Annotated in this window: 58 protein-coding genes (1 of these 58 running past the window's edge); 27 read left to right on the forward strand and 31 right to left on the reverse strand. The window is 62.2% G+C overall.

From position 1 onward, the window contains the following. The 4 genes from H5P28_RS09490 to H5P28_RS09505 form a co-directional block, all read right to left on the reverse strand. Window positions 1-368 (reverse strand): transposase (locus H5P28_RS09490; protein WP_185675436.1); only part of this gene is annotated, 368 nt, incomplete at its 3' end. Beyond that, window positions 332-799: a transposase gene (locus H5P28_RS09495; protein ID WP_185673748.1), complete on the reverse strand. Its 468-nt coding sequence runs from the start codon at window positions 797-799 to the stop codon at window positions 332-334. The genes H5P28_RS09490 and H5P28_RS09495, both read right to left, overlap by 37 nt. A gap of 179 nt (window positions 800-978) precedes the next feature. Continuing rightward, window positions 979-2,058, reverse strand: coding sequence for an IS630 family transposase (locus H5P28_RS09500; protein WP_185675473.1), 1,080 nt, complete (start codon window positions 2,056-2,058; stop codon window positions 979-981). Window positions 2,059-2,155: 97 nt separating this feature from the next. Next, complete coding sequence (locus H5P28_RS09505; RefSeq protein WP_185675474.1) at window positions 2,156-2,800, reverse strand: LysE family translocator; 645 nt, start codon at window positions 2,798-2,800, stop codon at window positions 2,156-2,158. A 337-nt stretch (window positions 2,801-3,137) separates the two neighbouring features. Here H5P28_RS09505 and H5P28_RS09510 point away from each other — a divergent pair, with 337 nt between their 5' ends. After that, a complete protein-coding gene (locus tag H5P28_RS09510; RefSeq protein WP_246455948.1) occupies window positions 3,138-4,871 on the forward strand; it encodes a hypothetical protein in 1,734 nt (577 codons plus the stop codon). A gap of 57 nt (window positions 4,872-4,928) precedes the next feature. Here the strand turns inward: H5P28_RS09510 and H5P28_RS09515 are convergent, their stop codons facing one another. Further along, entirely contained in the window at window positions 4,929-5,468 is a 540-nt protein-coding gene (locus H5P28_RS09515; RefSeq protein WP_185675476.1) for a hypothetical protein, read from the reverse strand. 135 nt (window positions 5,469-5,603) lie between these two features. On the opposite strand from H5P28_RS09515, the gene H5P28_RS09520 reads away from it, so the two are divergent. From H5P28_RS09520 to sufU, 3 genes are all read left to right on the forward strand, one after another. Beyond that, window positions 5,604-6,365 (forward strand): SDR family oxidoreductase, encoded by a 762-nt coding sequence (locus tag H5P28_RS09520; RefSeq protein WP_185675477.1) that lies wholly within the window; start codon window positions 5,604-5,606, stop codon window positions 6,363-6,365. 211 nt (window positions 6,366-6,576) lie between these two features. After that, the gene (locus H5P28_RS09525; RefSeq protein WP_185675478.1) at window positions 6,577-7,842 is read left to right on the forward strand and encodes a cysteine desulfurase; all 1,266 of its coding nucleotides are present in this window, start codon (window positions 6,577-6,579) and stop codon (window positions 7,840-7,842) included. Between the two features lie 67 nt (window positions 7,843-7,909). Continuing rightward, window positions 7,910-8,341, forward strand: coding sequence for a Fe-S cluster assembly sulfur transfer protein SufU (gene sufU, locus H5P28_RS09530; RefSeq protein ID WP_185675479.1), 432 nt, complete (start codon window positions 7,910-7,912; stop codon window positions 8,339-8,341). Window positions 8,342-8,388: 47 nt separating this feature from the next. Here sufU and H5P28_RS09535 read toward each other — a convergent pair whose 3' ends face one another. The 6 genes from H5P28_RS09535 to H5P28_RS09560 form a co-directional block, all read right to left on the reverse strand. Further along, complete coding sequence (locus tag H5P28_RS09535) at window positions 8,389-8,793, reverse strand: hypothetical protein (RefSeq protein ID WP_185675480.1); 405 nt, start codon at window positions 8,791-8,793, stop codon at window positions 8,389-8,391. Between the two features lie 32 nt (window positions 8,794-8,825). Next, window positions 8,826-9,710: an imidazole glycerol phosphate synthase subunit HisF gene (gene hisF, locus H5P28_RS09540; protein ID WP_185675481.1), complete on the reverse strand. Its 885-nt coding sequence runs from the start codon at window positions 9,708-9,710 to the stop codon at window positions 8,826-8,828. 101 nt (window positions 9,711-9,811) lie between these two features. Further along, a complete protein-coding gene (locus H5P28_RS09545) occupies window positions 9,812-9,991 on the reverse strand; it encodes a hypothetical protein (RefSeq protein WP_185675482.1) in 180 nt (59 codons plus the stop codon). A 38-nt stretch (window positions 9,992-10,029) separates the two neighbouring features. Continuing rightward, window positions 10,030-10,884: an endonuclease/exonuclease/phosphatase family protein gene (locus tag H5P28_RS09550; protein WP_185675483.1), complete on the reverse strand. Its 855-nt coding sequence runs from the start codon at window positions 10,882-10,884 to the stop codon at window positions 10,030-10,032. A gap of 206 nt (window positions 10,885-11,090) precedes the next feature. Next, window positions 11,091-12,338, reverse strand: a complete 1,248-nt coding sequence (locus H5P28_RS09555) for a M48 family metallopeptidase (protein ID WP_185675484.1) — start codon at window positions 12,336-12,338, stop codon at window positions 11,091-11,093. Window positions 12,339-12,379: 41 nt separating this feature from the next. Then, window positions 12,380-12,718, reverse strand: coding sequence for a hypothetical protein (locus tag H5P28_RS09560; RefSeq protein ID WP_185675485.1), 339 nt, complete (start codon window positions 12,716-12,718; stop codon window positions 12,380-12,382). A gap of 156 nt (window positions 12,719-12,874) precedes the next feature. Between H5P28_RS09560 and xseB the strand changes: the two genes are divergently transcribed. Both xseB and dxs read left to right on the forward strand, forming a co-directional pair. Further along, window positions 12,875-13,126 (forward strand): exodeoxyribonuclease VII small subunit, encoded by a 252-nt coding sequence (gene xseB, locus H5P28_RS09565; RefSeq protein ID WP_185675486.1) that lies wholly within the window; start codon window positions 12,875-12,877, stop codon window positions 13,124-13,126. Window positions 13,127-13,187: 61 nt separating this feature from the next. Further along, window positions 13,188-15,131 carry a 1-deoxy-D-xylulose-5-phosphate synthase gene (gene dxs, locus H5P28_RS09570; RefSeq protein ID WP_185675487.1) on the forward strand — a complete coding sequence of 648 codons (1,944 nt, stop codon included), beginning with the start codon at window positions 13,188-13,190 and terminating at the stop codon, window positions 15,129-15,131. 534 nt (window positions 15,132-15,665) lie between these two features. Here the strand turns inward: dxs and H5P28_RS09575 are convergent. Beyond that, window positions 15,666-16,496: a hypothetical protein gene (locus H5P28_RS09575; protein WP_185675488.1), complete on the reverse strand. Its 831-nt coding sequence runs from the start codon at window positions 16,494-16,496 to the stop codon at window positions 15,666-15,668. 484 nt (window positions 16,497-16,980) lie between these two features. Here H5P28_RS09575 and H5P28_RS09580 point away from each other — a divergent pair, with 484 nt between their 5' ends. The 3 genes from H5P28_RS09580 (at window position 16,981) to H5P28_RS09590 (ending at window position 19,174) form a co-directional block, all read left to right on the forward strand. Continuing rightward, on the forward strand, window positions 16,981-17,799 hold the full coding sequence (locus H5P28_RS09580; RefSeq protein WP_185675489.1) for a PFE-CTERM domain-containing protein: 819 nt from the start codon (window positions 16,981-16,983) through the stop codon (window positions 17,797-17,799). 70 nt (window positions 17,800-17,869) lie between these two features. After that, on the forward strand, window positions 17,870-18,628 hold the full coding sequence (hpsJ-A, locus tag H5P28_RS09585) for an HpsJ-like protein, cyanoexosortase A-associated (protein WP_185675490.1): 759 nt from the start codon (window positions 17,870-17,872) through the stop codon (window positions 18,626-18,628). A 108-nt stretch (window positions 18,629-18,736) separates the two neighbouring features. Further along, window positions 18,737-19,174, forward strand: coding sequence for a hypothetical protein (locus tag H5P28_RS09590; RefSeq protein WP_185675491.1), 438 nt, complete (start codon window positions 18,737-18,739; stop codon window positions 19,172-19,174). A 45-nt stretch (window positions 19,175-19,219) separates the two neighbouring features. Here H5P28_RS09590 and H5P28_RS09595 read toward each other — a convergent pair whose 3' ends face one another. After that, a complete protein-coding gene (locus H5P28_RS09595; protein ID WP_185675492.1) occupies window positions 19,220-19,648 on the reverse strand; it encodes an ATP-binding protein in 429 nt (142 codons plus the stop codon). 80 nt (window positions 19,649-19,728) lie between these two features. Next, window positions 19,729-20,931 (reverse strand): SpoIIE family protein phosphatase, encoded by a 1,203-nt coding sequence (locus H5P28_RS19885; RefSeq protein ID WP_185675493.1) that lies wholly within the window; start codon window positions 20,929-20,931, stop codon window positions 19,729-19,731. A 262-nt stretch (window positions 20,932-21,193) separates the two neighbouring features. Between H5P28_RS19885 and rpmB the strand changes: the two genes are divergently transcribed. From rpmB to H5P28_RS09615, 3 genes are all read left to right on the forward strand, one after another. Then, window positions 21,194-21,424, forward strand: a complete 231-nt coding sequence (gene rpmB, locus H5P28_RS09605) for a 50S ribosomal protein L28 (protein ID WP_185675494.1) — start codon at window positions 21,194-21,196, stop codon at window positions 21,422-21,424. Between the two features lie 103 nt (window positions 21,425-21,527). Beyond that, on the forward strand, window positions 21,528-22,484 hold the full coding sequence (locus H5P28_RS09610; RefSeq protein ID WP_185675495.1) for an adenylate/guanylate cyclase domain-containing protein: 957 nt from the start codon (window positions 21,528-21,530) through the stop codon (window positions 22,482-22,484). Next, window positions 22,481-23,083, forward strand: coding sequence for a gluconokinase (locus tag H5P28_RS09615; RefSeq protein ID WP_221773396.1), 603 nt, complete (start codon window positions 22,481-22,483; stop codon window positions 23,081-23,083). The genes H5P28_RS09610 and H5P28_RS09615 overlap by 4 nt, the downstream gene beginning before the upstream one ends. A gap of 27 nt (window positions 23,084-23,110) precedes the next feature. Here H5P28_RS09615 and H5P28_RS09620 read toward each other — a convergent pair whose 3' ends face one another. The 6 genes from H5P28_RS09620 to H5P28_RS09645 form a co-directional block, all read right to left on the reverse strand. After that, window positions 23,111-23,533, reverse strand: coding sequence for a hypothetical protein (locus tag H5P28_RS09620; RefSeq protein ID WP_185675496.1), 423 nt, complete (start codon window positions 23,531-23,533; stop codon window positions 23,111-23,113). Window positions 23,534-23,683: 150 nt separating this feature from the next. Then, window positions 23,684-24,646: an acetylxylan esterase gene (locus tag H5P28_RS09625; protein ID WP_185675497.1), complete on the reverse strand. Its 963-nt coding sequence runs from the start codon at window positions 24,644-24,646 to the stop codon at window positions 23,684-23,686. Window positions 24,647-24,778: 132 nt separating this feature from the next. Continuing rightward, entirely contained in the window at window positions 24,779-25,186 is a 408-nt protein-coding gene (locus H5P28_RS09630; protein ID WP_185675498.1) for a DUF1281 family ferredoxin-like fold protein, read from the reverse strand. Window positions 25,187-25,294: 108 nt separating this feature from the next. Beyond that, on the reverse strand, window positions 25,295-25,717 hold the full coding sequence (locus tag H5P28_RS09635) for a response regulator (RefSeq protein ID WP_185675499.1): 423 nt from the start codon (window positions 25,715-25,717) through the stop codon (window positions 25,295-25,297). 251 nt (window positions 25,718-25,968) lie between these two features. Further along, on the reverse strand, window positions 25,969-26,661 hold the full coding sequence (locus tag H5P28_RS09640; RefSeq protein WP_185675500.1) for a CPBP family glutamic-type intramembrane protease: 693 nt from the start codon (window positions 26,659-26,661) through the stop codon (window positions 25,969-25,971). Between the two features lie 96 nt (window positions 26,662-26,757). Then, window positions 26,758-27,894, reverse strand: a complete 1,137-nt coding sequence (locus tag H5P28_RS09645; protein ID WP_185675501.1) for a calcium:cation antiporter — start codon at window positions 27,892-27,894, stop codon at window positions 26,758-26,760. Between the two features lie 165 nt (window positions 27,895-28,059). Here H5P28_RS09645 and H5P28_RS09650 point away from each other — a divergent pair, with 165 nt between their 5' ends. Beyond that, window positions 28,060-29,730, forward strand: a complete 1,671-nt coding sequence (locus tag H5P28_RS09650) for a glutamine--tRNA ligase/YqeY domain fusion protein (protein ID WP_185675502.1) — start codon at window positions 28,060-28,062, stop codon at window positions 29,728-29,730. A gap of 168 nt (window positions 29,731-29,898) precedes the next feature. Here the strand turns inward: H5P28_RS09650 and H5P28_RS09655 are convergent, their stop codons facing one another. The 11 genes from H5P28_RS09655 to H5P28_RS09705 all read right to left on the reverse strand — a co-directional run bounded on the left by H5P28_RS09655 (window position 29,899) and on the right by H5P28_RS09705 (window position 43,451). Next, window positions 29,899-30,699, reverse strand: a complete 801-nt coding sequence (locus H5P28_RS09655; RefSeq protein WP_185675503.1) for a fumarylacetoacetate hydrolase family protein — start codon at window positions 30,697-30,699, stop codon at window positions 29,899-29,901. A 30-nt stretch (window positions 30,700-30,729) separates the two neighbouring features. Further along, complete coding sequence (gene purS / locus H5P28_RS09660; protein WP_185675504.1) at window positions 30,730-30,972, reverse strand: phosphoribosylformylglycinamidine synthase subunit PurS; 243 nt, start codon at window positions 30,970-30,972, stop codon at window positions 30,730-30,732. Window positions 30,973-31,177: 205 nt separating this feature from the next. Continuing rightward, on the reverse strand, window positions 31,178-32,221 hold the full coding sequence (cheB, locus tag H5P28_RS09665) for a chemotaxis-specific protein-glutamate methyltransferase CheB (protein ID WP_185675505.1): 1,044 nt from the start codon (window positions 32,219-32,221) through the stop codon (window positions 31,178-31,180). Beyond that, entirely contained in the window at window positions 32,218-34,629 is a 2,412-nt protein-coding gene (locus tag H5P28_RS09670) for a hybrid sensor histidine kinase/response regulator (protein ID WP_185675506.1), read from the reverse strand. Before H5P28_RS09670 ends, cheB begins: the two co-directional genes overlap by 4 nt. Before the next feature lie 2 nt (window positions 34,630-34,631). Next, complete coding sequence (locus H5P28_RS09675) at window positions 34,632-35,222, reverse strand: chemotaxis protein CheW (RefSeq protein ID WP_185675507.1); 591 nt, start codon at window positions 35,220-35,222, stop codon at window positions 34,632-34,634. Beyond that, a complete protein-coding gene (locus H5P28_RS09680) occupies window positions 35,215-36,510 on the reverse strand; it encodes a CheR family methyltransferase (protein ID WP_185675508.1) in 1,296 nt (431 codons plus the stop codon). The genes H5P28_RS09675 and H5P28_RS09680 overlap by 8 nt, the downstream gene beginning before the upstream one ends. Further along, a complete protein-coding gene (locus tag H5P28_RS09685; protein ID WP_185675509.1) occupies window positions 36,507-36,968 on the reverse strand; it encodes a chemotaxis protein CheW in 462 nt (153 codons plus the stop codon). The genes H5P28_RS09680 and H5P28_RS09685 overlap by 4 nt, the downstream gene beginning before the upstream one ends. A 12-nt stretch (window positions 36,969-36,980) precedes the next feature. Beyond that, window positions 36,981-39,185, reverse strand: a complete 2,205-nt coding sequence (locus H5P28_RS09690; RefSeq protein ID WP_185675510.1) for a methyl-accepting chemotaxis protein — start codon at window positions 39,183-39,185, stop codon at window positions 36,981-36,983. Next, on the reverse strand, window positions 39,182-41,425 hold the full coding sequence (locus tag H5P28_RS09695) for a methyl-accepting chemotaxis protein (protein WP_185675511.1): 2,244 nt from the start codon (window positions 41,423-41,425) through the stop codon (window positions 39,182-39,184). The genes H5P28_RS09690 and H5P28_RS09695 overlap by 4 nt, the downstream gene beginning before the upstream one ends. Before the next feature lie 176 nt (window positions 41,426-41,601). Then, the gene (locus tag H5P28_RS09700) at window positions 41,602-41,937 is read right to left on the reverse strand and encodes an anti-sigma factor antagonist (protein ID WP_185675512.1); all 336 of its coding nucleotides are present in this window, start codon (window positions 41,935-41,937) and stop codon (window positions 41,602-41,604) included. A 107-nt stretch (window positions 41,938-42,044) separates the two neighbouring features. Next, window positions 42,045-43,451, reverse strand: a complete 1,407-nt coding sequence (locus tag H5P28_RS09705) for an exopolysaccharide biosynthesis polyprenyl glycosylphosphotransferase (protein WP_185675513.1) — start codon at window positions 43,449-43,451, stop codon at window positions 42,045-42,047. Between the two features lie 292 nt (window positions 43,452-43,743). On the opposite strand from H5P28_RS09705, the gene H5P28_RS09710 reads away from it, so the two are divergent. The 14 genes from H5P28_RS09710 to H5P28_RS09775 all read left to right on the forward strand — a co-directional run. Further along, the gene (locus tag H5P28_RS09710; protein WP_185675514.1) at window positions 43,744-44,241 is read left to right on the forward strand and encodes a GbsR/MarR family transcriptional regulator; all 498 of its coding nucleotides are present in this window, start codon (window positions 43,744-43,746) and stop codon (window positions 44,239-44,241) included. Continuing rightward, entirely contained in the window at window positions 44,238-44,789 is a 552-nt protein-coding gene (gene nusG, locus H5P28_RS09715) for a transcription termination/antitermination protein NusG (protein ID WP_185675515.1), read from the forward strand. Before H5P28_RS09710 ends, nusG begins: the two co-directional genes overlap by 4 nt. A gap of 275 nt (window positions 44,790-45,064) precedes the next feature. Continuing rightward, a complete protein-coding gene (locus H5P28_RS09720; protein WP_185675516.1) occupies window positions 45,065-45,934 on the forward strand; it encodes an ABC transporter permease in 870 nt (289 codons plus the stop codon). Between the two features lie 119 nt (window positions 45,935-46,053). After that, on the forward strand, window positions 46,054-47,367 hold the full coding sequence (locus H5P28_RS09725) for an ABC transporter ATP-binding protein (RefSeq protein WP_185675517.1): 1,314 nt from the start codon (window positions 46,054-46,056) through the stop codon (window positions 47,365-47,367). 34 nt (window positions 47,368-47,401) lie between these two features. Then, window positions 47,402-48,070, forward strand: coding sequence for a type B chloramphenicol O-acetyltransferase (gene catB, locus H5P28_RS09730; RefSeq protein ID WP_185675518.1), 669 nt, complete (start codon window positions 47,402-47,404; stop codon window positions 48,068-48,070). Beyond that, a complete protein-coding gene (locus H5P28_RS09735; RefSeq protein ID WP_185675519.1) occupies window positions 48,067-49,425 on the forward strand; it encodes a glycosyltransferase family 4 protein in 1,359 nt (452 codons plus the stop codon). The genes catB and H5P28_RS09735 overlap by 4 nt, the downstream gene beginning before the upstream one ends. Next, window positions 49,422-50,381, forward strand: coding sequence for a glycosyltransferase family 2 protein (locus H5P28_RS09740; protein WP_185675520.1), 960 nt, complete (start codon window positions 49,422-49,424; stop codon window positions 50,379-50,381). The genes H5P28_RS09735 and H5P28_RS09740 overlap by 4 nt, the downstream gene beginning before the upstream one ends. A 40-nt stretch (window positions 50,382-50,421) precedes the next feature. Then, window positions 50,422-51,198, forward strand: a complete 777-nt coding sequence (locus tag H5P28_RS09745; RefSeq protein ID WP_185675521.1) for a WecB/TagA/CpsF family glycosyltransferase — start codon at window positions 50,422-50,424, stop codon at window positions 51,196-51,198. Continuing rightward, window positions 51,195-51,986, forward strand: a complete 792-nt coding sequence (locus H5P28_RS09750) for a glycosyltransferase family 2 protein (RefSeq protein WP_185675522.1) — start codon at window positions 51,195-51,197, stop codon at window positions 51,984-51,986. Before H5P28_RS09745 ends, H5P28_RS09750 begins: the two co-directional genes overlap by 4 nt. Continuing rightward, entirely contained in the window at window positions 51,979-53,022 is a 1,044-nt protein-coding gene (locus tag H5P28_RS09755) for a glycosyltransferase (protein ID WP_185675523.1), read from the forward strand. The genes H5P28_RS09750 and H5P28_RS09755 overlap by 8 nt, the downstream gene beginning before the upstream one ends. 86 nt (window positions 53,023-53,108) lie before the next feature. Further along, window positions 53,109-53,798: a methyltransferase domain-containing protein gene (locus H5P28_RS09760; RefSeq protein ID WP_185675524.1), complete on the forward strand. Its 690-nt coding sequence runs from the start codon at window positions 53,109-53,111 to the stop codon at window positions 53,796-53,798. A 4-nt stretch (window positions 53,799-53,802) separates the two neighbouring features. Beyond that, window positions 53,803-54,660, forward strand: coding sequence for a hypothetical protein (locus tag H5P28_RS09765; protein WP_185675525.1), 858 nt, complete (start codon window positions 53,803-53,805; stop codon window positions 54,658-54,660). Continuing rightward, window positions 54,657-55,493: a glycosyltransferase family 2 protein gene (locus tag H5P28_RS09770; RefSeq protein ID WP_185675526.1), complete on the forward strand. Its 837-nt coding sequence runs from the start codon at window positions 54,657-54,659 to the stop codon at window positions 55,491-55,493. The genes H5P28_RS09765 and H5P28_RS09770 overlap by 4 nt, the downstream gene beginning before the upstream one ends. Next, window positions 55,490-55,949: the 5' portion of a glycosyltransferase family protein gene (locus H5P28_RS09775; protein WP_185675527.1), read on the forward strand. It continues 662 nt past the right edge of the window; 460 of the gene's 1,122 nt are visible here — the first part of the coding sequence; the start codon lies at window positions 55,490-55,492; its stop codon lies beyond the right edge, outside the window. Before H5P28_RS09770 ends, H5P28_RS09775 begins: the two co-directional genes overlap by 4 nt.

A 55,949-nucleotide genomic window follows, 5' to 3' on the forward strand; every position in this document is an offset into this window, starting at 1 on the left:
CTCCACATCATTTCGATGGGATTGAGGTCCGGGGAGTAAGCCGGCAGGAAGCGGACTTGGGCCTTGGCCTGCCGGATCAGATTGAGGGTGTCCTCGTTTTTATGGGCGCGCAAGTTGTCCATGATGACGATGTCTCCGGGACGCAGGGAGGGGACGAGGATCTGGAGCACATAGGCTTGAAAGACCTCGGTGTTAGCCGCGCCCTCAACACTCATGCAGGCGGTGGTGCCGTCCAGGCGCCCGAGGAGATCATCGTGGTGGTGTGCCAGTGTCCATGCGGAGCATGGCAGAGCAGACGTTGGCGCCCGAGGGGCGCGACCCCGTAACCGGGTCAGGTTGGTCTTGGCCGCCGACTCGTCGATGAACACGAGCCGCGCCGGGTCGAGGCCGCCTTGGCTGCGCTTCCAGCGGCGGCGGGCTTGCGCGATATCGGGGCGGTTTTGCTCGGAGGCATGGAGCGTCTTTTTTTATATGTCAGCCCCAGCTTGTCCAGAGCCCAATGGATCGCTCCGACCGTATAGCCTAAGTCCAGACGCTCCTTGATTTCGGCCAAGGTCAAGTCCGGATGCTGCCCCACCAATGCCTTCAGTTCCGGCCCATGATCAGGCAATAAGCGTGCCTTGCGGCCCGAAAACCGATGCCGGGCTTCGATCAGGCCAGTCCGGCGCCGTTGCTGGATCAGCTTCTTCACCATCCCCAACGACACCCGGAAACGCTGAGCCACCTCGGCCTGCGTGCACTTGCCTTCATCGTAGCTCTCCACGAGCCGCCGTCTCAAATCCAACGATAGCGTTTTCATCACTACCCACTACCAGATCCCAGAGAAAATAGCTACAGTTTTATTTGAAACGCTCTAAATGGCTAATTGTTAATTGTTGGATGCGGAACGTAGAAAACAACAATTAGCCATTTTAACCATTTAGCCATTCGGTCTTTTTGTAGCGGCTACGACTTTACTTAAACCGCTCTAGTGTGCGGTTACCGAAGTTTACTGCATAATTGAGCAACTTTAGCGAGGATAGCATCTGCGGAAGCGGTCCAGACGAAGGGCTTTGGATTTTGGTTGTGTTGTTCGATGTATTGGTTGATGGCCCGCTTAAGTTGGTCAAGGGCTCCGAAGGAGCCTCTGCGGATGGCCCGGGAGGTAATGAGGGCGAAGAAGCGTTCGACCTGATTGAGCCAACTGGAGTGAGTGGGGATAAAATGCAGGTGCCAGTGCGGCCGCTTGCTGAGCCACTGGTTGACGGTGTCGGTTTTGTGGGTGGCGTAGTTGTCCAAGACGATGTGGATGTCGAGTCCATCGGGCACGGTGCGTTCGATCTGGCGCAGGAAACTGAGGAACTCACGGCTGCGGTGGCGTGGTTTGAGGCTGCTAATGACCCGTCCAGTGGCCACGTCAAGAGCTGCAAAAAGCGAGGTGGTGCCGTGGCGGTAGTAATCGTGGGTCTGCCGCTCGGGCGCGCCCGGACGCAAGGGCAGGATCGGCTGGCTGCGTTCCAGGGCCTGAATCTGGCTCTTTTCATCCACGCAGAAGACCAGGGCGTTGTCCGGCGGGCTCATGCACAGGCCCACCACGTCGCGCACCTTGTCCACAAAGTAAGGGTCTTTGGAGAGGGTGAAGCTCTCAGTGCGATGCGGTTGCAACTGAAAGGCACGCCAGATGTGCGAGATGGTTTTATTGGACAAACCCGTGCTCTGGGCCATCAAGCGCGTGCTCCAGTGAGTGGACGCCTCCGGCTTCTGCTCCAAAGTCAGACGCACCACTTCGGCCACCTGCTCATCGCTGATCGTACGGGGACGCCCACTGCGAGGCGCTTCGCTCAACGAAGGCAAGCGACCGGCGGCAAAACGCTTTCGCCAGTAGCCCACGGTCTGGGCATGGACGGACAACTCATCCGCAATGGCCCGATTGCTCAGCCCCTGCGAAGCCAGCAAGACCATCTTCGCCCGTTGAACCTCCTGCGCCGGTGCGTTACGCTTACGAATCAACCCATCAAGGGTCGATTGCTCTTCCTCGGATAAGAATATTGGCGTTACCGGCCTGCCCAAACGTGACATCCATACATAATGACATTATCAGATTAAATATCAACTAATTTATACAGTAAACTTCGGTAACCGCACACTAGCCGCACAGGCCGGTTAAGCGCTTTCCTTATCCTCGCGCCAGCAGCGGAAGGAGCGTCATCACCGCCACCAGCAACAGGATGCCTCCTCCCAGCGGGTTAAGCTTGTTAATGGAACGCAGGCTGATCCGCTCCGGTACCCTGCGGCCAAACACGCGCGCCAGCGTCACCATGTAGAGCCACCACACGGCAGTCCCGCAGACCGCCCCGACCACCACCATCAAGGCATGGCCGGGCTGATTGGGCAGGTGGTCTTCCAGCCCCGCCGCGACGCAGAAAGCCATGTATCCGAAAAAGCGCATCGGCATGCCCATCGATACCGCCATCGTACCCCGGAATATCCGGCTGGCCCCGCCGGGCAAGACGGGGCAGTCCAGGGAATCCGCCCGACGCGCCCGGAACATGACCAAGGCCATATAAACCAGTGTCAGAGCGGCCAACACGCGGAAAATCCAGGTCAACTCCGACTGGAGCGGCAGCATCCACAGCACCGCCATCAGCGCGACCGATGTGGTAATCCAGGCTCCCTGCCCCAGCGTGATTCCAAGCGCCGCGGCTAATCCTGCCCTCAGCCCGTAACGCCGGGTGACCTGGACACACCAAACGGTTCCGGGCACCATGATGACGGAAAAGATAAAACCGAGCACGAAGCCCTTGAGCAAGACGACGGTCACAAGCTAAAAAGGGTTGTTGCGACCTATCTGGCACGCGTTTACCCGGCAGCGCAAGGGGGAAAGCGTCTCCCCCCCCTCCGTCCCGGAAAAAACCATCCGGAAAACGCCCGGCCCTCCTCCCCGACCCACCAGTAAACTGCTAGCGCCGTCAGCCACCCACCCGGATGGATGACAAAACCGCAATCTTTCTGCGCTCTGAGCCAATAACCTGTTGACAGGCCCTGCACAAAAATCCACAAAGACGGGTTTCCGCGTCCTGTTCACAGGCCACAAGGCCAACGGATGCTATGCTGTACGAAACCACGCGATGGAGAATTTCGCCGACCAATGTCTTGATATGGCCCAGTCCATCCTGGGTCAGAACCTTAATGCGATCAACGCCGACGGTTCCATAACGCCCGTTGACGGCGAAATGGGCCGTTTTGATGAGCCCGGCCACGCCGCCCTCGCGATTGGAGAGTACCACCGTGCCACCCAGCAGTCGCGCTTCGGCGACTACGATCTGGTGGACCTGGTGGCCCGCACCGTCACTGCGCAAGCCTTCATCGAGGAAGAAGCCGAAAACGGGCTGGCCTACTCGGCCCTCGGGCTGCTGGCCTTTGGCCCCTCGAAGGAGCGCAACCCGGTCTGGGAGCGCCTGCTTGAGCCGACCCGCGAGACGCTCGACCACCGCCTGCTCCAGCGCACCGACTACGACAACCACCTCCAGGCGTTCAACATCGCCAAGGCTGTCACGCGCTTCAGCATGGGCCTGTCCAAGAAGGACGAGACCGGCAAGCTGATCGACCGCTTCGTCGAGCGCATCAAGGTCAACAGCAGCGCCGGCTACTGCGACGACCATCCCGAAGGCTTCGGCGGCTGCTTCGACATTTACGGCGTCCTGAGCTTTGTCTTCATCCGGCAGGCGCTCCAGCTTCACGCCAATATCCACCTGCGCGACCGCAAGCTGCCCAGCCTGCGCACCCACGCCGGCAAGTACATCAAGATGCTGCCCGACATCGTCCGCCAGGACGGCCTCGGCTGGGCCTATGGCCGCGGCATCGGTGCCTACGGCCAGATGCACTGCATCAGCCTGATCCTGCAGGCCATGCGCGACGGCTGGATCGCTGACGAGGAAAAGCCGAAGTACTTCGACATCCTCCGCCGCCTGTTCCAGTTCTTCTTTACCACGTACCTGGACCACGAGCACGGCTTCCTCGTCATCCGCGACGGCGAGCGCACCACCGCTGACACGCACACCACGCGCATGGCTAACTTCGACGCCGCGCGCTACCTGTGCCAGTGGGCCCGTCTGGCCAAGAGCATCGGCGGCAGCATGGACGCCAAACCCGCTCCGGCCAAGCGCTCCGGCCGCTTCGTGGTCTTCGACAAAAGCCACCGCAAGGAAAACGGCCTCTTCAACTACTTTGACCCGGAAAGCAGCCTGCACGTGCAGATCCCGCTCGTGAGTGCCGGTTCCGAGTGCGGCGAAAGCAGCTCCTCGCTCGCCTTCCCGCACTGCCCCGGCATCATCGACTGGCCCGCCAACAAGCAGATCCCGATCCTCCTGCCCGAGCTTACCTTCGGCAAGGAGAAGGTCATCCCGGCCTTCTACGGCAAGAACTGCACCACCGGTCTGGGCCTGCGCAACTCCTTCTTTTTCCGCTACGACCAGCCCGAACTGGTCACGGTGGACGAGCGCTTCCTCACCGGCGTGGGCTCCTGCAAGGTCAACTGGACCTTCCTCGGCGGCAAGATGACCAGCGAGTTCATCTTCACCGTCAAGAACCAGGTCCAGCTCGACAGCATGCGCTACGTCATCGCCATCGGCGCACCGCACACCCGCTACCGCAGCGGCCTGACATACACCATCGGTGAAGGCGGCCTGCGCCCGGTTGTGATCAAGGACGACTTCCAGGCCGTCTGGGGCGAAACCGAGGTCGTGACCGATGACCCTGACTACCGCAGCTACTGGGGCAACATCCACTACCTCCAGCACCTCGTGCGCGATCATCCGCTGATTATGCGTCCGGGCCTGAAGTACCGCCTCGTGGTTGAGTTCGAGCCCGACATCGCCTTCGCCGACGCCTAAGCACGACCAAGGCAACAAAACCAATCTTTTTCATAAACCGGTCCCGTTGGGGCCGGTTTATTTTTGTTTCAAGACAGGCACCGGCGGCTCAGCAGTAAGCACACAGCAACAGCGCCAACAAATCGCCCACGGCACGCGTTTATTGTTCCGGCATTTGGACGCAATCCAGCCCAGCACCCCGGCAATACCGAGGACGGGAAAAATCGGAAGCTCCCTGCGTTCGATAATGACCAGTATGATGCCTACGGTTACGCTGACAATGCCTCCAATCGCCAGAACCGTACCCACTGGAGTAAGCGGCCCTTGTATGGTCTTCTCCTCAACGTAGCATTCACCACCACAACGCGGGCAACTCGCCTTGTGCTTCGAACGAGGCGGTGTCGGCAAGAGTCGCACCCAGGGCGGATTATTACCCGTCTGGCCGACGTGGATGACATAAAGAGGATAGTCAGGGTCGTCATCGAGAATCGCCTGCGCCTGATCCAGACGGACCGGGCGCTGCGGCGGATAGCCAGGAGCGTCCGGATCACGCGTCATGTACCAACTGTCCTGCAACGAATTGACAAACATCCATTCTCTCAGATTGAGTCCAGCCATCGACAATCATTAAAAGGTACAGAGCCATTTCAATCAAGGACGATTCACGTCCCTCCAACGTAAAACCAACGCCGGACAAATCTTCACCCGGAACGGCTTGCAGCCGGGCCTGTCGAAGATTACTGTTACCGCTATATGTCAGATTCCCCCGCACGCATCGCCATCGTGACCGGAGCCAGCTCCGGCATCGGTGAAGCCACCGTCCGCCGCTTTGTAGCCCAGGGCTACGGCGTCATCGGCAACGCCCGCTCCGCCGACAAGCTCGCCGCGCTCGAACAGGAACTGGGCCCCAGATTCAAGGGCGTGGCCGGAAGCGCCGCCGAACAGGCCGTCATCGACTCGCTCTTTACCGCCGCCAAGGACACGTTCGGGCGCGAGGCTGACCTCGTCGTGGCCAACGCCGGGACCGGTCTGGGCGGGTCCGTCCAGAGCGCCGACATCGAAAAGTACGAGACCATCTGGAAGCTCAACGTCGAGGGCGCCCTGCGACTCATGCAGACCGCCGCCAAAAAGCTTGTCGCCAAGCAGGAGAAGGATTACCCGCAATCGGCGGCCGACCTCGTCGTCATCGGCTCGGTCGTGGGCAAGCAGATCTCGCCCTTCAGCGCCGTGTACGGCTCGACCAAGTGGGCCGTCCACTCGCTGACCGAGGGCCTGCGCCGTGAGATAGGCCCCAAGGGCGTGCGCGTCACCATCGTCGCGCCGGGGATCGTCGTGAGCGGCTTCCAGGATGGGGCCGGTTACTCCGACGAAACCGTCAAGCACTTCCATGAGAGCTTTGGCCCGCTGCTGGTCGGCGACGACATCGCTGAGGCCATCGAGCACCTTGTCGGGCTACCCGCCCACATCCACATCAGCGACATCACCGTCCGCCCCACCCGCCAGGATTACCCCTGAGCCGGAGCGTGACGCCAGGAGACTTTTTTTAACAGGAAGGCCGGGAAGGACATAAAGAAGTAGCGAAAACAAGGATTTCCGCTCTGTCCGGCCTTGCTGTTGAATCCTCCCTTTCCCACCAACAGGTAAGAACCGGACCTAGGCCTTGCCGGAGAATTAACCGGCATTTGGCTTGCGGACACATGGTTTTGAGTTAGATTCTCAACTAAGAATGATTCCAAATAAGAGCAATGGAACTGCGCTCGCCGACCATCCCGAAGTGGATGTGGCGGCGTGGCGCAAGGATTTCCCGATACTGGCCCGCGAAGTCAACGGCAAGCCGCTGGTGTATCTCGACAACGCCGCCTCCGCCCAGAAGCCGCTCGCCGTCATCGAGCGTATCGAGCGCTACTACTCACAGGAGCACGCCAACATCCACCGTGGCGTCCACTTCCTGAGCCAGGAGGCGACCGGGGCCTACGAAGCCGCCCGTGAGACGGTGGCCCGGTACTTCAATGCCGCCGAGGCGCGCGAGTGCATTTTCACACGCGGGGCGACCGAGGCCATCAACCTCGTGGCCAGCACCTGGGGCGAGGCCAACCTGCACACTGGAGACGAGATCCTGCTCACCGTGATGGAGCACCACGCGAACATCGTCCCGTGGCAACTGCTCGAAAGTCGCCTCGGAGTGAAGCTCGTGGTCGCGCCCGTCTCGGACGCGGGCGAACTGCTCATCGACGAGTGGGAAAAGCTTATCGGCCCGAGAACGAAACTGGTCGCTCTTTGCCACGCCTCCAATTCCCTCGGCACGATCAACCCGGCCAAAGAACTCATCGCCAAGGCCCACGCCCACGGCATCCCTGTGCTCCTCGACGGTGCCCAGTCTTCCGCCCACCTCAAGATCGACGTGCGCGACCTCGACTGCGACTGGTTCGTGTGCAGCGGGCACAAGCTTTTCGGGCCGACCGGGATCGGCGTCCTCTACGGCAAGGCCGAGCTCCTCGGCGCCATGCCCCCCTATCAGGGCGGTGGCGACATGATCGAGCGGGTCAGCTTCTCCGGCACGACCTTCCGGGGCCTGCCCGAGCTTTTCGAGGCCGGCACGCCCAACATCGCCGGAGCCATCGGACTGGCCGCCGCGCTCGACTACGTGGAGAGCATCGGCCACCCGGCCATCGCCGCGCAGGAGGCCGATCTCCTCGCCTACGCCACCGCGCAGCTTGAGCAAATCGAGGGCCTGACCATTTACGGGCGTGCCGCGCGCAAGGTTGCGCTCATTTCCTTCAACATCGCAGGCATCCACCCCAACGACATCGGCACCATGCTCGACTCCGATGGCATTGCCGTACGCACCGGCCACCATTGCACCATGCCCCTGTGGGAACGCTTTGGACTCACCGGCACCGCCCGAGCCTCCTTCGCGTTTTACAATACCCGCCAGGAAATCGACGCCCTCGTCGCCAGCCTGAACAAGCTCCGCAAGCTGTTTCTCCCGTAGGGCGGGCTAAGCTGCTTCCCCGAAAAAAGCCTTTGCGTCCGGGGTGTTCTTTACGGTTAAAAAAGACATGCCGCTGACACCGGAGCTTTACCAGGAAATCCTGCTCGACCACAGCAAGCATCCGCGTGCGCGCGGCCTGCTCGAAGCCCCCACCCACGGTGCCGAGGCCAAGAACCCCGAGGCCGGTGACGAAGTGGCGCTCACTCTGCGCACCGACCCCAAAGGCAAAATCGTCGCCATCGGCTGGGAGGCCGCCGGAAGTGCCGTGCTGCGTGCTTCGTGTTCGCTCATGAGCGAGCGGGTCAACGGCTTGGACATTGACGAGGCCAAGGCGCTGGCCGGGCGCTTCCGCGCATTTCTGACCGGCCCCGAACCGGCGGAGGCCGAGACGGACTTTTGGGAAGACGCCGCCGCCCTCGGAGGCATCCGCCACCTGCCCCCGCGTGTCAAATGCGCCATGCTTCCCTGGCGGGCACTGCTCGCGGTCGAGGAAGTGTGAGGGAGGAGCGAAAGGGGTATTCGGCGGCCGCCCCGCCCGGAAAGAAGCTACTTCGTAAAAAGCCGGGCGATGGAGGGTTTGTTGAGCACGTAGAGCGCCCAGCCGCAAGCCCCCAGGCCGACCACGGTTGTGATCCAGAAGGAAACGATGAAGCCCATGCTCTGCCCCTGCCCGTAGGGAGGTGCCCACCGGATGAGGGCGATCACCAGCGGCGCCGCCACAAAAATCAGCGTGACAATCGAGATCGTCAGCGTGAACAACCGCCAGTACGGCTTCAGGCGGATCAGGCCAAAGCCCGCCAGCAGCAGGAGCACCATGAAGTTGATATTGGCACCGTTCTGGTTGACGATGGAGATGATGGCCTGCACCAGCGCGAACGCGCCGAGCGCCATCAGGACCCCCGCGAGGATGGTCAGTTCCTTAGGAAGGTCGCCTGCTTTGGGGAATTTCATAGTTATTTAAATAAGCTCTGATACGGACGGGCTCAAGCTTCGAGTGGCAGGCGCACGGGCAACCCGGCTCCGGCCAGTTTCTGCTTCGCCTCCAGGATCGAGTACGTGCCGAAGTGGAAAATCGACGCCGCCAGCACGGCGCTGGCTTTGCCGTCGCGGAGCACATCCACGAGGTGGTCAAGCGTGCCCGCCCCGCCCGAAGCGATAACCGGCACCTCCACCGCTTCGCTCACGGCGCGGGTCAGTTCGATGTCATACCCGGCCTTGGTGCCGTCGGAGTCCATACTGGTCAGGAGGATTTCCCCCGCGCCCAGCCGCACGACTTCGCGAGCCCAGTCGATCACGTCCCATTCGGTTTCCTTGCGTCCCCCGTGCGTAAAAACTTTCCAGGTCAGCTTCGGCTCTTCCCCCGAGGATTCACCACCGTCCCCCTGGGGGGAGGAGCCTTTCTGGCTCCGTAGGGGGCTTGCCTCCTCAGTGTCCGCGGGCGCAACCCGCTTAGCGTCGATGGCGACGACGATACACTGATTGCCGAAAATCTCGGATGCCTCGCGAATAAGGTCCGGGTTCTGGACGGCGGCGGTGTTGAGCGAAACCTTGTCGGCCCCGGCATTGAGCATGGCACGGATGTCGTCCACCGTGCGCAGGCCGCCCCCGACCGTCACCGGCATGAAGCACTCCGAGGCCGTGCGCTCGACCACATCCCGCATGATCGCCCGCTCGTCACTGGAGGCCGTGATGTCGAGAAACACCAACTCGTCCGCCCCCTGAGCCTCGTAGGCTTTGGCCTGCTCGACCGGGTCGCCCGCGTCGATCAGATTGACGAAATTGACCCCCTTGACTACACGCCCGGCGTGGACATCGAGGCAGGGAATAATACGGACACTGACTTGCCCGGAGTTTGCCGTCTCTTTCACGCGGGCAACTCTCACCACCTCCCCCCTCCAGCGCAAGCCGTTTATGTGCGTGCCCGCACTGGACAATGAGGGGCTGCGCCCCTACGGAGCCAGAAAGGCTCCTACCCCATGCGCGGCCTAACTCTTAGGCGGGGCGGCGGAGTCTCCTCCAGAAAGCTACACCACTCCACCGCCTTCAGGCCAAACACACGCAGTTCGTTTGAGTCGGCGTCAACCGCCGTTGCCCATGCCGCCGCGTTGGCGGCGGCATCACGGTACGCAGTACCGAGGGTGCAGGGCATGCCGTGCCGCAGTAGCGAGGGCGGAGTGCAGGCCCTGCCTAGAAAGCCAGTTCGACGCAGACGGGGCGGTGGTCGCTGGCGGTGCGGGTAGCGGGCTGGATGTCGATGATGCGGGCCGAACCTTCGACCACGCGCCGGGCCAGCGCGGGGGATACCAGCAGGAAGTCCACCCGCTCGTAGAGGTCGCGCTTGTGGTAATGAAACGTCCAGACCTCGCCCCGCGAATCCTGCGCCTCGATGAATTGCGCCAACTCGCGCTTGCCCACGCTGAGAAAACGCCGCAGAGGCGTGCTTTCGCGGGAGTCGTTAAAATCGCCCGCAATGAGGTAGTTGGCCGTGTCGGGGTCGGGGTAGTTGGCGCGGATCAGGTCGCGGGTCGCCTGAGCCTCACCGGCCCGCTGCTTCGCGGCCAGCGGGTCGGAGTCGCGAATCGTCCAGCGGCTTTTCAGATGAACGACAAACAAGGCCCACGGCACACCGGCGGTTTCAAACTGTACCTCCAGCAAGCCCCGGCGGACCTGCTCGCGTTGGCCGTCGAAGGTGAACCCCAACCGGTCGTGCTGAAGCACGCGCGCGAAGGGCAGGCATGAGAGCACGGCGGTGCGGCGCTCGTCGTCCGGCCCCATCATGACGGCGGCGTACGGGTAGTCGAGCCCCTCGGCCCGCAGGTCGTGCTGGAGTTCCTCCAGGTAGTCGGGGCCACCGATTTCCTGCACGGCGAGCACATCGGCGGCGACGGCGCGGATAACTTCGCGCAGGGCTTTTTTTTCCGCCTCCGGCTTAGGGTAGTCCGTCCGCCAGTGGCCGTCAGCCATCCGCCCCATCGGCAGGTAGTTTTCCAGATTATAGGTCGCCACCCGGACAGTCTCGGCCCCGCTCAAAGCGAACGGCACTACCCAGAGCAAAATGGATAAAAAGAGAGGATTCAACAGGAAGGCCGGGAAGAACAAAAAGGACAGGCAAGAACGGGGGGCTCCGCCCTTGCCGACCTTTCTGTTAAAAAGGAAACCTCCTGCCGTCACGGTCTCGTTATCACTTCAATTGAGAAACAGAGTTAACACCATCACCACCCTGCTCACGATTTCCCATTCTGCTGGCTTCACCCGCCCTTGAGGGCGGTTTCACGTTCCAGCAGGGTTGGGTGGGAGTAGTGGAAGGCGCTGTAAAAGGGGTGCGGGGTGAGGTTGCCGAGGTTTTTCTCGGTCAGCTTGTGCAGTGAGGCGATGAGCGGCTGCGGGTCATCGCCCATGACCTTGCGGGCAAAGGCGTCGGCCTCGTACTCGTGCTTGCGGGAGAGGCCGTTGAGCAGCGGCGAGAGCCAGAAGCTGAACAACCCGCTCAACAGCATAAACAACAACAGAGCCGGGACCATCCCGTCGGCCAGTTGGAAGCCGAAAGCCTCGTAAAACCACGCCTGTCCGGCCAGCAGCCCGAGCACACCGAAGCCCACCAGGCTGGCCAGCGCGGAGATGATGAGCATCTTCGGCACGTGGCCCTTCTTATAGTGCCCGATCTCGTGCGCGAGCACGCTCTCCAGCTCGATGTCCTCCAGTTGCTCGACCAGCGTATCGTAGAGCACGATGCGGCGGAACTTCCCAAAGCCGGTGAAAAAGGCGTTCGAGTGGGTGGAGCGGCGGCTGCCGTCCATCACATGGATGGTCCGGGCCGAGAAGCCCGTGCGCTCCCCGAGCTTGAGCAGGCGGGAGCGCAGTTCGCCGTCGGGCAGGGGCGAAAGCTTATTAAAGAGCGGCAGGATCAGGCGCGGATAGAGCAGGAGCAAGAGCAGTTGGAAGCCGAAAAACGCCACGAAGGCCCAAAACCACCACGAGTTCGGCAAAATGCGAAAAAACCACAGCAGCAGGCACAGCAGCGGGTAGCCAAGGATGGCCGCCAGGAGCAGGCCCTTGAGCTTGTCGCTGATCCAGGTGCCCAGCGTGGTTTTGTTAAAGCCGTAGCGGGCCTCGATCTTGAACGTGCTGTACAGCTCCAGCGGGACGCCCGGCAGCGAGAGCGCGATCAGGATGACAAACAGCACCAGCCCCTGCCCCCAGAGCCCGTCCCCGACCCACCCGGTCAGCCCGTAAAAGAGCCACGGCAACAGCCCCGAAGCCAGCACCACGGCCAGGACGACGGCATCCCAGGCGGTTTGAATCATCCCGAAATTCGTGTGCGTGAGGGTGTAGGAAACGGATTTTTTGTAGGTTTCCTCGTCCATAATCCCGGCGAAAGCCGCGGGGATGCTGTCGGCGTGGCGGAGGACTTCTCCGCGGTTGAGCCAGTCGAGCACCAGTTCGGCCACCAGTTTCAGGCCGATCAGGACGAGAATTGCGATCAGGAAGGGATGCATAGGGATGCTAGAATGATTAAAAGAAAAGTACGCCGGGCCGGTCAGGCGGCAGGCGCCTCATCATCGGAGTCTTTCTCAGGCAAAGGCTTGAGCTTCTTCAGGTTCTCTTTGAATCCAAACCCCAGCCAATAAACAGGCATAACGATCGGTGCAAAGATTAAACCGAGAACCGTCCACCAGATTTTATCGTCCTGGGTACGACTGGAGTGCCAGAGGTCGATGAGCATGAGAACGGCCCCAACCAGTGCAATATACTTCGGGACATCACCCGCCGTCTCTGCCAGATCCAGCAGACTTTGCAGGCCAAGCCACCCAGCCAAGAGCCTCAAGGGCAGCCAGAAGGCAGCGAAAGTGCAAAAAATGATTTTTAGGGCAGGCACGGGCAGGATGGGAGAAATCTCGTTCGAACTCCCATGCCATAACGCCTGAAGCCCGGTGGCAAGGGCGAATTACACCCCGTTTTCGCCCCTCCGTCCGGGGCCAGAATCAGGCTTGCGTTTGCGCCTGACCGGGGTTTCACTTACCGCTAACCTAATATGCCGAAAACGCAAACGACGGAAGAAGCTGCGTCTTTCGAGGAAGCACTGGAACGACTGGAAAACATCGTTGAGAGCCTCGAAAGCGGAGACATCCCGCTCGCCGACCTGGTCACCAAATACGAAACGGGCACCCGGCTGGCGAAGTTTTGCCAACGCAAACTGGACCAAGCAGAACAAAAAATCGAAAAACTCAGGCAGGAAGACGGACAGGTCAGCCTCGAACCCTTCGACGCGCCCGCCGATTCCTGACTTTATTTTTTCAAGGCGATCACTATTCTCTCACTCGCCTGTTTATCTAAGACTATACGTTATGGCTATACTTCCCTCCATCAAGGGCCCTCAGGACGTTAAAGCGCTCAGCAAGGAAGACCTTCCGCAGCTGGCCAAGGAAATCCGCCAGGAAATCCTCGAGGTGACTTCTGAAAACGGTGGCCACGTCGGCCCGAACCTCGGTGTCGTCGAGCTGACCATCATGCTGCACCGGCACTTCAGCACGCCGCAGGACCGTTTCGTCTTCGACGTGTCGCACCAGGGCTACGTCCACAAGCTGCTCACCGGCCGCCAGGGGGAAAAATTCCGCAAGCTGCGCCACAGCGAGGGTTACAGCGGCTTCCTCATGCGCGACGAGTCCGAGCACGACTGCTTCGGCGCCGGGCACGCCGGTACGGCCCTCTCCGCCGCCGTCGGCATGGCCACCGCCCGCGACCTCAATGAGAGCCCCGAGCACGTCATCGCCGTGATCGGCGACGCCGCCCTGACCTGCGGCATCACGATGGAGGCCCTCAACAACATCAAGGCCAGTTGCAAGAAGCTCATCGTCATCCTCAATGACAACAAGTGGTCGATCGCCCCGAATGTCGGCGCCATCCCCACCTACCTCAACGAGCTCATCACCAACCCGGTTTACAACCGCTTCCACCAGGACGTGGAGAGCTTCCTCAACGCCGTCCCCGGCGGCCAGGCGATCAAGAAATTCGGCAAAAAGGTCAAGCAGGAGACCAAGGACTTCCTCATCGACCAGAACCCCTCCCTTTTCGAGAAGTACGGCCTGCGCTACATTGGCCCCATCGACGGCCACGACATGGAGCTGATGGACCAGTACATGCAGTTCGCCAAGGAGTCGAACGAGCCCGTCATCCTGCATGTGCTCACGACCAAGGGCAAAGGCTTCGACGTCGCCATGGGCGACCCGGAGAAGTGGCACGGCACCAGCCCCTTCTGCCTCACCAGCGGTAAGTCCAAGCCCGGCAAGGCCAGCGCCCCGCCCGCCTACCAGGACGTTTTCGGCAAGGCCCTGGTGGACTTCGCCAAGGCCGACAAGCGCGTCGTCGGCATCACCGGCGCCATGCCCTCGGGCACCGGCCTCAAGCATCTCGCCGACGAGGTTCCCGGCCAGTACTTTGACGTGGGCATCGCCGAGGAGCACGCCGTGCTCTTCGCCGCCGGCCTGGCCACCAGCAACATCAAGCCCGTCGTCGCCATCTACTCAACCTTCCTCCAGCGCGGCATCGACCCGATCATGCACGACGTCGCCCTGCAAAAGCTCGACGTGATGTTCTGCATGGACCGTGCCGGGCTCTCCCCCAACGACGGGCCGACCCACCACGGCCTCTTCGACATCACCTACCTGCGCGGCGTCCCGAACGTCATCATCATGCAGCCCAAGGACGAAGACGAACTGGTGGACATGATGAAAACCGGCCTCGATTTCAAGGGCCCGAGCTTCATCCGCTACCCGCGCGGCTCTGGCGTCGGCGTCCACATGAAGGACGAGCCCGAAGCCCTCGAAATCGGCAAGTCCGAGACCCTGCGCGAAGGCGACGACATCATCATCTGGGCCCTCGGGCCGATGGTGCAGGACGCCTTCAAGCTCGCCAACAAGATTTCCGCCGAACAAGGCCTGAGCGTCGGCGTGGTCAACGCCCGCTTTGCCAAGCCCATCGACACCACGCAGCTTTTCAAGGACGCCAAGCACGCGCGCCTCATCGTCACGATGGAAGACCACATCCGCAAGGGTGGCTTCGGTAGCGCCGTACTCGAAGAGCTTCAGGACGAGGGCATCATGACGCCGGTCGTCCGCATCGGCTGGCCGGACAAGTTCGTCGCCCACGGCAGCAGCAATGCCGACCTGCGCGCCGCCAACGGCCTCAGCCCGCAGGACATGGAGAACGACATCCTCACCCGATTCCGTTCCCTGCCCGCCGCCACCGTCGAAGCCGCCTCCGAAAGCGTCACCTTCCCCAGCGGGAAATAGCGCGCGGCCGGACTGGACCGGGTTACAACCGGTGGCACTGGGGCTTTGCACCTGAGCGTCACAAAGGTTGCTCCCCCCCCAACGATGGGTCCGCACTGCAGGACAATAACGCTCCGTCAAAACACATCTTTCACGCACGGGTCTTCGGGCCCGTGCGTTTTTTTATGCGGGGCGTTATGGCACTCTGAATAATCGCCGTCGCCGTTCCCTCTTCCTCCTTGCGCGCCCCAGTGTTCCTCTTTTCGTACCGCAGAGGCGCAAAGACGTAGAGATGTAGAAATCCCCCCGTGCCTCTGTGCCTCCGTGTGAGCTTTTTCTTATTTAGAGCGGTTTAAGAAATACTGTAGCCACCATCGTTAAATGGTTAAATGGCCAATTGTTAATGATTGGATGCTGAGCGTAGAAAACAACAATTAGCCATTTTAACCATTTAGCCATTCGGCCTTTTTGTGGCGGCTACGACTTTATTTAAACCGCTCTAAAAGTTCGCCCGGAGCCCCGCGAAAAAAGCCTCCCACGTACCATTCACCCGGCTCATTGTTCAACCGACAGCTTCGGCAGGATGCGGGTCACGAGCTTCAGGCCGGCGACCGGCTCCACACATTCGACAAAGATCGTGGCAGAGCCCTCCATCCCGGTACGATTCTCCCCGACCTCGGAAGCCACCGCATAAACATTGAGCGGGACATCCGCCTGGAAAATCAGCGTGTAGCCCGCCGTCTCCACCACGGTCCCGACATTTTCCTCCGACACGGTGATTCCCCCCGCACCCTTGACCAAAGTCGCAAAGATAAAGGCACTGCGCTTCCCCAGACGAACGGCCACTTCATCGACAATCCGGATTTCGCTCCCGGCCTGCCAGAACAGATTCCGGTCCCACTGGGAAATGTCCGGGTCAGCCAGCGTCAGATCCAGATAAGCCTCGCCTCCCTTGTCGCCAATCTTGCGCACGTGCACCGGCATGTCCGCCGTCCCCTTTTGCGGCGAAACAACCTCCCCGCCTGCCATCCGCTCCGAAAGCGGCAGGAGCATATTGTTGCTCAGGACGTTTTGGTCCCCCCGGTTAAGCCCGAACGCACCGGACATGATTCTCACTCCGGTCGCGCCCCCCAACAAGGACAAGACCTCCGCCTCATCCTCCGGCCCTGACACCCAGGCCAGAACGACGGGCACCGCTCCCTTCGGAGCCGGTTCGTCCCGAAACAGCGCCCGGCTAAAACCACCCTCGCCCGCGACATAAATGTACTGGCTGACCGGGCTCGCCGTTGCCCCTTCGGCCGTCCCGGAATCGCCGGAAGCAAGATCGTTCGCGGTGGAGCCGTCTTCGGTGGGTTTACAGGCGCTCAAGCCCAAGAGCAACGACACAGCGAAAAACAACAACAGGCGAGGTATCACGACAGGCAGTGTGCCGGGCCAGGCCTGAAAAGGCAATGGGATAAGCGCCGCGCATCTTCCCCCTCCGTACACGCTGTTCGCAAACAGCAATCGCCCTGCTTCGGCTTCTTTACCCAAGGGAATAAACACCCCCGTCTCTCCTCTCCCAGTATAGATGAATGTGATTGCCAGGGTCCATGCCAGTCCGCACCTTCTGCTGCACGGGCACAGTCAGCACCACGATCCTTTGCTTTTATGTAAAATAAATGCTAAATTGGCGGCAAGTACGCTCATTAGCTGTTTTTCACCTATATCCAAGAGCTACTGGGTAGGGTTTTTGCTTTATTTGGAAAAAATAAAAATATTACACTTAAACCCGACATCAATCTGACGATTAACAAAAAACAGGGGTAAACTCTCGTTTCACCCTTTGGGTATTTATAGGCCAATCAATCTTTCGAGCAAAATAACTGATATGAAATTCAACCTCCTCAAGACCACTTTCGGCCAGGCCGGCGTCGCCGCCGCCGCGATCTTCGGGTTGACCGCTGTTGCCAGCGCTACGCCGGTGTCGTTCACGTTCGATAGCTTTACAAAGTCTTCGACGATCAACACCAACATGGGCAAGCTCTACGTGGGCACCATCAACCTCACCTTTCTGGACGAGTCCAGCACGATGACTCCGATGCAAACGGTCGCCTTCTGCGCCGAGATCGAGCAGGTCATCAGCGTCGGCAGCACCTACACCAATTACCAGACCTACAGCCTGACCGATCCGGCCGGGCTGGCGCTCAGCGAGGCTCAGGCCCGCAATATCGCCATCTTGTACGACAAGTACTACCCGACCAACCAGGATCTCAGCTCCTGGAGCCAGGAGGACGCCGGCGCCTTTCAGCTCGCCTTGTGGGAGCTGATCTACGACGACGACGGTATCTGGGTGAACAACGGACTCTCGGACGGCAACTTCCAGGTCAGCGTTGATGACCAGCCGGCCACGAATGGCCCCCAGCGCGAGCGTAATACCGTCAACCAGGCCAAGAACTACCTCAACTACGTCAATTCCGAAGCCCAGAACGGCAACAACTATCCGTATCCCGATCTGGTTTCCATCGTCAGCCCGACCAATCAGGATCTGATCGTGCTCGGCATCGCCATCCCCGAAGGTGGCGGCGGCTCGCCGGTCGCGGTGCCCTTCGGCGTCAATCCGCTGCCCGGCCTGGCGCTGATCGGATTCTTCGGCTGGCGTCGCCTGCGCAAGCGTATCAACGCCCGCAGCGAATCCGAACAGGCCTGAGCCTCACGCTCAGTAATAAAAGGTTGTAAGTCGTAGGGTTTCCGCCTACCTAGCCAGATAACCGCTAGGAATGAAAGCACTTACCCAACGCCTGAAGCAATTCTACCGCCCGCTGGAGATCCAGGAGGGCGAGCCCAATCCGCTCCCTATCGTGGGAGCGGCCTTGGTTTTATTCGGTCTCTTTCAGTACGCGTACATCATCTACCCGCTTCAGCCGGGAAGCGCCGACTGGGAATTCCTCACGATCAAGGCGCTGGTTGACAACGCCTTCACGCCCATCCTCGGTGTCGCGCTGTTTTTGGCCGGCTACACCATTGAGCTGCCCCTGTGGCGGCTGGCCGGGGCTCGCATCCTGACCTGGTTCAGCCTCGTCATGGCGGTGATCTTCGTCCTGCTCATGCCCCTGGCCGTCAATGACGCCCTGCGCCTGAGCAATGGCATGAACGCCCGCATGGCCACGGCGCAGAACATCTCCGCCACCCAGCAGCAGAAAGTCCGCAAGGCCCTTGACAACGCCACTAGCATGGAGGAACTGGAAATGCTCACCACGGTGCTGAGTCTGACCCCCTCTCTGGAGCAGCGTGCCCGGCAAATGCCTAAAGACTCCTTCGTCGAGCGCCGCGAGTGGCTCTGGGAAACGATCAAGTCCAACCAGAAGCGCATGCTCGATGAGACAAAGTCGCTCTTCAGCGCGAACAAGACCACCCTGCGCAAGGATACGCTCAAGTGCGTCGGCGGGAGCGCCTTCGTCGCCGCGGTTTACTTTTACTTCTTCTTCGCCTTCCGCCGCGTACGTAGGAAGTACCGCCTGATCCAGGACGACGAATAAGTCCGGCCCTCCATATCAAGGCCTATTTACTTTTTAAAACTCCCGCCCATCTTTGAGCGGGAGTTTTTTTATCGCCATCCATCGCGCCCTGCTTTTCGTTCCCACATCATGCCCCTGCCCAATGCACGTATCATGCTGCGCCGCACAAGCGCCTTCCTCGGCGGCTTCGCAGGTTATTTCGTGCTGACGCTGATCCTGATGCTGCTCAGTCTGCTGCCGCACCGGAGCGTGTCCTACGGCGAATTCGGCGAACTCAGCCTCATGCTGCTTTTCCCCTGCGCACTGGGCTACGCGCTCATCCTGTGGATCGGCCCCCGTCTGCCGCGCTGGAGCGTGGTGCCGTTCTCGCTCGGAGCCTATCTCGTCATGCTGCCAGCGGGATTCGTCCTCTACCTGCTGGCCAGCGGGCAGGTGGCCTCAATTCCGTGGCTGCAAGTCACCATCACCCACCATTACGCGACTTACTGGCCGATTTTCGCGACTTATTTGATGCTCGTTTTCGGCACTCGGGTGCGCGCCCCGCGTTGCCCGCGGGACGACGATTAGGCTGCGTGGACAAAATACGGAACGAGCAGCCGCAGGGCGTTGGCCTCAATCCTCCTCCGGCAGAGCGGAGATGTTCGCCTTGCGCATGGTGAATGTATTGGTTTCGTCAATACGCCGGTACTCGATGTGATCCATCAACTGCTTGCAGAAAAAGATGCCCAGCCCGCCGATGGGGCGCTCCTCCAGCGGCGCGTCGATGTCCGGCTCCCTGGCGTCGTGGAGCGGGTCAAAGGCCTTGCCGTGATCGCGAATAACCGCCTCCACCTCGTCGCCGATCAGTTTCATAGAGAGGTAGATATGATGCTGGGCGGGCACCTCGTAGGCGTAGGAGATGATGTTGGTCAGAACTTCGTCCAGGCAAAGGTTGAAGGTGTGGACGAGGGCCGGGTTCAGGTCGTGCGCCTCGCCGAAGCGCTCCAGGTCGGCGGCCAGTTGGTTGAGTTCCTTGACGTCGTTGATGTAGGTAAAGTCCATCGCGGCAGAGAGTATCGGGTCAGGTGAAGATAGTTTTACGAAAATGAGAGAAGGCCGGGGCTCCGGTATGGGGACAGCGTTTATTTGAAAATGATCTCCATGAGGGAGAAATCATCCTCGAAGGGGTCGCGGCCCTGAGCGCGGCGCACCCAGTCAACCATACTGGCGACCTTGCTTTTTCCCTCCTCGGGGGGGAGGCACAGGCCCGCGCCGAACTCCTCCTCGGTCATCATGCCGTGCCCGTCGGCATAATCGACCTCGTACACGCCGTCACTGAAGACATACAGGGTGCTGCCGGACGGCACCTGCGTGCTGTCTGTGGTGAAGGGCGCACCGGGCATCCCGCCAATGACCATCCCCGGCGTGAAGAGGGTTTCAAGGGATTCCTGCGGCCGGGCCGGATCAGTGATGAGGACGGCGGGCGGATGGCCGCCGGAGGAAAACTTCAGGGTGCGCGTGGGGCGATGGAAAACCCCATACCAGAGCGTGAAGTACATCTGGTTGTGCTTGTCCATGTCGAAGGCCTCGTTCAGCCCCGAGAGCACCGCTCCGGGATCGCGAAAATCCACCCCCGGCAGGGACTGCGCGCGCAGCACGTTGATGGCCGAGACCGAGTGCAGGGCCGCGCCGACACCATGTCCGGTCACGTCGAGCAGGTAGATGGCGAAGTGCTCGTCGTCGAGGTCGTGATAGCCGAAGGTGTCCCCGGCCAGGTCGGAGGAGGAGATAAAGACCCAGTCCGTCTTGACCAGGTCGTTCTCCATCGGGTCCGGAAAGAGCGAGCGCACGTAGCGGGCGGCCTCCTCCAGCTCCGCCTGGAGCGCGGCCTCCGCCTTTTTGCGCTGGAGCAGGTTGAGGTAGCCCTTGGAGTGGTAGCGGATGCGGGCGATCACTTCCAGCTTGTCCGGCAGTTTGACCATGTAGTCGTTTGCGCCCAGCTCGAAGGCTTTCTTTTTCGTCTCCGGCTCCTCCTTCGAGGACAGGACAATCATCGGCACCTCGCTAGTTTCGGCCTTGGCCCGGAAGAACTTGACCAGCGTCAGCCCATCAATGTCCGGCATGACCAGATCCTGCAAGATCACGGTCGGCTTGATCTCCAAAGCGGTTTCAATGGCCTTGGCCGGGTCGTTGATCGAGTGAAAGGCGATGTCCGGCTCCCCGGCGAGCATGCGGCGCACGGCCTCGCAGACCATCGCCTGGTCGTCCACCATCAGGACTTTGATGGCCGGCTCCTGGCCGGGGCTGTCGGGCGTATTCAAGGCCTGAGTGAGAGCGTCCTTCATGAGCGCGGATTGAAACGGCCCACACCGTTCACGGCAAGGATAAGAGTTTGAGAGTTTGGGGTTTGAGCGTTTGAGAGTTACGGTGAAAAACGTGAAGACGGGCATGAAAACAGAACTGTTTTGTAAAAAAAGCTGCCCCGCAGCGTAGCAGCCGCCACCTTCAAACTCTCAAACCCCAAACTCTCAAACTAAAAAAACCCTTGCCAAGACGCGCAGAAGGTCTAATTTGCCACGTTTTTCACTCAAGAGGAGAACCAATTCCATGTCACGCATCTGCATAGTCACCGGTAAACGCCCCCAACGCGGCAGCCGTATCCACCGCAAAGGTCAGACCAAGAAAAGCGGCGGTATCGGTACGCACGTCACCAAGGTCGTGAAGCGCACCTTTCGCCCGAACCTGCAGCGCATCCGGGTAAAGCTCCCCAGCGGCCAGGTCAAGCGCGTCTGGGTGTCCGCCAAGGCCATCAAGGCCGGCAAGGTCGAAAAGGCCTAAAACCTTTCGCCAACCCACTTTTTCCCAAACCCGGCCCCGTGCCGGGTTTTTTTGTCGCAATACCGTTGCAAACGCGGGCGAAGGGCCGCTAGGTTAAGGGCTTATGCAAGCGGGACAAGCCGTTACGCGACACTATCCCATCCCCAGAATCGACTTTGCCGATTTCTGGGACATTTGCGGCACCTTCATGCGCATCCACCCCGGGCTCACGCGCATCCGCTACACCATCGAGGGCTCCGAGTCCACCTTGGCCGACCACGAGTACGACGTGGCCCGGATTCTCGACCGGCTCCACCGCCAGCCCCAGGACCTCCTGCTGATGGAGGCCGAGTTCGAGGGGCCGAACACCCGCGAGGGGCACGCCCGCGCCGTTTACCGCCCCGTACCGGTGGACAGCGACCCCGGCGGCCTCACCATCTCGACCCCCAGCCTTTCCAAGCTCCTGCTCTACCAGTTCGAGAGCCTGCTTTACGATAAATACGACCTCGAAGAGCAGCTCCACCCCACGGTCAAATTCGGCAAGCCCTGCGAAGTGCTCGCCTCGATCATCGACCTGCGCGGCTTTTCCCAATTCTGCGAAAAGCCCACCATCGAGTCCCCCTACACCTGCGGGCTCATGCACTCCTTTTACCAGGCCGTGCGCCACGGCTACATCAAGTACCCGCCCGACCTGCTCAAATTCCTCGGCGACGGCGTGCTCGCGCTCTGGGAAACCACGGCCGAGGACCGCGAAGTCGCCATCGAGACCTGCCTCTCCGGCTCGCTCGATATCCACAACCGCTGGCAAGTCGTGCGCCGCAGCCCGCAGTTCACGCACGGGGCGCCCGAGGAGGTCGCCGTCGGCATCTCTTTTGGCCTGGCCAGCCGCCTGCCCGAAGTCGGCGACTACATCGGTCGCCCCGTCAACATCGCCAGCCGCCTCAGCAGCGTCTGCCCCGGTGGCCAACTCTACGTGGACAAATCCGTCCCCGGCATCGGCCCCGAGTATTCCAAGGACGACGCCACCGCCCACATCAAGAGCTTCGGACGCTACTACATCTGGCGCATCCACGCGGTTTGAAGAAATTTGTCATGTGCGTGGTGCTGATGGGCGTCTCCGGCGCGGGCAAAACCCTGATCGGGCAAAAACTGGCGACAGCCATCGGCGGGGAGTTTTTCGATGGAGACGACTCCCACCCCGCTGCCAACGTCGCCAAAATGCGGGCGGGCCTCCCCCTCGACGACGCCGACCGCTTACCCTGGCTGCGGCGGCTGCGCGCACTGATCGAGGAGCGCGAAGACAGGAGGAACGGGGCAAGGAGTGGATCCGGGTTCCAGACCGAGGCCTCAAAAACAGGCAGCGCGGAGGCCGGCGCTTCGGAGGGCTGCGCCCCCGCCATCACCCCGCCGCCGGTCATTCTCGCGTGTTCCGCGCTCAAAGCCAGCTACCGCGAGATTCTGGCCCCGGCAGGCGATCCCCGGGTACGGTTTGTCTACCTGACCGGGAGCTTCGAGCAGATCGCCCAGCGCCTGCGGGAGCGCCGGGGACACTTCATGCCCGAGAGTCTGCTGCGCAGCCAGTTCGAGGCGCTGGAGCCGCCCGCAGAAGCCCTCAGCGTGGACATCGGGCAAAGCCCCGAAGCTATCGTCGCGCAGATACGCCACGCACTGAAGATATAATCGGGTCCGGCAACGACCTAGGTGGTATTAATCAACCCATCGCGTATCGGTCACGGTCTTGACATGCTGATGGTCGTCAAATTCGACCGCCACGCCCCCGCCGGAGAAATCAATAAACCGCCACCCCGGCCTTTTCGTTTCGTAGAGCCAGATGCCGTCTTTTGCAATCCGGTCCGGTTCTCCAAGCATAAGCCTGACCTCGGCCTGGCTTTTATCTTTCAAGACATCTTCAGCCAGCAGCGCATCGACGTAAGTAAACCGGGTTTTCCGGTTCCCGTCCTTCCACGCTTCCGATGAAAAGACCGCCTTATCCGTGTACACTTTCTCATTCACCCATCCGTAGAGCCGCCCGGCAACCATACCGCCAATAACCAGCAGGTAAGGTCCAAGCAGTCCCAGGGCAATCGCAAGAAGCACCAGAACCAGCAGTCGCTTGGGGGCCTTTTTCATACGATTATGCCTGCATGCGCGGGGCCGAGGATAAGCATCCGCGAAGCGAGGCGAAGGGATTTTCACCCTCCCTCACTTCGCGGCTCTTCGCGTGACTTCGCGGGCAGGGATATCCCTGCCCGGTGTGATTGAAAAACGGATGGGAGCCGGTTACAGCCCCATCATGAACTGGAACATCTCCTCCTCCGAGCCGGGCAGGTTTTCGTGGCCGAAGTCCGGGTAGAGCAGGTAGGATTTTTCCGCGCCGATGGCGTTGTAGGCGGCGAACTGCGTCGAGGGCGGGCAGATTTCGTCGCTCTGGGAAATGGCCATAAGCACCTCGCCCTTGATGCGGGGGGCCAGGTGGGTGATGTCGATGTAGCCGAGCTTTTCGAAGATCGCTTCCTCGCGCAGGTGGCGCGGGTCGAAGCGGCGGAAGTAGTCCCGCAGGCCGGTGTAGGCGCGCTGGTCGAGCCCCATTTCCCAGACGCGCTTGTAGTCGCACAGGAAGGGGAACTTGGAAAAGGCGCGCTTGATCCGGGGTTCCAGAGCGGCACAGGCCAACGCCAACGCGCCTCCCTGGCTGCCTCCGCAGGAGCCGACGCGGGTCTCGTCCACCCACTCAAAGCCCATCACGATCCGGGCCAGCAGGGCTGTATCAAGGAAGACATTGCGGTAGTAGAGCTTTTCCGGTTCATCATCAAGGCCCTTGATTATGTGCCCGTGGAGGGTGTTGCCGCGAGTCGGGATGATATCGTCGGAGAGTCCACCCTGCCCCCGGCAATCCAGTCCGGCCACGGTGAATCCCGCCGCCACGTAGGGCAGCATGGCCACCCAGTCCGGGGCCGCCCCTGAGTATCCGTGGAAAAAGAGCAGGGCCGGAGCCGGCTCCTCGGGCAACTGCTTCGGAGTCACCACCCGGGCGTGAACACGGGCGCCGCCGGGACCGGTGAAGTGCATCGACTGGCAGGTCGCGTAGCTGACCGGGAAGTCCACCTCGCGGAAAGTCACTTGCGGGTCGATCGCGTCCAACTCGGACAGCCCCTTGGCCCAGAAGCTGTCAAAATCGGCCGGACACGGGTTCGTGCTGGTGCAGTTTACAAGTTCGTGAAGAGGTTTATCAACGACGGGCATAAGACTTCCTGCTTACAGGATACCCCCGAAAAAGCAAGCTTGCGCAACAAGCTTGGCCAAAAACCGTTATCCGCTCCCGCAGGGCGGAGGCGCACACGGGCGGAAACCGCCAAGAAATCGGCGTTGCTGACCTCAGGAAGCGAAAAGCTTCACGAAGGGCTCGCAGGGCTGCTTCTCCCACTGTTCATAGGAGCAGCCGTAGATTTCATTGAAAACCGCGTCGAAATCGTCGTCCACCAACGAAATCGCCTCCTCGTTGCTCTTGCCCTCGGCTATGGTGGCCTTGCAGATCCAGTGCCGGTTGGTGTAGGCGTCGGCCAGCAGGTTGAACTCCACGCCGGGGTGCTCCTTGGAAAGGGCCTTCAGCTCCTTGAAGGGCGGCTCCCAGTCGGTGTTGAAATTCACCCGGCCATTTTCAGTCCGAACGAAGTTCCAGTTGTCCTGCGCGAGCTTTTCCAGCGCCGCGAAGGCGGCCGCGCGTTGAGCATCGTCACCGCCACTGACAGTGATGAGGTTGTTGATATCCCGTTCTTCAGCCATGATCAGGTAAAAATCCCGGCGTCAGCACGCCGCATAAAAGAGGAAGGCATTAGGGGCTGACTTCGCACGGGTCAACCGCCTTTTTCTCTCCACACTCCACCCGAACGCTCAATCCCCGTCGCCAATCCGGGCTAGAATCGCGCGGACATGCTCGCTGAAGTAACACTCATCGCGAGAGAGTGCCTCAATGGCGCGCTGAAATTCCTCCAGCCCCTCCCCTTTTTCGATAAAGCCGTCCACTTGGCCGTCACGGGCGATACGGACATTTTCCGGGGTAGCCGCTCCCGTGAAGAGAATGACTTTCGAGGCGGGATGCTCACGCTTGATCAGATAGAGCGCCTCCAACCCCGAGATGGCCGGCACACGGATGTCAGCCAGGATCAGGTCCGGTTTTTTCTCATTGATCTCGCGCATGGCGACTGCTCCGTCGCCACAGCTCCCGACGATCTCCATCTGCGTGAAAGAAGATATGAATGTCTGCACTAATTCCCGCAGCAGGGCCTCGTCTTCAATGATGTAAGCCGTTTTCACTTCTATAGATAGAGCCTGATCTGGCAAGCAAACCCCGTCAATCCACAATATGTCCACAAGCATCCAGTCAATACCCCACGAATAAGACTACATAATATTACCTATCCCAGGACCGGGCTGATCCGTGTTCGTCCGCAGCCAGCTAAAGAAGCATTTTCGAGATTCACCTCCGGCCTCCTTTGTTACCGGCATAGAGTCTTACCGACCCAAAGCCAGCATTTCGCCCTAAAAGCGATCAAGAAAATCCAGAACTATCCTCGCGGTACCGCTCCGCCGTAAAAGTACCAGCCCAGCCCGATGAAAAAGAGGAAGTTTCCGTAAAGCGCATGCTCCAGTGTCACCAGGGCGAGCGAGCGCGTCCGCGCATAGGTGCTGGCAAAGATCAGCCCACCAATCAAGCTCAGGGCCGGGGCCACGGGATTGATAAAGAGCACGTGCGCGTAGGCGAAAACGACCGCGCTCGCCGTGACCATCGCCCATCTCGCCGGAAAAAACGTCCGGTAGCGCCGGAAGAAAAACGTGCAGAAAATAAACTCCTGCGGCAGCGCCGAGAGCAACGGATACAGGACAAACAGCAACAGCATGAACCCGAACTTCTCCCGGGGCAGTTGCAGCATTCGGTCCGGATCGTAGAAATACAGAAACGCCGCCATCGCCGCAGCCACCAGCACGAAGCGCGGCAGAATGAGTGAGAGGTTGCGGGTGTTGACCTCGCGCCAGCGCCAGACATCACCCCATCCCCGGAAATACCGCAGCCGGTAAACGATCCCGCAGTACAGGCACGCCGCCCACAGGAACAGGATCATCTCCCCCGCCAGCCGCCCAACGATAATCAGCGTCGGCAAGGCCACGCACAAGAGCGCGAACTCCAGCATCAGCCCGGCCCGGCGCGCCGCTGTCACGCGGACCGCCTGCCCGGCGGGATCTGGGTATGGTTCTGCCATTTTCCCGACAGGGTACGCGCTATCGTTACCGACACAAGCACCGGGCGTATTTCATCGGAAAAGCATTTGCCCAAGCCTATTCCCTTCTCCCATTCATCAGTCGAAAATCAGGACCAGGTAGGCCAGAAAGAGCACGAGGTGAACCGCCCCCTGGATGAGATTCGTCCGGGTGCTGGCGAAGTTCACCACGCACACACCGATGGAAAGCCCCAGCAGGACGATTTCAGTTGGCTCCAGGCCCAACTCGAGCGTCTTGCCCGTGACCAGGCTGACGATCAGTACCGCCGGGATGGTCAGGCCGATGGTCGCCAGCGCCGACCCCAGAGCGATGTTGACCGTGCGCTGGAGCCGGTTCGCAACTGCCGCCCGGAACGCGCCCAGCCCCTCCGGCGAGAGTACGAGGATGGCCACCAGAAAGCCTCCAAGTGCCTGCGGCGCGTGCAGCGCACTCATCCCGTGATCGACCAGATAGGCCATCTTCTTGGACAGGAGTACGATGGGCAACATGCACAGGAACAGGAAAACCGCATGGAAAGCCGTCGAGCGGATAATCAGGTCGCCGTGGTCATCATGGCCGCCGGGAGTATCGGTCTCGACCGGTTGCTGGAAAAAGTTCCGGTGACGCCCGCTCTGCATGAGCAGGAAAATCGCGTACAGCACGATGGACGCCACGGCCAGGAATACCTCCATCGGCCGCGACGGCACTCCGCCCGGCGCCGAGTCGGTGAAGCGCGGCAGAACCAGCCCCAACCCAGCCAGCGGGATGATGACGGCCAGATAGGCGTTCGCGCCCTGGAGGTTGTAGGTCTGCTCACGGTGCTTCCAGCCTCCGGCCAGCAGTGTGACCCCGAGCATGCCGTTGAGCACGATCATGAGCACAGAGAACATCGTATCCCGCGCCAGCGCCGGGTTTTCCCCGCCTGTGAGCATGACCGCCGTGATCATGACCACCTCGATACTGATGACCGAGAGCGTCAGGATGAGCGTGCCATAGGGCTCGCCGAGTTTGACCGCCAGGCAGTCGGCATGCTTGACCACCCCGAAGGCCAGCCAGAGCATGGCCCCGAAGACCCAGGCGAAAAGCAGCCCGTAAAGCAGCGGGCTTTCCACGTTTTTTACCCAGGGGGCTCCCACCGTCATCAGGATCACGGTACTGGCCAGACCGACCCAGAGGGAGAATTCTTCGCGAAAGATACCTGACCGGCGAGCCGGTGCATGAGAGTCGTCAGTCATCGTGTTGCGTAGCGGAAAGTTCGGACCCCGAGCGTGCACGGATCAGGCTCTGAGTCAAACGCGACTTGAACGGGCTTGCCCGATAATCCGCACGGGGGATTTGCCCGGCAGCGGCGGAATGGGTTGGACAAGCACCGCGCTTTCGGTCTCCATGAAAGATTCACCATGAGCGAAGCGACCGACAAGCCGAAGGACTTTATCCGCCAGATGATCGCCGAAGATGTCGCGGCGGGCAAACACGGTGGGCGCGTACACACGCGCTTCCCCCCGGAACCCAACGGCTACCTGCAAATCGGCCACGCCAAGGCCGTGTGCCTGAACTTCGGCATCGCCGAGGAGTTCGGCGGCAAGTGCAACCTGCGCTTCGACGACACCAACCCCGAGAAGGAGAGCCAGGAGTTTGTCAACGCGATCAAGACCGACATCCGCTGGCTCGGCTTCGAGTGGGACCAGGAGTGCTACGCCAGCGACTACTTTGAGCAGCTCTACACCTGGGCCGGGGATTTGATCAAAAAGGGCCTCGCCTACGTGGACGAGCAGAGCCCCGACGACATCCGCCAGAACCGCGGCACCCTGACCGAGCCCGGCGTCAACAGCCCTTACCGCGACCGTCCCGCCGAGGAGAGTCTCGACCTGTTCGCCCGGATGCGGGCGGGCGAGTTCGACGACGGGACCATGGTCCTGCGTGCCAAGATCGACATGGCCGCCCCCAACATGAACCTGCGCGACCCGGTCATGTACCGCATCAAGCGCATGCACCACCACCGCACCGGCGACAAGTGGTGCATCTACCCCAGCTACGACTTCACGCACGGGCAGAGCGACTCCATCGAAAAGATCACCCACTCGCTGTGCTCGCTGGAGTTCGAGGACCACCGCCCGCTCTACGACTGGTTCATCGAAAAGCTCGACATTTTCCCCTCCAAACAGACCGAGTTCGCCCGGCTCAACCTCAACTACACCGTCGTGAGCAAGCGCAAGCTGCGCACGCTGGTCGAGGAAGGCCACGTCACTGGCTGGGACGACCCGCGCATGCCCACCCTCTCCGGCATGCGCCGCCGGGGCATCCCCGCGCCCGCCGTGCGCGCCTTTATCGACAAGGTCGGGCTGACCAAGTTCAACTCCACCAGCGACATCGCCCTGCTGGAGCACGCCGTACGCGACGAACTCAACCGCAGTGCCGCCCGCCGCATGGCCGTGCTCGATCCGGTCGAGGTCGTCATCACCAACTGGCCCGTCGGCCAGACCATCGAGGTGGACGCGGTCAACAACCCCGAGGACGAATCCGCCGGGACGCGCAAGGTGCCCTTCAGCGGCCGCCTCTACATCGAGCGGGAGGACTTCCGCGAGGAGGCCAACCGCAAGTATTTCCGCCTGAAACCCGGGGGCGAAGTCCGCCTGCGCTACGCCTACATCATCAAGGCCGAGTCGGTGGAAAAGGACGCCAGGGGCAACATCACCCGCATCCTCTGCACCGCCGATCTGGACACCCTCGACAAGAACCCCGAGGACCGCAAGGTCAAGGGCGTCATCCACTGGGTCAGCGCCGAACACGCCGCCCAGGCCGAGGTCCGGCTCTTCGACCGGCTCTTTTTGGTGGAAAAGCCCGAGGCCGACAAGGATCGCCCCTTTACGGACTTTGTGAACCCGGACTCGCTCCAGACGATCACGGCCTTTGTCGAACCGGCGCTGGCCACCTCCGAGCCCGGCGCGCACTTCCAGTTCGAGCGGCTCGGGTACTTCACCCCCGACAGCCTGGACCACGTCCCCGGCGAGCGCCCGATCTTCAACCGCACCGTCACCCTCCGCGACTCCTGGGCCAAACAGGAAAGCTGAGCGGACGGCAGGGCCTGCGGTTTATACCGCCTCACGCCCGGTTTTACACCGCTCCAAGAATGAACAGGAAGGCCGGGAAGTAAGGAAAGAGGTACCTCCTCCAGCCCGTTTTCATCACAATCACGCACAAGAGCGGTAAGCCCGTTGCCGTGACCGAGCAAGCGGCGCTTAAACAGACTCTTCGAGGACGGGGTTGGTCAGGCGACCGATGCCGTCGATCTCGATGGTGACCTCGTCGCCGGGGGCGAGCCAGCGGGCCGGTTCGCGGGCCAGACCGACGCCCGAGGGCGTGCCGGTGAGAATGACCGTGCCGGGCAGGAGCGTGGTGCTGCCGCTGAGAAAGGCGATCAACTGCGGCACGGAAAAAATCAGGTCCGAGGTGTTCGAGTCCTGAAGTTTCTCGCCGTTGACAAAGGTGCGCAGGCCGACCGCGTGCGGGTCGGCGAACTCGTCCAGCGTCACCAGGCACGGTCCCAGCGGGCAGAAGGTGTCAAAGGTCTTGCCGCGCACCCATTGGCGGCCGCCACCGTTCTTTTGCCAGTCGCGGGCGCTAACGTCGTTGGCGGCGGTGTAGCCGGCCACGTAGTCCATCGCCTCGACTTCGGGGATGTTTTTCCCCTCTTTCCCGATGACCACGGCCAGTTCGCACTCGAAGTCCACCTGGTCGCTGCGCAGGCCGCGCGGGAGCAGGATCGGCCCGCCGGGGTGCTGGAGCGCCGTCGGGGCTTTCATAAAGACGATCGGATGCGGCGGCAGCTTCGCCCCCTGCTCGTCGGCGTGGGCGCGATAGTTAAGGCCGATGCAGTAGATCGCAGGCGGATTGACCGGAGCCAGAAACGCGGTCGGGACAACTTCCTCGTCCGTCGGCGTGAAGTGGGGGAACTCCCCTTCCAGCCGCAGATAGCGGCCCTCGGCCAGTTGCGCCCAAGAGCGCGTGCCATGCGGGTCTTCGTAGCGGATGATCTTCATGGCGGCTCCTGTTTTTTACTTAAAAACGACTCAGGCGCCGATCTCGTAGCGGAAGTCCTCGATGACGGGATTGCTCAGAAGGTCCTGGCAAAGCTTGTCCAGCGAGGCGCGGAACTCCGGCGTATCCTGCCCTTCCACCTCAAACTCCACGGTCTTGCCCACCCGCACGTTGGCGGCGGAGGTAAAGCCCAGACTGTGCATGGCATGGCCCACGGCCGCGCCCTGAGGGTCGAGAACGTTCTTCTTCGGCGTGACAAAAACGGTGATTTTCACGCGCCCCAGCAAGACAGCCCAAACGCCCGCTGGCAAGCACTCTCGGCAAATTTACTTCACCGATGCGGCCCCGCGCTGGCCCCACACCCCTGGCCTCCCCTACCGTTTCTCAGCAGAATGAAACCGCCTTGATGATGCCGGGGATTTAACAGGAAGGCCGGGAAGAACGCTAAGCAATCGCCTCCCGCACTTTCCCCTCTTCCTGTTAAATCTTTTGGGATGTCTCCAGCAGTGGTTTCAGGCGGGCCTTGACCGCTCCGGCAATAGCCGGGAGCGGCAGCACCTCGCAGGCGGCCTTGAGCGTCACCGCCGCCTTGGGCATACCGTACACCACACTGGTGGACTCGTCTTGCGCGATGGTGTGCCAGCCCTTGTGGCGCAGCGAAAGCATGCCCTCGGCCCCGTCGCGCCCCATACCAGTCAGGAGCACGGCGATCCCGCCGCGCAGCCAGTAATGCGCCGCCGAGTCAAACAGCACGTCCACCGACGGGCGATTAATCAGTTCGTGCGGCTCGGGGCTGTAGGCCAGAAAACCGCCGGGCCGCAGCATCAAGTGCTGGTCGCGTCCGGCGATAAGCACTTCCCCCACCTGGGGGACCTCGTGATTAGCCGCCAGTCGGACAGACAACTCGCAGCGATGATTCAGCCACTCGGCCAGCCCGGCAGCGAAGTCCGGGTCCACGTGCTGCACAATGACGACCGGAGCCGGAAAATCCGCCTCAAAGCCGGACAAAAGCGCGGCCAACGCCTGCGGGCCGCCCGTCGAAGCCCCGACCACGACCAGTGGTGGCTGGGTACCGGAATCCGCCTGCCGGACAGGCGGCAAGGCTCCCACCGCGTTGCGCGGGTGGCTGTGCCCGATGGCGTAGCCCAGATGGGCGATCTTGTCCAGCAGGCTGCGCCCACCCTCTAGTTCGCCCGCCGGACCCAGCGTGGGAGTGACAGCGGCATCAAGAGCCCCGTAGCCCATCGCCTCGTAAACAAGCTCGCCGTGCGTGCTGACCGAGGCCGTCACGATCAGGATCGCGCAGGGGCACTCGGCCATAATCCGGCGGGTGGCCTCCACCCCGTCCATGACCGGCATGACCAGGTCCATTAAAATCAAATCCGGCGTATCCTCCCGGCAGCGGCGCAGGGCCTCCTCGCCGTCGCGGGCCATCCAGGTGACTTCGTGCTCGCCGGAGCTGGAAACCACTCGCCGCAGCGCCTCAATGGCGAGGGCCATATCGTTAACAATGGCGATCCTCACTCGCGCGGCCCTCCGATCAGGTCGTTGATCGCGCCGATGAAGGTCTCGTCCTGAAAGCTGCTCTTGGTCAGGTAATAATCGGCCCCGGCCTCCAGCCCCTTGAGCCGGTCCTCCTCGCGGTCCTTGTAGGAGACGATGATGACCGGCAGGCGTTGCAGGCGGGAGTCCTGCCGGATGCGGGAGACGAACTCGTAGCCGTTGAGCCGTGGCATGTCCACGTCACTGACCACCAGGTCGAACTCGCCCAGGCGCACGGCGTTCCAGCCGTCGGCCCCGTCCACCGCCACCTCGACGGCGTACCCGGCGTTTTCCAATAGCTGGCGCTCGGTCTCGCGCACGGTGATGGAGTCGTCCACCACCAGCACGCGCTTGACGGGGGCTTTTTCCTCCTGCTCGCTGTAGCGCGACTGCATGCTGTCGCCACCGGCCAGGAGCTTGTCCACCGAGTGCACGAGGTCCTCCACATCGAGGATCAGGATCGGCTCGCCCTCCTCCGAGAGCGAGGCGGCGCTGACGCCGGGCACCTTGCCCAGGCGGCGGTCCAGCGGACGCACCACCAGGTCGGTCTCGCCGGTGAGCTTGTCCACCTCGACGCCGTAAAGGTTGTTGCGGTCGTTGACGACCACGACGTTGATGTGGCGCGCGATCATGCTGACCGCCCCGGCCAGCCCGAGGGCCGAGCGCGAAGACACCAGCCCGATATTCTGCCCGTCGAGGTCGAAGTACTGGCGGTTTTCCAGCACCTTTAAGTCGCCGATGTTGAGCAGGAGCGTGCGATTGATACGGCTGAGGGGAAAGGCGTAGGGCTCGCCATCTATCTCGACCAGCAGCGCCCGGATAACCGAGCGGGTGATCGGCAACTGGAGATGGAACGTCGTTCCCTTACCCAGCTCGGTCGAGATGCGAACCTGCCCGCCGACCTCCTGCATGAGCGTCATCACCACGTCGAGGCCGACTCCGCGACCGGAGATTTCCGTCACTTGCCCGGCGGTAGAAAAGCCCGGCAGAAACAGAAACTCCAGCAACTCGTCGTGGTTGAGGCTGCGGGCCATGTCCTCGGTGGCGAGGCCCTTTTCTACAATCTTGGCGCGCAGGCGCTCGACATCGACGCCGCGCCCGTCGTCGCGCACCTCCACGATGAGCATGCCAGCGCTGTGCCGGGCGAGCAGCCGCAGAGAACCGGCCTCAGGTTTACCGGCAGCGGCGCGGTCGGCGGGCAATTCGAGCCCGTGGTCGCAAGCGTTGCGCAGGAGGTGGTTGAGCGGGGCCTCCAGCCGGTCGAGGATGTCGCGGTCCACCGGCGTTTCCTTGCCCTCGATGGAAAAGCGGATCTGCTTGCCCGTGGTCTTGGCCAGGTCCCGGATAAGGCGCGGGAAGCCCTGCACCCCGTCGCCGAAGGGCCGCATACGGCTCTCGAGCACCTCGCGGTAGAGCCGGTCCGAAAGTAATGTGTTGCGCTGGGAAAAGGCGGCGAAAACCTCCAACTGGTTGCGGATCGAGCGCAGATTCTCGTGCGCGGCCAGCCGGATCTGCTCCAGGTGGCGGTTGAAGCTGGCCGGGTTTTCGCCGTTTTCCAGCAACTTGCATCCCTGATCGATGCGGGCGTTCAGCTCGGTCTGCGACTCCTTCAACCGCAGGAGCGTCTCGCGAAAATGCTCAAGCTGGCGCGTCTCCACCAGCGTCTCCGCCGCCAACCCCATGAGGCGGTTCAGGTTGTCCGCCGACACGCGCACGACCTGTTCAGCCCCGTGCGGGGCCGACTTCGATGCGGGTTTGGCAGCGGGGACGGACTTTTTATCGCCGGGGGCGATGGGCACGCTTCCGGTAGAAGCGGGTTGCCCCTCGACTTGCGCGGAGACGGTGACATCTCGCTCCCCGGCAACGGAGGAAGCATCGGCCTCGGAACCAGCCCCACCGGTGGCGGACGACTCGTCTGCATTCGCCGGGGCGGATTCCTTTGCGGTAGCGGAAGTGCCCCCGGCCCGGCAAGTATCCGGCACCGGACCACCCGCGCGGACAGCGTGCAAGGCTTCGGCCAGCACGGCGGAGCGGGGTTTGTTTTCTTCCAGCCAGGCGGGCATGGTGGCAGCGTCGGGGCCGCCCGAGTCCACAAGAAAGTCCACCGTCCGAAGCAGCAGGTCAAAGAAGCCTTCGGGGAAGTCGAGCTTGCCCTCGCCCACGGCGACAAAGACATCCTCCAGCGCGTGGGCGACAGTCGAAACCGGCTCCAGCCCGATGATGCGGGCCGCGCCCTTGAGCGAGTGGGCAGCGCGCATAAGGTTGTTGATCAGCGCGGTGTCGCCGGGTGCGTTTTCCAGCTCCAGCAACCCGTTGTTGAGCGCCGCGCCGTGCGTCTCCACCTCCTGTTGGTAGAGATCCAGCATCGAGAAATCCGGTTCGGCGGCCATGATCAGAGAATCTTGTTGCTGAGGCTGTGGAAGATGAGTTCGTCGTCGAGCCAGCCGATCTGCTGGCCGCGCAGGCTGAAGAGGCCCTTCGTGTAAGTGGCGAGAGCCTTGGCCACCGTCACCGGTACGGCCTGCATCTGCGTCAGTTCGAAGTGCACCACCCCGTAAACCTCCTCCACCCGGAAGGCGAAGGCGTTGTTGTCACGGCCGATGAGGATCATCCGGCGGTAAACGCGGCGGCTGAGGCTGGCGGCCTCGGCCTTGGGGTCGCGCAGCCCGAGCAGCGCCTGGAGAGCCACCGTCAACTGAAGCTCCCCGCGCACGTTGCAGACGCCCCGCAGCACGTCATTCGAGCGGCGGGGAATCCGGTGCACGGTTGCCTCGGCGCAGACCTCCTTAACCACCGGGCAGGCCAGCGCGAGCCACTCGTCCTGCAGGCGAAAAACCAGCAGGGCCACCGTCTCGCGCGTCTCCTCCTCGGGCGGGTTTTTGATACGCTCAATCCACTCCTCGCGGTAGCCCTCGGGGTACGGACGGTCAAGCAGGCTCTCGACCTGACGGTTTTCCGGCGGCGGTAAAAGTTCCTCAGACATGGGCGGCCTCCAGCTTGCGGACGCGCGCTCTCAAGCGCTGCGCCTCCTGTGCCGAGCCCCGACGCTCGGCCAACAGCGCCATCTGCACCAGCGCGTCCAGGTGGTTCGGATTCAGGTAAAGGGCCTTGCGGATACAGGTCTCGGCCTCTGCCAGCCGCGATGAAGCCATCTCGATCTGCCCGAGCAAAAAGAGAGCGTCGGCACTTGGCTTATGGGTCTGCAAATGCGTCAGGCACTGCTCACGGGCGGCGGCGAGATTCCCCTGATCTGCCAGTCGCGCAATCTCGTGCAGGACCAGGGCGGAAGCGTCCTTTTCGGAGGAAGCGTTCACGGCCCCGGAAGTCGCGGCGGGAACGGGCGATTTTAAAGCGGAACGAGCGGGCACGACAGTTGAAGACCGGCGCGAAGCGGAACCCGATGCGGAAACCCGGCCTGTCTTGCGGGCGGGGACGGAGCATGGTTTAGCGACACCCGATGCCGGGACGCTCAGCCGCCGGCGGTAGCAGAAAGCGCTCGCCGGACCGGTCGGCTCAAACTCGCCCGTCAGCACGGACAGTCCGTCGGCGTGTCCGACGAAAAACAGCCCGCCGTCGGCCAATAGTTTCTGCATGTGGCCGACCACGCTGCGGCGAGCATCCTCGCAGAAGTAGATCAGCACGTTGCGGCAGAAAATCACGTCAAAAGACGGGGCGAAGGCGAGGCTGCCGGGATCGAGCAGGTTGCAGCGCTTGAAGGACACACAACGGCGCACCTGCTCGCGCACCCGCATCCCGCCCTCCGGAAGCGGCTCGAAGTGGTGACGACGGCCCTCAGCATCCTTCCCCCGGAAGGCCATCGAGCGGTACTCACCCCGGCGGGCGTGGACGAGGTTACGCTCGCTCACATCCCCGGCATAGACGCGGAAACTTCTTTCCGGCAGACCGGAGTCGATCAGTGTCATGGCAATCGAATACGGCTCGGGACCGGAGGCGCAGGGCACGCTCAGTACGCGCAGCATGCGGTCGGGGCCGGACTGGCCGGACCACTCGGACTGGACCCAGCGGGCCAGAAAATCAAAGGGGGCGCGGTCCCGAAAAAACCACGACTCGGGCACCAGTAGCTCGTCGACAAACGCCTCAAACTCCTCCCCCGACGCCAACAGCTTTTCCAGGTAGGCATCCTCATCCTCCACCCCGAGCTGGCGCATGCGGTGGTGCGCGGCAACGAGGCAGCCCGGCCCCGAAAGCACAGTATCGTCAAAGCCGTAGGTGCGGCGCAGGCGCTGGAGCATATCCGGCGGCAGGGTCATGCCGGGACCTCCTTACACTGGCGCAGCAGGGCGCGAATCTCGGGGGTGATCAGTTCCTCGACCTCGACGCACTGGACAAGCTCGCCGCGGGCATCCTTGAGCACGCGGCCCAGGTGCGGGGCCTCCGGCGGGCGCAGCCCCGGGTCGAGCAGCGCGGCCTCGTCCACCGTCAGGGTGTCGGTGACTTTCTCGGCCAGCAGGGCGACAAGTTGGCCGCTCCCGCCGTTGGCCTCGACCACAAGGTAACGGGTGCTCAGAAAAATCTCCGCCGGGCGACCGACCGTTAACTGGCACAGGTCAATCACGGGCAGGATTTTCCCCCGATACTCGAAAATCCCCTTCACCGCGGCGGGAGTGCCGGGCACCTCACGCACGGGCATGGCGGGCACAATCTCCACCACCCGCTGCGAATCCAGTCCGTAGCGGCGCGGGCCGAGTTGGAACAAAATGATCAACATGGTCGGTGCGCCTCAGCCGCCGGAAGATTTTTTCGGGCGCATGGGAAAGGGCATGTTCGTCATGCCGGTGGTGTTGCGGTCGGCTACCTTGAAGCGGGAAACTTCGCGCCGCAGGTTGTTGACCGCCGTGTGCAGGGCCTGCGTGGCCTTGTCGAACTCGACCAGCGAATCGGCGCTGCGCTGCGCGCCGTCCTTGAGGTTCGTCATCGCGTCGCTGATCTGGGCCGCGCCCTGCGTCTGCGACTGCATCCCTTCCCGCACCTCGGCGAAGCGCGGGGAAAGCTCCTGTACGCGGCTGATGATGCCGTCGAGCTGGCGGCTGAGCTCGTCAATCTCGCCCACGCCGCCGCGCACGCCCTCGGAGAACTTGTCCATCTCCATGACTCCGGCGGAGACGGCGCTCTGCATCTCCTTCACCATCTGGTCGATGTCCACCGTGGCCTTGGCGGTCTGGCTGGCCAGCCGGCGAATCTCACGCGCCACCACGGCGAAGCCCAGCCCGAACTCGCCCGCTTTTTCCGCCTCGATGGCGGCGTTGAGCGAGAGCAGGTTCGTCTGCTCGGAAACCTTGTTGATGGCGGTGACGATGCGGGTGATGTTGCTGGCCTTGTCGGAGATGGCCGCGAGCTTGTCCGAAATCGACTGCGTGGCCCCGTCCAGGTGGCTCATGGCCTCGGCCATGGCGGCGAGCTGCTGGCGGCCGGTCTCGGCCATGCCCGCGGTCTCGGAGGAGCTGGAGGAGACATTCTCCATCGTGTTGAGCAGTTCGCGGGAGGTTGCGCTGATCTGGCTCACGGCAGCGGCGATCTGCGTCGTCGAGGCCCCGAAGTCCTGAATCGTCGCCTCCTGCGACTTGGCCGTGCCGGTGATCCGGGTGGCGGTCGAGACAAGCTGGATAGTGGCGCTTTTGACCTGGAGCAGCAGGCCGTTGAGGCTGCCGACCATATCCTTGATCGCCTGGAGCAGTTGGCCGGACTCGTCCTTGGTATCGACTTCGACTTCCGCCGTGAGGTCGCCCCGGGCCACACGCTGGGCCAACTCGTTTGCTACCGAAATACGACGCGAGAAGGAATTGGCAAAGATCCAGATGATGAGAATAATCAGCAGCACCGTCACCCCGACCATCGCAAAGGTGAGCGCGGCAGATTCGCGGGTCGGCGCCATGATCTCGCTGAAGCTCACCGTCATGACCAGGCGCCAGCCCCCGGTGGGGATGTAGGCGCTGGCGATGAAGGAGCGCTCACCGCGCAGGGGGTCGTCGATCTCGATCACATCGGTGTTGCGTCGCGAGAGGGAAAAGCGCTGGAAGATGTCGCGGTAGGTGTTGCTGACGTTGCCGTCGAGGAGGCGCTCGGCCTTGGCCTCGTCAAACTGGAGCATCCCGCTGCCCTCGTCGAAAGTGAAGACATCGGTCAGCATACGGCCTTTTTCACCGGGGTTTTCCTGAACAAAGAGCTGGTCAACCGGCGCGGTCCGCAAGCCCGAGCCGTAGGTGGTTGAAATGATGCGCCCCCGGCTGCTGATGAGAAAGAACTCCGCCGACTCGTAGGGCTTGAGCTTGTTGATGAACTCGTCGAGGAAGTCCAGACCCCGATCGATCCCGCAGATGCCCATGAAGCGCCCGTCGATGATAATGGGGGCCATCTGTTCGACGATCAAGTTGGCGTGGTTATAAACGTAGGGCTCGGTCACGAGGAACGTCTCGCTGCTGCCGCGGATGTACTTCTCCTTCACCCCGGCGTAGTAGAGCGCGCTCTCCATGTCCACCAGCGGCTCCAGCGTGTAGGCACCGTTGTTCTGCGGGTCGCGGAACCAATAGGCCAGGAAGCGCCCGTCGGCGTCGAGATAGGTGTCCCCGTCCTTGAAGTTCTGCACATACTCGGCGTCGCGTCCGTCGGCGTTGGGCTCGTAGCCGCAACTGGCCCCGATGAACTCCGGAAAGTCGTCCAGCACGCCACGTAAAAGCTCGATTGTCTCCTCGCGCTTGCCGAAGAGGCCGTTCTGCTGGGCCAGGGCGAGCGTCCGCACGACGGAGACCGATTCGCTGTTGTCACGCTCGATTTCGAGGGCGGCTTTCTGGAGCTGTTCGGCGATGAGCTGCTTCTGCCCGGCGATCAAGGTGTCGCGCACCCGGAGCATGTTGAAGGCGGCCAGCGAGAGCATGATGACCAGCACCGGGAGCACCATCGTCAGCATGATTTTCGAACGCATCTTCATGACGGCTCCTCCTCCGAGGCGGGCTTGTCGCCGTCCATGCGGAACCGGGCGATCCCGTCCTGCATGGCCTGGACGGCGCGGTTGAGCTTGTCTGTGGTGTTTTTAAAACCTTGCAGCGAAGCGGAGGTCTGGTGGGCGGCGAGGTTGAGGTTGGCCACGGCCTCGGAAATCTGCGAGGCCCCCACGGCCTGCGAGGACATACCCTCGCGCACACTGTCGAAGCGCGGCGTAAGCGCCTCGACCTGCTCGATGATGTTCTCCATCTGTCCGCTGAGTTGGGCCGTGTTGTCAATGCCGGTGCGGACGGCCTCGTTGAACTTGTCCATCTCCATGACCCCGGCGGAAACCGAGGACTGCATCTCCTTCACCATCTGCTCGATGTCCTGCGTGGCCACGGCGGTCTGGTCGGCCAGGCGGCGGATTTCACGCGCCACCACCGCGAAGCCCAGCCCGTACTCGCCCGCCTTCTCGGCCTCAATGGCGGCATTGAGCGAGAGCAGGTTCGTCTGGTCGGCCACCTTGGCGATGGTCGTGACCACGGCGTTGATGGCCTGCGCACGCTCGGCGATGACGGAGAGCTTCCCGGTAATAGACCGGGTGGCCGTCTCCAGCCCCTCCGACCCCTCGCGCATCTCCTCCAGGTGTGAACGGCCCGCGCTGGCGATCCCGGCGGTGTTGCGGGCGCTTTCGGAGACCTTGTTCATGGTCTGGGAAAGCTCCTGCGAGGTGCTGGAAATCTCCTTCACGGCGGCGGCAATCTCGCTGGAAGACGAGCCGAAGTCCTGCACCGTGCCTTCCTGCGCCCGGGCCGTATCCGTCATCTCGGTTGCGGTCCCGGCCAGTTGGCGGCTGGAGTCGCGGACTCCTCCGACGAGGGCATTGAGGTTGCGGATCATCTTGAGGATGGCCCGGAAAAGCTGACCCGTCTCGTCCTGTTGATGGACGAGTTGGCGATTACCACTCTGCACCTGACAGCACTCTTCCATCTGCGAGGCGGCTTGCCCAAGGCGACCTTCGGCCACAAGTTCGGAAATATTCGTCAGGTAAGTGATCGGGCGGGCGATCCAGCCGCCCAGGACGGTGGCCAGCAAACCGACCACAACGAGCGTAGCGATGGCCCCGATGAGGGTGTGCTTTAAAATCGCGGTAAAGGCGTGGGCCACCTCCTGATGCGGACGGTCGAACTCGCGCTCGAAAGCCGTCACCCCGACCACCCAATCCCAGGGCTTGAAGTAGGCGTAGTGGATTTCCTTGTAGCGGACATTGCCGGAAGCGTCCTGCCAAGCCACGTCTTCGGTCCCGACCTCGCCAGGCTGGAGCCGGATGGCCTTTTTGCGGATGTCCTCGATGTAGTCGCGTCCGTCGATGTCGCGCACACGGGAGATATCCTGCATCTCGGCCGCGCCGTCGCGGAAGAACTCGTAACGTCCCCGACCCATTTTATCCTGGCCGGGCATGATCCAGGCGTAGCCGGTTTCGCCCACTTCGATGGAGGACAAGGCCCGGCGCAGGCTGTCCACGCTCTCGCGCTTCACGCCGACGTAGAGCATGCCGATGATCTCCTCGCCCCGCGAATCATAAACCGGCTCATAGGCGGCCAGGTACCAACTGTTCACCACGAAGGCGCTGCCCTGGTAAGTGTCGCCCCGCATGACAGTGGAAACGACCGCATTGGGTGTGCCGTCGGGATCGACGGCGGGGATGTAAGTGCCGATGGCGCGGTCGCCCTCCAACGTGAGGACATTGGTGGCCACGCGCAGCATATCGCCCTCCTCGTTCATGCGCTGGAAAATCGTCGCCGTGCCGCCAACCATGTCCCGGACGGCGTCCACCAGCGCGGTGGGCTTGGCGGCGTCGACGTTCTGGCCGAGCCATTCCTCACCGAGGAGCATTTCGGGCAGTTCGAGGCCGCGCTTCTCGTCGTTAAGCTGGTTCACCGCGTTCCAGCGTACAAGCTCGGCTCCGAGACGCAGGCCGCCTTCTTCCTTTACGAGGTGGTCGGCCACCCCGAGGGCTGCGTCCACCTGAAGCTGGACGAGGTCATTGGCGTTGGCGCACAGGTTGTAAATGTCGCGGGTGGTCTGGTCGAGATTAGCCGCGACCATGGCGTCAAGCTGCTCGCCGATGATGTGCGTACTCTTGCGCTCCTGCACGAATATGAGCAGCGCCAGCACGATTGCCGGCAGCAAGGCCGAGAAGAGCGCCAGACCGGTGACTTTGTGCCGGAGCTTAAGTTTCATCGCAACAATGGGTTACTTATCTTCGTCTCCGGTCCGCTTGGCAAGACGGGAGTTCGCGGCCAGCGACCGCGCCGCCGGAGTCGGCTCCGGCAGCCAGCGATAAAAAAAGCGGCGTGGACACGCCGCTTTGATCGATAAAGGGATTCGCTACTGCTGCGCTCCCGGACCTGTGCGGATCAGGAGAGGGCCTGGAGGGCTTCCTCGCGGGTCGCGTAGATCGGGAAAATGCTGGTAAAGCCGGAGATTTCGAAGACCTGCTTGACGTTCGGGTTGAGCGTCGCCAGGGCGATGGACCCCGACTGCTTCTTGAACTGCTTGGCGGCGGAGAGCAGCACACGCAGGCCCGCGCTACTGATGTAGTCCAGCTCGCGGCAGTCCACCAGCACCTTGACTTCGCCCGCTTCGGCCAGCGAGGTCAGCTTTTCGTCCAGCGAGCCGGATGTGCTGACATCGAGACGCCCCTGGAGGCTGAGAATATTGATGGAGTCCTGTTTTTCCTGGGTAATTTCCACGGTGAGGGAGGTTTGATGGTTAAAGGTCGCCCCGACGGGGATTGGGTTGATAAAGACGCCAAGCCCCCTGTCTTTCAAGCGTTTTTTTGACAGGCCCCGCGAAGCCGTCAGTACGCCGAGGAGGGCGGGCGCAGGATCATATGCACCGTGCGCAGGATAATTTCGATGTCCATCCAGACCGACCACTCATTAATATACTCCAGGTCGTAGTGGACCCGCTGACGCAGCAGTTCCACGTCGGTGATCTCGCCCCGAAAGCCCTTACACTGGGCCAGGCCGGTCAGGCCGGGCTTTACGAAATGGCGCTGCGGATAGATTTTCACGTCCTGGCTGAAGATCCGGTCGTGCTCGGGCAAGTGCGGGCGGGGGCCGACCACGCTCATTTCGCCCTTGAGCACATTAATGAACTGCGGCAACTCGTCCAGGCTCGTGCGGCGCATAAACTCCCCGAAGTGGAAAACCCGCGGGTCGTGCCGGGTCGCCTGCCTGGCCTCGTCTCCTTTGCGCCGCACGTGCATGGTGCGGAACTTGTACAGGACAAACTCCCGTCGGTTGTACCCCCGGCGGACTTGCTTGAAAAACACTGGTCCCGGTGACTCGCGGCGGTGGAAAAACCACACCAGCGGAATCATCACCGGCAGAACCAGAAAAACCACCGGCACCGCGATGGAAAGGTCGAGCAGACGCTTGATCATGCGGTTGAGCGGGCTTTCCAGCGGCTCTTCCCGCAGGGTGAAGAACGTGTGAGGGCCGTCCTTGACGCTGATCAGGGGGTAGTCGAAATATTCCGCCCAGGGGTTGAAAATCAGGATCTGGCAGCCCTCCTCCTCCGCTGCTTCGAGGATCTCCTTTACCCACTCCTTTGAGTGGCGGGTCTCCAGCAGGATGATCTGGTTGACCCCCTGCTCGCGGATCGTCTCCCGCAGCCGCGAGACATCTCCCAGCAAAGGGATATCTATCTGTTGCGGCTCCGTTTCGCCGTAGTTGAGCAGTCCGATCACCTCGATCCCGAGCGACTGCTTGCTGCGCAGCCAACCGGCGATGCGCGAGCACGAGGCCGTCGTCCCCACCACCAGACACGAGCGGGTGTTCTTCCCCCCCAGCACGTAGCGGGAGAGCCAGCCGGGCAGGAACATGTTCAGCGAAAACAGGATCAGGTACGCGCACACCAGGTACAAGCCGATGAACACACGGGAGATGGCCTTGTCCTTGGTCGCGAAGATGATCGCAAACAGAATCAGCACCAGAATGAAGATCTGGAGGTTTGTGACCTGAAAGACCCGCGCCCGGTCCTGCGCTGAGACCGACGGCCCCAGCAGGGTGTAGAAGTTGAAGAAAATCGCCCCGGCCGACACCAGGCCTGTCATATACAGGGGCCAGTTGATCAACTCATACTCCAGCCGCCCGGCGAACTCCACCCCGACCAGGGCCAGGACATAGAACAGCAGCGGCAACACCAGCACGATAACACATCCGTGCAGGGCCAGGAGTCCTCTATAGCGACTGTCGAGCATAAGTCAGTATTCCTGCTTCTATCGGCAAATTCCGGGCGCTGTTTATCTGATTCATCTCACAATACGTACGGATTTTCCCGTCCCCCTCGGCTCTGTCACGCTCCGGGGTGCTTGCTCCAGATTTCAAACACCCCTCCCGCCTGGCTGCAAATCTTTTCCCCGCTCCGGCTTTCACAACGAAACCCATTTGCCTCCAACGTTTTCAGGATTGCCAGCCGCAGGCATGCGCTTTACTTCAAATATTATTGAAATAAGGGTAAACCCCCTCCCCCTCCGACCGATGGAGACAACCATGAGCACCGCCCCCGCAGACACGAGCCTCGGCCAGACCGAGCGGGAGATCATCGCGCTGATGGCAGGCGCGGTGCAGATGCTCGACCTGCCCAAGTCCCTGGGCGAAATCTACGGGCTGCTCTACGTCTGCGAGGAGCCCCTGTGTATGGACGACATCATCAAGCGGCTCGGCATCAGCCTCGGCACCGCCAGCCAGGGGCTTAAGCAGTTGCGGGCCTTCCGCGCCGTACGCACGGTGGAAAAGCCCGGCCGCCGCTGCGACTACTACGAACCCGAAACCGAACTGCGCCGTCTCCTGGGGAACATCCTGCGCGAACAGCTCCAGCCCCGGCTCGACTCCGGTCAGGAAAAACTCCGCCAACTCAAGGATCGCCTGCGCGAGGAGCCCGACTCCGCCCGCCAGGCGCACCTTCGGCAGCGGGTGGACAAGCTATTCCGCTGGCACGCCAACGCCAGCCGCCTCCTGCCACTGCTCAGCACCCTGATGAAAACATGACTTTCTCTGACCAAGCGGCGTGGTACTGCCTGAAGACCCAGCCCAAACGCGAGCGAGCCGCCGCGACGAGCCTGAGCGCGCTCGACGGGGTGAGCGTGCTCTTCCCCCAAGTGCGCTACCGGCGGCAGACTGCCCGGCGGGGACGCACGGTACTGGAACCGCTTTTCCCGAACTACCTCTTCGCCCGCTTCCGCCCCCTGCACCAGATCAAGGCCGTGGGCTACGCCCGCGGAGTCGCCTATGTCGTGCGTCAGGGAACAGACCTGATCCCCGTCCCGGCCTCCGTCGTCGAGGAGTTGGCCACCCTCGCCCCCGGCAACATCCTGGAGCTTCCCCTGCAGCCGGTCCAGGCCGGAGAAAACATCCGCATTATCGCGGGGATTTTCCAGGGCAACAGCGCCGATGTCGTCCGCCTGCTTCCGGGCTCCGAACGCGTGCGCGTGCTACTCGACATCCTCGGGCGCAGCCAGGAGATCGAACTTTCCCTCAACGAAGTGGAACGCCGCTACCGCCATCCGCTTGGTTCACAACCATCCGAAGGCTCCTGACCTTCTGAAAAACTCCCTTCAACCCGCATCCACGATTGGCTTTACCATCCGGTATCCGGCCAAGGGCGGCAGCGTGCCGACAGCTATTCACGCCCCGCGCCCATCATCGAAGCCGAAAGCATCTTTGAGAAATTCATAAATTTATTAATTCAGGATTCACATACGCGAAATCAATAAATTCCCCAATCGCTCCCCACCGTTCCACAATCTACGAATCTCTAAAAATTCCGAATCTACGAATTCCCCCACCAGTATCGCCCCCTGACAACCCGGCCATGAGCGAACTTTCCACCGACAAAACGCTGCCCGTCATCACCGTCATCCAACCCGCCCAGGGCTGGCTGCGTATCGACTGGCGAGAAATCTGGAACTACCGCGACCTGCTCCTGCTGCTGGTGCGGCGGGACTTCGTCTCCCGGTACAAGCAGAGCCTGCTCGGACCGCTGTGGTTCGTACTCCAGCCGCTGGTCATGACGGTCGTCTTCACCGTCATTTTCGGGCGCATCGCGCAGATTCCCTCCGACGGCGTGCCCCACACCCTGTTTTATCTCTGTGGACTTCTGGGCTGGAACTACTTCGCCCAGATTCTCAACGGCACCAGCACGACCTTCACCTCCAACGCGCACATTTTCCAAAAAATATACTTCCCGCGTCTGGTGGTGCCGTTTTCGGTCGCCGCGTCGTCCATCTTTACCTTTATCATCCAGCTCGGGCTGTTCCTGCTCGTTTACGCCGGTTTCAAGTTCTTCTCCGACGCGGGCGCGAACTTCGGCATGACCTGGCGGGTCGTCTTCGTGCCGCTGCTGCTGGTGCACTCGGGCATCCTCGCGCTCGGAGTCGGGCTGTGGATGAGCGCCCTCACCGCCAAGTACCGCGATCTCTCCCACCTCAACCAGTTCATCATCCAGATCTGGCTCTACCTGACGATTATCATCCCCGTCTCCAGCGTCCCGGCCAAGTACCTGTGGTTCGTCCTGCTCAACCCGATGACCCCGATCATCGAAGCCTACAAGATAGCCTTCCTGGGCAAGGGCACCGTCGAACCTCTTTTCTACCTGTGCTCCATCGTCATCAGCCTCGGGGTCTTCTTCACCGGAACTCTCGCTTTCCAGCGTACCGGACGCACCTTCGCCGACACGGTGTAAGATTCATAAATTTATAAATTCAGGATTCGTAGATTCAACATCAACATACTCCCAATCGCCGCCCCCTTCCCCAACCTACGAATCTCTAAAAATTCCGAATCTACGATTTTTTTAAAAAAATGCCCGCGCCCATCATCGAAGTCGAACGCCTCTCCAAGCTCTACCGTCTCGGCACGGTCGGGGCCGGCACCCTGCGCGAATCCCTCCAGCACTGGTGGGCCAGCCGCGTGCGCCGACGCGAGAGCGGCGACTGGCAAGCCAACTCCAAACTGAAAATCCCCGCCGGGCGCGCCGGTCCTCGCCCAAACACCATGTGGGCGCTGCGGGAGACCTCCTTCAGCGTCAACGAAGGCGAGACCCTCGGCATCATCGGTCGCAATGGCGCGGGCAAGTCCACCCTGCTCAAACTCCTCTCCCGCATCACCGAGCCGACCACCGGCCGCGCCGTCATCCGGGGCCGCGTCTCCTCGCTGCTCGAAGTCGGCACCGGCTTCCACCCCGAGCTGACCGGACGCGAGAACATTTTCCTCAACGGCACTATTCTGGGTATGCGCCGCGGCGAGATCCGCGACAAGCTCGACGACATCATCGAGTTTTCCGAGATCGGGGCCTTTGTCGATACCCCGGTCAAGCGCTACTCCAGCGGCATGACCGTGCGCCTGGCCTTCGCCGTGGCCGCGCACCTGGAGCCCGATGTGCTCATCGTGGACGAGGTGCTCGCCGTCGGCGACGCCGCCTACCAGAAAAAGTGCATCGACAAGATGCGCGAAGTCGCCCGGCAGGGTCGCACGGTACTCTTCGTCAGCCACCAGCTCTCCACCCTGGCCAACCTCTGCGACCGCTCCATCCTTCTCCACGACGGCCAGCTCTGCGCCGACGGCCCTTCCCGCGAGGTCATTAATCAGTACCTCAACACCAGTTCCAAGCACTCCAGTCATCGCCTCTGGGAGACGCCCGAAGACGCGCCCGGCGACGACATCGCCCGCCTGCACGCGGTCACGGTTTTCTGCGACGGCATGCCCACCGACAACATCGAAATCGACCGCGACATTGTAGTGGAAATCCAATACTGGTGCCTCAGAGACGGAGCCCGCCTCAACCCCGCCTTCATCCTCGTGGATAAAATCGGCACGCCCGTCTTTTCCTCTCCCAACCTGCCTTCCGCCCGCCTTGGCGACGACGAATGGGGTTACCGTCCCCACCCCGCCGGGCTCTACCTCAGCCGTATTACCATCCCCGCCAATTTCCTCAGTGACGGTCTCTACCGCGCCCACATCGCCATACAGACCGACGCCTCCCAGCTCAACGTCTGGGAGGAAAACGCGCTCACCCTCATGGTCCACGACACCGGCGCCATGCGCGGCGAATACCATAACGCCTGGATGGGCCTGATCCGCACCCGCTTCGCCTGGGAGACCGACAAGGTCGAATAGTAAAAGTCCCAGGACTGCCCGCACCTGTACCCTCATGGAAAACTACTTTAAAAGTCCCTTTAAAGGCGAACAACTCGCCAGCCAGGTAACAAACCCCAACATCCAGGTTGGCCGGTACAGCTACTACTCCGGCTATTACCACGGCCATTCGTTCGACGACTGTGCCCGCTACCTGCTTCCGGATCGCGACGATGTGGACCGTTTGATCATCGGCAGCTTTTGTTCCATCGGCTCCGGCGCGTCTTTCATCATGGCCGGGAACCAAGGCCACCGCTATGACTGGGTTTCATCGTTTCCTTTCTTCTATATGGATGATGAACCTGCGTTTGCAGGAGCATCCGATGCCTTTCAAAAAACCGGTGACACCGTTATCGGCAGCGATGTCTGGATCGGCTCCGAAGCGATGGTCATGCCCGGTATCAAGGTCGGTCATGGGGCCGTGATCGGAAGCCGTGCATTGGTCACGAAAGACGTGGAGCCTTACACCATCATCGGCGGAAACCCTGCCAAAGTGATCAAGAAGCGTTTCCCCGAAAATCAGATTGCGATGCTCTTGGAACTGGAATGGTGGAACTGGCCGATAGAAAAGATCAAGGAAGCCATGCCCCTCCTGTGTTCAAACGACATTGACGGTCTCCACCGCTACTGGCAAACGACGCTGTCCAACGGCACAAACACGAACCGCGCAGACGCCAAAGAATGACCAGCACCCCTCACGGCATCCACCCGGTCTTCGCCATCCCCGAATGGCTCCCCCATCTGGGCGGACTGGCGACTTTTTACGCGCACCTGGCCCGTTGCCGCAGCCAGCTCGGACTGCCCACAACAATCCTGACCACCCAGCGCAAACCGGAGAACCCCGGCTGGCCGGGCCTGGAAGTCGTCTGTGTCGAAGGGGACAAAAACCGCCGTTTCGTGCAGCTCAGCCAGGCCCTGCCCGAAGACTGGAAACTGGCCGCCCTCTCGCTGGCCACCGGCGCAGCCATGCGCGCCTGGCTGCGCGAACACGCGCCCAACTGCGCGGTCGTCTTCGCGGCGGAGTTTCTCGGCTACGCCTCCGCGCTCTGCGAAACGGGCCTCCCGCCTCTCGTGGTGACCGCCCACGGCTCGCTCGGGCAGATCGCCGCCCGTTCGCCCGCCGACGCGGGCGCGCCAGACCTGCCACTGGTGCGCATGCTCGAATCCGATGCCCTCCTGCGCGCCCACCTCGCCCACGCCTACAGCCCCGCCAACTCCCGCGAATGGACCGCCACCCTCGGCCATGACATCCCCTGCATAGACCCGCCCTTTGCGCTGTCACAACTTTTGGATACACCAAAAAGCGCCAACCAGCCGCTGACCGGCGTTGTCCTCGGACGACTCCAGGACTGGAAAGGCGCGCAGACACTGGCCGACGCCCTCGCCCGGCTCGGGCCGGACTTCCCCCTGCGCATCGACTGGCTCGGCGCGGACACCCGAACCGCTCCGGGTGGCACCTCCATGTCCGAGTGGCTACAAAAGGAGCACCCCACCATCTGGGGTAAAACTTTCTGCTGGCACGGCCCCGCCCCCCGCGAGGAGGCTCTCCGCCGGCAGGCCCGGGCGGACTTCGCGCTCGTTCCCTCACGCTGGGACACGCTCAACTTCACCGTGTTGGAGGCCATGGACGCGGGCGTGCCCGTCCTCGTCTCCAGCGGTACAGGCGCTTCATATTTAATCGAGGAAAACATCAATGGCCGCGTCTTCCCCGCCGACGACCCCGAAGCCCTCGCCACCGTCCTACGCGAAGTCACTACCCACCCCGAGACGCTCCCGGCACTGGGCGAACGCGCCCGCACTTTCTTGCGCGAACGCTTCACTCCGAGCGGTTGTGTTGAGCGCTACGAGGAACTTGCCCGCCGGGCGCAAGCCGCCGCCCAAAAGCAAACCCTCCCGGCGGAAGGAGCCGCCAACGCCCTCCAGATGCTGACCGAAGCTCTCACCCAGACCGACGCCCTCCCCCGCCGCAGCGGACGCGAGCTGGCCCGTGCCTTGAGCCAGAAAGCCGGGGAGCGCCTCGGCATCCGCCGCAAGCCATGAGTGCCGACCCGACCCTGCAAGTTTCCGTGCTACTCCCGGTTTACAACGCCGGGCGCTACCTGCCCGAGGCACTGGAGAGCATTCTCGCGCAGGAGAACATTTGCTTTGAATGCGTCGCTGTCGACGACGGCTCGACCGATGACACCGCCGACATTTTGAATGACTTCGCGCGGCGCGACGCCCGCCTGCGCGTGCTCAGCCGTCCCAACACCGGCATCGTCGGCGCGCTCAACGACGGACTCGCACTCTGCCGCGCCCCCTACATCGCCCGTATGGACGCCGACGACATCGCACGCCCCGCCCGGCTCGCCCGCCAGGCCGCCTACCTCGACACGCACGCGGACTGCGTCGGCGTCGGCTCGTGGGTCGATTACCTCGACCCCGAGGGCGAGCACATCTGGACTTGGAAAATGAGCGCCAACCCCGCACAAATCGAACACGATCTGCTCGAAGGCGGCATCGGTGGCCTCGTCCACCCCGCCATGATGCTCCGGGCCGACGCCATCCGTGCCGTCGGCGGCTACCAGGCCGAGTGCAAGGACATCGAGGACTACGACCTCTTCCTGCGCCTGCTTGAGCAGGGACATTTTTCCGTCCTGCCCGAGCCGCTGCTGGGCTACCGCCAGCACCCCGCCAGCATCAACGCAACCAGCAACCGCGGCGCCCGCACCGCCATCGCCAACCGGCTCATGGCCGAGGCCCGCCAGCAACGCGGCCTTCCCGAAAAAGTCCTCACTCCGACCCCGGCCACACCCGAATCCAGCCAGTTGGAGTGGATCGACCTCGCCCTGCTCGATGGCAACTGGCGCAGCGCCCGCAAGACTACGTGCCGTCTTTTCAGAAGCGTCCCGCTCAAGACCGCCCCCTGGCAGGCCCTCGGCAAACTCATTCAGGCCGCGCTGGGCAAACTCCGCATCCGCGCCGGACGCATCCGCCAGTTCGTATCCATCTTTTGAATACATTTTTCACGAACCATTTCCCCCGCTCACAACTGGCATGACCACCACGGACAAAACCGTCACCATTCTCGGGCTTACCTTCTACACCGACACACTGGAAGCCGTGGTGGAAGCGACCGCCCGCGACGGCGGGCTCCTCGTCGCTCCCGCCGGACCCAATCTGGGAGACATCCCCACGATGCCGGAGTACTACGACGCCCTGGCCAACAGCGACTACTGCCTCACCGACAGCGGGTTGCTCGTCCTGCTCTGGAACCTGACCCACCGCCCCCGCATTCCCAAGATTTCCGGCTACCTGTTTTTCCGCGAACTGATCAAACACCCCGTCCTGCGCGAACCGGGCGCGACCTTCTGGATCATGCCCAGTGAAAAGGAAATGCGCATCAACCTGGCTTGGCTGAGCGACGTACAGGGCATTCCCGCTCGCGAGGAGGATTGCTACCTCGCCCCGCTCTATCCCGGCTCCGGCGAAGTCCGCGACGACAAACTCGCCGCTCTGCTCGAAGAGCGCCGCCCGCGTTTTGTTTTTAACAACATCGGTGGTGGCACCCAGGAACGCCTCGGCCACACGCTGCTCCAACAGCTCAGCTACCGCCCGGCCATTATCTGCACGGGCGCGGCCATCGCGTTTTTCACCGGGCAGCAGGCCAATATCCCGCGTTGGGTGGACAAACTCTATCTCGGCTGGCTGGCCCGCATCCTCTCGGACCCGCGCCGCTACTTCCCCCGCTATTGGCGCGCCCTGCGTCTCGTCCCGCTGTTCCTGCGCTACGGGGCCAAGCGCCCGGCCATCTGCACCACCACTCAGTCATGAGCGACGCACCGCTAATCACCGTCATAACTCCGGTGCTCAACTGCGCCCGGTTTATCACCGGGTGCCTGGAGAACGTGGCCGCGCAGGACTGCCCGCAAGCCATCCACCTCATCGTGGACGGACTCTCCACCGACGGCACGCCGGAGCTTGTGCGCGAGTTCGCCCAAAAACACCCGCGCGTAGAACTAATCTCCGAAAAAGACAGCGGCCAGTCCGACGCCATGAACCACGGCATCCGCGAAGCCCGCACGCCGCTGATCGGTTTTCTCAATGCTGACGACTACTACGCCCCCGGCACCCTCAACCGCGTTTGCAAGCTTGCGCACGACCTGCCCGAGCCCGCCTTCCTCTACGGCAATCTGCATGTCTGGGGCGACAACGACCGCGACCTCGGCCTGAACAAGCCCGCCCCGCTCAGCCTCTACAACCTCTGCCGGGGCAAGCCCTTCCCGCTCAACCCCGCCTCGTACTTTTACCACAAGAGCCTCCACGAACTTGCCGGCCCCTACGATATCAAGGACCACATGACGATGGACCTCGACTTCCTTTTCCGCGCCAGCCAGCACGCCCGCATCCGCTACGTTGACGAGTGCTGGGGAAATTTTCGGCTGATCGAAGGGACCAAGACCCAAGCCGAACTGGCCACCGGCGCGACCTTTGAACGTCAGCGCGTATTGATAAATCACTACATAAGAAAACTCCCTCTCCCCCTGCGTATCGCTGCCCGCACCGCCAATACCGTCGAACCTTTAGCAAAAAAAATCTCCCGCCGCCTCAAGCGTGGCTGACAAGACTATGACCGACCCCGATCCAACGCCCGGCATCAGTGTAGTTATTTGCTGTTACAACAGCCGCTCGCGCCTTCCCCAGACTCTCCGTCACCTGCAAGATCAGCAGGGCACAGACGGGCTCGAATGGGAAGTTATCGTAATCGACAACGCCTCCACCGACGACACCGCCAGCGTCGCCGTAGAGACCTGGGAGCGCAACCCGGTGGCCCCGCTGCGCGTCGTGTCCGAGCCGCAGCCCGGCCTCAGCCACGCCCGCGCCCGTGGCGCGTCCGAGGCGGCCCTCCCCATAGTCGCTCTGGTGGACGACGACAACTGGACACCCCCACACTGGCTGGCCACGGTGGCTCGTATCTTCCGTGACAACCCGATGGTCGGCGTCGTGGGGGGGCCGACCACGGAGGCGTGTGAGACGACGCCCCCGGACTGGTTTGCGCAATTCAAGGGCCACTACGCGGTGTACGAGCTAGCGTCACCGGGAGGCATCGTGGAGAAGTATGTCTGCGGCGCGGGCCTGTGTTTCCGCAAAGAGGCGTGGGAAACGCTGCGGGCCGAGGGATTCGAGCCCGAGCTGAGCGACCGCAAGGGCAAGGAGCTGACCTCCGGCGGCGACGCCGAACTGTGCGCCGCGCTGCGGCTCAGCGGATGGAAAATCTGGTACGACCCGGCCCTGCTCATCCGGCACTTCATCCCCGCCGGTCGCCTGAACTGGGATTACCTCACCCGACTCAACAGCGGCTTCGGCGCGCAGTCCGTATACCTCGACGCCTACTACGCCCTGCTGCCCGGTTTCACCACCGGACGGCCTCCTCAGCCCTGCTGGGTACGCGCCACCTTAAAGACACTCCGCTCCCTGCTTGGACTGGCCCCGCGCGTGCTCTTCCGCCCGACGAGAGAGAGAGAGGGCAGCGCCGACTGGCTCGTATGGAAGGGCCAATGCACCCGCCTGAGAACCCTCTGGCGCGAAAAAAGCCGCTACGGCGAACGCTTCCGCCGGGTCGCCGGGGCGCACTGGAACCGCCTGCGCGGGTCATAAATCCGCCAATTTGCGCTTCGCTCTTTGCTTTAAGTTCCGATCAGATTGGCTTAACAGTTTTTAACAACCTCAAGACACACCCGATTATGCCCAGACCCAGCTGCATGGTTTTCGCCGCCCGCTACCTCCCTCCTGATGAGATCCGCGGCAAGGAAGTGATCGAAGTCGGCTCCTGCGACTTCAACGGCTCGATCAAGCCCTACGTCACCCACTGGGCGCCGAAGTCCTACCTCGGCATCGACATGATCGAAGGCCCCTGCGTGGACAAGGTCATGAACGCCGACACGCTCGAACAGGAGTTCGGCCCCGAGTCCTTCGACATCGTCATCTCCATCGAGATGATGGAGCACACCCGCTGGTGGCGCACCTCCCTGACCAACATGAAACGCATCTGCCGCCGGGGCGGCCTGTTGCTCATCACCTCGCCCGCCATCGGCTACCCCTACCACGGCTACCCGACCGACTTCTGGCGCTACGAGATTGACGACTTTAAAAAGATGCTGGCCGACTTCGAGATCCTCGGCATCGAGCGCGACGAGAGCGGCCCCGGCACCTTCGTTGTCGCCCGCAAGCCGATGGACTACCAGGAGTGCGACCTGGGGCCGATTGAGCTGTTCAGCGTGGTCACGGGGCGACGCACGCGCGAGATCGACGAGGCCGATTTTAAAAGCCCCTACTTCAAGCGCCAGGCACTCAAGGTCCGCCTCAAGGTCGCCACCAGCCGCCTCTACCGCTGGCTGGGCCGCTGCACATCGAAAATCCTTCGCCTCAAGTAACCCCATGAAGCTGGAAAAAATCATCACCCTGGGCAACGAGCCGGTCAAGATCCCCCTGCTGGCCATGATCCGCTCCCTGCGGGCCACGGGCTGCGAGTTGCCCGTCTGGGTCATCCCCTACGACGACCGCACGTTCGATCTGCCCGAGGGCTGCCACTGGTGGAAAGACGACGCGCTCTGCGACTGGTTAAAACAGCAGAACGCGCGCCCCGTCATGCGCAAGTACCAGTGCATGCTGGAGAGCAATTACCAGTTCGTCGATTCGGACGTAATCTTCCTGCGGGACCCCGCGCCCATGCTCGCCCCGCACGAAGGTTGGGTGGCCAGTTGCTGCCACTGGCACAACCCCGCCCACACCTACACCGAGCATTCTCTGCCCCTCATCCGCCAACGCACGACCACCTGGCAGCGGCTGATTTTCAACACTGGGCAATTTGCCTGCGACCGGGCGCTCTACACCTTTGAATCCTTCAAGGAAACCGCCGCCAACCCCGAGTACCGGCGCACCATCCTCGACGACCCCTACCACGAGCAGCCGGGCATCAACCTGCTCGTCCACCTCTGCGGCGTGCCCATCTCGAACCTCACCCTGCCGCCCGTCAACATGGAATCCACCTGGGCCGGGGACTACGGCGCCGACTATGAACGCTACTGGCAAGACGAGGCGCACAAGCCCGTCTTCATCCACTGGGCTGGTGAAAAGATGAACCCCGACAAGCCCATCTCAAAACTTTTCTTCCAGTACCTCAGCCCAGAGGAAAAGACCACTTTCCTCACCGCCAACGCAGAAAGCACGCCCGACGCCGCCCGACGCTTCAAGCGCCGTCTGCGCGCCGCCTGGGAAGCCCTCACCGACGAATGAGCCAGCCCCGGTTTTCGGTCCTCATCCCGACCTGCCACCGCAACGACCTGCTGGCCAAATGCCTGGCGGCGCTCGCGCCGGGCAGGCAAACGCTGGGCGAGCCCTTCGAGGTCATCGTGAGCGACGACGGCTCCCGTGAAACCGCCGAGGCGCTCATTAACGAAAACTTCCCCTGGGCCTGCTGGACGCCCGGCCCGAAGCGCGGCCCCGCCGCCAACCGCAACCACGCAGCCTCGCTGGCGACCGGCGATTGGCTCGCCTTCACCGACGACGACTGCATCCCCGCCCCCGGCTGGTTGGCCGGGTACGCGGCCGCGATCGACGCAGAGATAAAAGTTTACGAAGGCCGCACCACCACCGACTATCCGCTGAAGGGCCCGCGCTTCCAGGCCCCGGTCAACGAAAACGGCGGTTACCTGTGGTCGTGCAACCTGCTGCTTGCCCGCGAGACCTTTGACCGGCTCGGCGGTTTCGACGAGGGATTCCCCTACCCGCACCTGGAGGACGTGGACCTGCGACTGCGCCTGGAAGCACTTGGCGAAAAACCGAAGTTCACCCCGGCGGCGGAGATCCTCCACCCCCAGCGCCCGGCCACCCCGTGGCTGCGCCGCGCCCGCTCGAAGCAATCGAGCGTTTACCTGTGCCACAAGTACGGCCGGCCGCTCAGCTTCGCCAACCTGGACCCGCTCTCCTTCGCCCGCATGGCCAAGCGCGCCCTCACCGGCCCCGGCCCCGCCGTGGACAAACTCGCCCGCATCGGCGGACTCGCCGCCGAGTTCCTTTACCTGATCCCTATGGTTCCGTATTGGAAATATCAATACAGCAAACGGTGAAAATCTGCTTTCTGTGCAACAGTCTCGAACCGGGCCGCGACGGCGTGGGCGACTACACGCGCCTGCTGGCCGGGGCCTGCGAGGCCGCCGGGCACGCCACCGCCTGCTTCGCCCTGCGCGACCCTTTCGCCACCGGGGACGATCCGCGTCGCTTCACCGACGCGCTCGGCGACGCCGCCCAACAGGCGCGGCTACTCGCGCAGATCAAGGACTTCTCACCGGACTGGATCAGCCTGCAATTCGTCCCCTACGGCCTGCACCCCAAAGGGCTACCGCGACGACTGCCGGGACTCTTGCGCGCCTGCCGCGGCCCCTGGCGCTGGCAGGTTATGTTCCATGAAATCTGGATCGGCGGCAAGCTTGACTCCCCGCTCAAGGACCGCCTCGTCGGCCTCCTCCAGCGGCGCATCATCCGGCGGGCCACCGATATTATTTCGCCGCTCGTGCACACTCACG

It is taken from the genome of Ruficoccus amylovorans (assembly GCF_014230085.1).
GTDB lineage: Bacteria > Verrucomicrobiota > Verrucomicrobiia > Opitutales > Cerasicoccaceae > Ruficoccus > Ruficoccus amylovorans.

Excerpts from the sequence above, each read along its gene's own strand:
- H5P28_RS09495 (WP_185673748.1), bottom strand. The coding sequence starts at position 799 with ATGAAAACGCTATCGTTGGATTTGAGACGGCGGCTCGTGGAGAGCTAC.
- H5P28_RS09500 (WP_185675473.1), bottom strand. The coding sequence starts at position 2,058 with ATGTCACGTTTGGGCAGGCCGGTAACGCCAATATTCTTATCCGAGGAA.
- H5P28_RS09510 (WP_246455948.1), top strand. The coding sequence starts at position 3,138 with ATGGCCCAGTCCATCCTGGGTCAGAACCTTAATGCGATCAACGCCGAC.
- H5P28_RS09515 (WP_185675476.1), bottom strand. The coding sequence starts at position 5,468 with ATGGCTGGACTCAATCTGAGAGAATGGATGTTTGTCAATTCGTTGCAG.
- H5P28_RS09520 (WP_185675477.1), top strand. The coding sequence starts at position 5,604 with ATGTCAGATTCCCCCGCACGCATCGCCATCGTGACCGGAGCCAGCTCC.
- H5P28_RS09525 (WP_185675478.1), top strand. The coding sequence starts at position 6,577 with ATGATTCCAAATAAGAGCAATGGAACTGCGCTCGCCGACCATCCCGAA.
- sufU (WP_185675479.1), top strand. The coding sequence starts at position 7,910 with ATGCCGCTGACACCGGAGCTTTACCAGGAAATCCTGCTCGACCACAGC.
- H5P28_RS09535 (WP_185675480.1), bottom strand. The coding sequence starts at position 8,793 with ATGAAATTCCCCAAAGCAGGCGACCTTCCTAAGGAACTGACCATCCTC.
- H5P28_RS09545 (WP_185675482.1), bottom strand. The coding sequence starts at position 9,991 with ATGCCCTGCACCCTCGGTACTGCGTACCGTGATGCCGCCGCCAACGCG.
- H5P28_RS09555 (WP_185675484.1), bottom strand. The coding sequence starts at position 12,338 with ATGCATCCCTTCCTGATCGCAATTCTCGTCCTGATCGGCCTGAAACTG.
- xseB (WP_185675486.1), top strand. The coding sequence starts at position 12,875 with ATGCCGAAAACGCAAACGACGGAAGAAGCTGCGTCTTTCGAGGAAGCA.
- dxs (WP_185675487.1), top strand. The coding sequence starts at position 13,188 with ATGGCTATACTTCCCTCCATCAAGGGCCCTCAGGACGTTAAAGCGCTC.
- H5P28_RS09580 (WP_185675489.1), top strand. The coding sequence starts at position 16,981 with ATGAAATTCAACCTCCTCAAGACCACTTTCGGCCAGGCCGGCGTCGCC.
- hpsJ-A (WP_185675490.1), top strand. The coding sequence starts at position 17,870 with ATGAAAGCACTTACCCAACGCCTGAAGCAATTCTACCGCCCGCTGGAG.
- H5P28_RS09590 (WP_185675491.1), top strand. The coding sequence starts at position 18,737 with ATGCCCCTGCCCAATGCACGTATCATGCTGCGCCGCACAAGCGCCTTC.
- H5P28_RS09595 (WP_185675492.1), bottom strand. The coding sequence starts at position 19,648 with ATGGACTTTACCTACATCAACGACGTCAAGGAACTCAACCAACTGGCC.
- H5P28_RS19885 (WP_185675493.1), bottom strand. The coding sequence starts at position 20,931 with ATGAAGGACGCTCTCACTCAGGCCTTGAATACGCCCGACAGCCCCGGC.
- rpmB (WP_185675494.1), top strand. The coding sequence starts at position 21,194 with ATGTCACGCATCTGCATAGTCACCGGTAAACGCCCCCAACGCGGCAGC.
- H5P28_RS09610 (WP_185675495.1), top strand. The coding sequence starts at position 21,528 with ATGCAAGCGGGACAAGCCGTTACGCGACACTATCCCATCCCCAGAATC.
- H5P28_RS09620 (WP_185675496.1), bottom strand. The coding sequence starts at position 23,533 with ATGAAAAAGGCCCCCAAGCGACTGCTGGTTCTGGTGCTTCTTGCGATT.
- H5P28_RS09625 (WP_185675497.1), bottom strand. The coding sequence starts at position 24,646 with ATGCCCGTCGTTGATAAACCTCTTCACGAACTTGTAAACTGCACCAGC.
- H5P28_RS09630 (WP_185675498.1), bottom strand. The coding sequence starts at position 25,186 with ATGGCTGAAGAACGGGATATCAACAACCTCATCACTGTCAGTGGCGGT.
- H5P28_RS09640 (WP_185675500.1), bottom strand. The coding sequence starts at position 26,661 with ATGGCAGAACCATACCCAGATCCCGCCGGGCAGGCGGTCCGCGTGACA.
- H5P28_RS09645 (WP_185675501.1), bottom strand. The coding sequence starts at position 27,894 with ATGACTGACGACTCTCATGCACCGGCTCGCCGGTCAGGTATCTTTCGC.
- H5P28_RS09650 (WP_185675502.1), top strand. The coding sequence starts at position 28,060 with ATGAGCGAAGCGACCGACAAGCCGAAGGACTTTATCCGCCAGATGATC.
- H5P28_RS09655 (WP_185675503.1), bottom strand. The coding sequence starts at position 30,699 with ATGAAGATCATCCGCTACGAAGACCCGCATGGCACGCGCTCTTGGGCG.
- H5P28_RS09670 (WP_185675506.1), bottom strand. The coding sequence starts at position 34,629 with ATGGCCGCCGAACCGGATTTCTCGATGCTGGATCTCTACCAACAGGAG.
- H5P28_RS09675 (WP_185675507.1), bottom strand. The coding sequence starts at position 35,222 with ATGTCTGAGGAACTTTTACCGCCGCCGGAAAACCGTCAGGTCGAGAGC.
- H5P28_RS09680 (WP_185675508.1), bottom strand. The coding sequence starts at position 36,510 with ATGACCCTGCCGCCGGATATGCTCCAGCGCCTGCGCCGCACCTACGGC.
- H5P28_RS09685 (WP_185675509.1), bottom strand. The coding sequence starts at position 36,968 with ATGTTGATCATTTTGTTCCAACTCGGCCCGCGCCGCTACGGACTGGAT.
- H5P28_RS09690 (WP_185675510.1), bottom strand. The coding sequence starts at position 39,185 with ATGAAGATGCGTTCGAAAATCATGCTGACGATGGTGCTCCCGGTGCTG.
- H5P28_RS09695 (WP_185675511.1), bottom strand. The coding sequence starts at position 41,425 with ATGAAACTTAAGCTCCGGCACAAAGTCACCGGTCTGGCGCTCTTCTCG.
- H5P28_RS09705 (WP_185675513.1), bottom strand. The coding sequence starts at position 43,451 with ATGCTCGACAGTCGCTATAGAGGACTCCTGGCCCTGCACGGATGTGTT.
- H5P28_RS09710 (WP_185675514.1), top strand. The coding sequence starts at position 43,744 with ATGAGCACCGCCCCCGCAGACACGAGCCTCGGCCAGACCGAGCGGGAG.
- nusG (WP_185675515.1), top strand. The coding sequence starts at position 44,238 with ATGACTTTCTCTGACCAAGCGGCGTGGTACTGCCTGAAGACCCAGCCC.
- H5P28_RS09720 (WP_185675516.1), top strand. The coding sequence starts at position 45,065 with ATGAGCGAACTTTCCACCGACAAAACGCTGCCCGTCATCACCGTCATC.
- H5P28_RS09725 (WP_185675517.1), top strand. The coding sequence starts at position 46,054 with ATGCCCGCGCCCATCATCGAAGTCGAACGCCTCTCCAAGCTCTACCGT.
- catB (WP_185675518.1), top strand. The coding sequence starts at position 47,402 with ATGGAAAACTACTTTAAAAGTCCCTTTAAAGGCGAACAACTCGCCAGC.
- H5P28_RS09735 (WP_185675519.1), top strand. The coding sequence starts at position 48,067 with ATGACCAGCACCCCTCACGGCATCCACCCGGTCTTCGCCATCCCCGAA.
- H5P28_RS09740 (WP_185675520.1), top strand. The coding sequence starts at position 49,422 with ATGAGTGCCGACCCGACCCTGCAAGTTTCCGTGCTACTCCCGGTTTAC.
- H5P28_RS09745 (WP_185675521.1), top strand. The coding sequence starts at position 50,422 with ATGACCACCACGGACAAAACCGTCACCATTCTCGGGCTTACCTTCTAC.
- H5P28_RS09750 (WP_185675522.1), top strand. The coding sequence starts at position 51,195 with ATGAGCGACGCACCGCTAATCACCGTCATAACTCCGGTGCTCAACTGC.
- H5P28_RS09760 (WP_185675524.1), top strand. The coding sequence starts at position 53,109 with ATGCCCAGACCCAGCTGCATGGTTTTCGCCGCCCGCTACCTCCCTCCT.
- H5P28_RS09765 (WP_185675525.1), top strand. The coding sequence starts at position 53,803 with ATGAAGCTGGAAAAAATCATCACCCTGGGCAACGAGCCGGTCAAGATC.
- H5P28_RS09770 (WP_185675526.1), top strand. The coding sequence starts at position 54,657 with ATGAGCCAGCCCCGGTTTTCGGTCCTCATCCCGACCTGCCACCGCAAC.